Below are 44,560 nucleotides of genomic sequence, written 5' to 3'. Positions count from 1 at the left end.
TACCTGAAAAATGCGCTATGGAGTCCAAGCTACTTTGCGGGAAGTGTCGGAGGCGCCCCCCTGAGCATGGTCAAGCAGTATATTGAGCAACAATCGAGGCCGGACCAGGGGCGCTCTCGCGCCCCTCGCTATCCATCCTCGCACTAGAAGTACGAGGTTTTTCGCGATGTTCGATAATTCTGACACCATATTGACTCATTACGCCTGCTCTGGAGTCGGTCATGCCCATTCTTCTCTTTATTTCCCTGTTCACGCTACTGGACTTTGTGCTTCTTTTTACCGTGGGAAGCCGGATCGGGCTTCTGGCGACGCTGGCACTGGTGCTAGGCACGGGGTTTATCGGGCTGCACTTGATTCGCAAGGAAGGAGTTTCCAGCCTGGCGCGTGCTCGCCAGCGTATGCAGATGGGAGAAATCCCGTCCCAGGAAGTGCTTACAGGTGCGGCCCTGATTTTTGGTGGCGCCCTGTTGTTGGCGCCCGGCTTTCTCTCGGATGCACTGGGCATTGCGTGCCTGCTTCCCAGCGCGCGGCAGCTGCTGTTGAAGCTGATGGCCTGGCTAGGCGTAAAGGCCTCGCTGGTCACCCGTCAAGGCCCAGCCCCAGAGCGTGAGCCACCCCATCAGCACGAGCCTGGCTCGACCTCCTCGGAGAGTCCGCTGGAAGGAGACTTCATCAGCAAGGATGAGTCTTCTCGCAGGCATTGAGCAGCAACGGATCAGGCGCACAGATAATCCGCAATTTTTTTTATAGCGCCCCCTTGAAAGGTAGTGACCAGCCCCCACTTTTGAGTCAGCACACAACTTCGGTAATGCCTGATGGCTTACCATTGACATGAAGGCAACAGGCCTTCGCTTTCCGCGGGTGCTGCCCACGGAAATTCCTTCAAGCTAATGGCCCCAAGGGGCTTTGACACTACTCAGGAGAACGTGAGCATGAATATCCGTCCTTTGCACGATCGCGTTGTGATCCGTCGCGTGGAAGAAGAGCAGAAAACCGCTGGCGGCATCGTGCTTCCGGGCAATGCACAGGAAAAGCCCACGCGTGGCGAAATCCTGGCAGTTGGTAATGGTCGCATTCTTGAAAGCGGCGACGTTCGCCCGCTGGATGTCAAAGTGGGTGACACGGTGATTTTCAAGGACGGCTACGGCGTCGAGAAGCAGAAGATCGACGGCGAAGAAGTTCTGATCATGAGTGAAGCCGATATCCTGGCGGTCGTTGAAGGCTAAGACGCCTCGGCTACCCATTTACGTTCATCGTTCAATTTCAATTTAGGAAGTAACGAACATGGCTGCTAAGCAAGTTAAGTTCTCTGATGACGCTCGTAAACGCATGGCGCGTGGTGTAGATATCCTGGCAAACGCCGTCAAGGTCACGCTGGGCCCGAAAGGCCGCAACGTGGTACTGGACAAGTCCTTCGGCGCCCCGACCGTCACCAAAGACGGTGTTTCCGTCGCCAAAGAGATCGAACTGAAAGACAAGTTCGAGAACATGGGTGCTCAGATGGTCAAGGAAGTGGCTTCCAAGACGTCTGATGCCGCAGGTGACGGTACCACTACCGCTACCGTGCTGGCTCAAGCCATCGTTGCAGAAGGCTTGAAAGGCGTGACGGCTGGCATGAACCCGATGGACCTGAAGCGCGGCATCGACCAAGCGGTCACCGCTGCCGTCAAGGAAATTCAGGCCATGTCCGTGCCCTGCACCGACACCAAATCCATCGCTCAGGTAGGCACCATCTCTGCCAACGGCGACAAGCGCATTGGCGAGATCATTGCCGAAGCGATGGATAAAGTAGGTAAAGAAGGCGTCATTACCGTTGACGAAGGTCGCGGCTTCGAAGACGAGCTGGAAGTCGTCGAAGGTATGCAGTTCGACCGTGGCTATCTCTCTCCCTACTTCGTCACCAATCAGGACACCATGGCGGTCGAGCTGGAAGACCCCTACATCCTGCTGGTCGACAAGAAAATCTCCAACATCCGCGAGCTGCTGCCGGTGTTGGAAGGTGTTGCCAAGCAAGGTAAGCCGCTGGCCATCATCGCCGAAGACATCGAAGGCGAAGCGCTTGCCACGCTGGTGGTCAACAACATGCGCGGCATCGTCAAGGTAGCGGCTGCCAAGGCACCCGGCTTTGGTGATCGTCGCAAGGCCATGCTGCAGGATATCGCCATCCTGACCAACGGCACGGTCATCTCCGAGGAGGTCGGTCTGACCCTTGAGCAGGCAAACCTGGATCACCTGGGTACTGCCAAGCGCATTACCATGACCAAAGAGAACACCACCATCATCGACGGTGCTGGTGCAGAAGGTGACATCGAAGCACGCGTCAATCAGATCCGCGCGCAAATCGAAGACACCTCCTCTGACTACGACAAAGAGAAGCTGCAAGAGCGCGTTGCCAAGCTGGCAGGCGGCGTTGCCGTTATCCGCGTAGGCGCAGCTACCGAAGTCGAAATGAAAGAGAAGAAAGCACGTGTCGAAGACGCGCTGCACTCTACTCGCGCTGCCGTCGAAGAAGGCGTGGTACCTGGTGGCGGCACGGCGCTGGTACGCGTCATGGCCAAGGTACAAGGCCTGACCGGTGACAACGAAGACCAGAACCACGGCATCAACATGGCCCTGCGTGCCATGCAGGCGCCGCTGCGTCAGATCGTCACCAACGCCGGTGAAGAGTCTGCGGTGGTCATCAACCGTGTGAAAGATGGCGAAGGCAACTTCGGCTACAACGCACAGACCGGCGAATACGGCGACCTGTTCGAAATGGGTGTACTCGACCCTGCGAAAGTGACCCGTACTGCGCTGCAGTCTGCCGGTTCCGTTGCGGGCCTGATGATCACCACCGAGTGCATGATCGCCGACGACCCGGAAGAGAAAGAAGCTGCCCCGGACATGGGTGGCATGGGCGGAATGGGTGGCATGGGCGGCATGATGTGAGCCCCACCACCTCGCTCTGACGTAAAACGTCCTTCAGAACCCCGCTTCGGCGGGGTTCTTTGCGTGTTACCATCCCCTTTCTTCTTGGCAGCTTTCAGGTTCGACGTCCCGTGCTTTCCAATATTCGTATCGTGCTGGTACACACCTTTCATCCCGGCAATATTGGCGCCACCGCCCGCGCCATGAAAACCATGGGCCTGACCCAGCTGGTGCTGGTCAACCCACGTGCTTTTCCTGACGAAGAGGCCACTCGACTGGCGGCGGGCGCTACCGATGTGCTGGACAACGCACGCTGCGTCAGCACCCTGGAAGACGCCCTGCAGGACTGCGTTCAAGTGGTCGGGGCCAGTGCCCGATTACGCAGCATGCCGCTCCCCCACTTCGACGAACCGGACGACATGGCACACCAGGTCATCGTCAATGCCCATCAAGCCCCCGTGGCGCTGGTGTTTGGCCGCGAGCGTTCCGGCCTGACCAATGACGAGATCCGCTGCTGCACCCACCAGGTCAGCATACCGGCCAATCCGGATTACGGCATTTTGAATCTCTCGCAAGCCGTGCAGATTCTTGCCTATGAAGTGCATCGCGCCTGGCGACGGCGCGACGACAGTGATTTCGTCTATCAACGGCCCCTGGAAGCGGCGCCGCCCAGTCGCGAACAGTTTGGCTACTTCCAGGAGCACCTGGGTCGGCTCATGCACGAGAGCGGTTTTTTGACCCAGCCCCACGCACGCACCGAAGAGCAGTTGCAGGCACTGTTCTCACGTGCCCAGCCAAGCCGCAAGGAATTATCGCTACTCCGTGGACTACTGAGCGCCTTCGAGGCACACCTGCCCAAACAGTAAGCAGCGCACGCCAACCGCCAGACAAAAAAGGCCGCCCGCCATTTGGCGGCCTTTTTCGGATGATGCGCAGATCAAAGCGACATGGCCGCCAGCCAACCAAACGCAATCAGCGGAAGGTTATAGTGCAGGAAGGTCGGCACGACGCTATCCCACATATGGTCATGCTGGCCGTCCACGTTCAGGCCGGCAGTGGGCCCCAAAGTGGAGTCCGATGCCGGTGAGCCCGCATCGCCCAATGCCGCCGCGGTGCCCACCAAGGCCACGGTGGCCATGGGCGAAAACCCGAACTGAATCGCCAATGGGACGAAAATGGCGGCAATGATCGGAATAGTAGAAAACGATGAACCAATGCCCAGCGTGATGAACAGCCCCACCAGCAGCATGACCAGCGCAGCCAGGCCGCGATTGTCACCAAACAGCTCGAAGGCGCCCGCCACCAGAGCCTCGATATCCCCCGTGGCTTTCATCACTTCGGCAAAGCCTGCCGCTGAAATCATGATGAAACCGATGAGTGCCATCATGCGCATGCCGCTGGTGAACAGATCATCGGCCTCACGCCATTTGAAAATCCCCCCCAATGACAGCAGGCCAATGCCCACCAGGCCGCCCACGATCATGGAACCGGTATACAGCTGCAGGCCCAGCGCAGCCACGATGGCGACCCCCGACATGACCAACCCCAGCATATGAGGCTCGGCGGGCGTATGCGCCTGCTCACCCGCAGGTGCGGCCAGCGGCCTGGCGGCGTAGTGGCGCTGACCGCGATAGCTGAACAGCAGGGCGACGACCAGCCCGATGGCCATTCCGCCCACGGGGATGGCCATGGCCATGGGCACCATGCCCCGAGTGATGTCGAGCCCCGCCGCCGCCCCTGCGCTATTCAGGTTGGCCAGCAGTATGTCGTTCAGGAAGATGGCCCCAAAGCCCACTGGCAGAAGCATATAGGGTGCCGTCAGACCAAAAGTGAGCGCACAGGCAACCGCGCGGCGGTCCAGCTGCAAGCGGTTCATGACCACCAGCAGCGGCGGAATCAGGACGGGAATGAACGCAATATGCACCGGGATGGCGTTTTGAGAAGAAATCGCCACCAGCAACACGGCGCCCAGCAGCAGCATTTTCACCCGCGCCTGATGCGCTGCCGTGGCCTCCTTACCCAACAGCTTGATCAACCGCGTGGCCAGCAAATCCGGCAGGCCGGAGCGAGAAATAGCGACCGCAAAGGCCCCCAGCGTGGCGTAGGCCAACGCCACCTGGGCACCGCCTCCCACACCATCATTGAAAGCGCTGAGCGTGTCATCCAGCGACAGTCCACCCGCCAGCCCTCCTACCAGGGCCCCTACCACCAGGGCAAACACCACCGACACACGAAGAAGTGACAGCGTCACCATCACGAGCACTGCAAGAATGACTGCATTCATGGAGATATCCAGAGCTAATGGAACGTCTTTAATACGAAGTCTTCACCAGGTTCTTAAAACCAAGTTCTTGAAACCAGGCACTTAAAACCAGGTTTTTAAACCATGCCTTTAAAACCAGGCGGCGGATTTTAGCAGATAGCGCGCCCTTCATCAGGCTTATCTGATCCCCGAGTACGCTGGCACAGCGGCTAAGACTTTAGTCACAGCGCTCTTGCTGCTATGCAACAATCCTCCTAGTATCGGGACCTTCATTGATGACCGGCACTGCTAATTTAACAATGTCTTAGGAGCCTGCATGGACATTTTCGCCATTCTCATTTCCCTGATACTGCTGATGTTACTGGCTTACAGAGGCATCTCAGTGCTGCTGTTGGCACCGCTCATGGCGTCGCTGGCAGTCCTGCTTTCCGGTGATGGCGGCCTGCTGCTGCCCATTTACACCGACACCTTCATGCGGGCGCTGGGTAACTACGTCACTCAGTTCTTTCCGCTGTTCCTGCTGGGCGCCCTGTTCGGCCAACTGATGGCCGACTCCGGTGCCGCGCAGTCCATTTCCAACGGTATCGTCAAGCGGCTGGGCACGCATCACGTGGTGCTGACCGTGGTCATGGCCTGTGCCGTACTGACCTACGGTGGCGTGTCACTGTTCGTGGTGGCCTTTGCCATCTATCCCATCAGCCGTGAGCTCTTCCGTCAGGCCAATGTGCCTAAGCGGCTCATACCTGCGTCCATCGCGCTGGGCTCCTTTACCTTTACCATGACGGCCCTGCCAGGCACCCCAGCCATTCAGAATGCCATTCCCATTCCTTACTTTGGCACCAACAGCTTTGCGGCTCCCGGATTGGGCATCATTGCCGGGCTTATCATGCTGGGCCTGGGCACCTACTATCTGCAGTCCAGGGTTCGCAAGGCAGCCGCCAACGGCGAAGGCTACGGCACGCATACCGAGCGTGAAGTCGCCCCCCGGCAGGACGACACGCCCGCCTCCACGCTCCCCTTGGCAGTCGCTTTGATTCCTCTGATCATGGTCATCGGCCTGAACGCGCTGTTTACCTATGGCGTTTTCCCCGCCATGGATCTGAGCTATATCAGCGACGCCTTCGAGAACATCACCCCCAGCCGCCAGACTGGCCTGTGGGCGATCCTGATCTCGCTGCTGAGCGCCTCGGCATGGCTGATCATTACCCGCTGGAACCATTGGAAAGATTTGAAAGACACCATCAACCAGGGCTGCTTTGGCTCGCTGCTGCCGATTTTCAATACCGCCTCCGAAGTGGGCTATGGGGCAGTGATTGCCAGCCTGGCAGGCTTCATGATCATCCGTGATGCCGTGCTCAACGTTTCCGGCAACCCGCTGATTTCCGAAGCCTTGGCCATGAGCGTGCTGGCGGGGATTACCGGCTCCTCATCGGGCGGCCTGTCGATTGCCTTGCAAACCCTGGGTGATGAATACCTGGCCATGGCGCAGCAGGCGGGCATCAATCCTGAACTGATGCACCGTGTCGCGACCCTGGCCGCGGGTGGCATGGATACGCTTCCCCACTCAGGGGCAGTGATCACGCTGCTGGCCATTTGCGGGCTGACGCACCGCCAGTCCTATGCCAACGTGGCCATGGTCACTATCGTGCTGCCGATTTTTGCGTTGATCAGCGTGATTACGCTGGGCACGCTGTTTGGAAGCTTCTAAAGCCGCGTAAGCCATGCGATAGTTGGTTAACGTGTTAACCAGCGAACAACAACGAGACCCGTCATGGCCCTTACACGACACTCCTCCCTGCTGCTGATTCTTCTGGCCAGCCTCATCATCTCTACGGCGATGGGGCTGCGCCACGGTTTCGGGTTGTTCCTCGAACCCATGAGCAGTGAGCTTGGCTGGGGGCGCGGGGTCTTTGCCCTGGCGCTGGCCATTCAGAATTTGATGTGGGGCCTGGCACAGCCTTTCACCGGCGCGCTGGCAGACCGCTTCGGCGCGGCCAGAATCATCGTGGCCGGGGGCGTGCTCTACGTGCTGGGGCTGTGCTTCATGAGTCTTTCCACCAGCGCGTTGGGCATGACCCTGAGCGCTGGCCTGCTGATCGGGATCGGCCTCTCTGGCACGACCTTCTCGGTGATCCTGGGCGCTGTTGGGCGGGCGGTGCCTGCCGAAAAGCGCAGCATGGCCATGGGAATCGTCAGTGCGGCGGGCTCGTTTGGCCAGTTCGCCATGCTGCCGGGCACGCTGGGGCTGATCGAGTGGCTGGGCTGGTCGGCGGCCCTGCTGGCCATGGGCATGATTGCCGCCGTGATGATTCCGCTGGGCGCCATGCTCAAGGATCGCCCACGCCCCCATGCGCTAGGCGACCTGAGCCTGCGCGACGCGCTCAACGAAGCCGCCGGGCAAAAAGGCTTCTGGCTGCTCTGCCTGGGCTTTTTCGTGTGCGGGTTTCAGGTGGTGTTCATTGCCGTGCACTTGCCGGGCTACCTGTTCGATAACGGGCTTGCCGTGCAAGTGGGTACCACCGTTCTGGCCTTGGTGGGGCTGTTCAACATCGTGGGCACCTATACGGCAGGCTGGATGGGAGGAATCTGGTCCAAGCCGCGCTTGCTCAGCTGGCTATACCTGATCCGAGGCGTGGTCATCACCGCGTTTCTGGTCGCACCCCTCAGCGCCTACAGTGCCTACGCGTTTGGTATCGCCATGGGCTTGCTGTGGCTCTCGACCGTGCCACTGACCAACGGCATCGTGGCGTCGGTGTTTGGCGTCAAACACCTCTCCATGCTGGGCGGCATCGTGTTTCTGTTCCACCAGTTGGGGTCGTTCATGGGCGTCTGGCTAGGCGGCTACCTTTATGACATGACCGGTCATTACGATACCGTCTGGCAAATCGCCATCGTGCTCTCCGTGGTGGCCGCCGCCTTGCACTGGTTCATCAGCGAAAAACCGCTGGCACGCACCACTCCCAAGCAGGTGACACCATGACACCACAGACTCTTTCGCTAGCGCTGCTGGGGGCGCTGGCCATCGCCGGGGGAAGTGCCCTTGCCTGGTGGGGGTGGCACTCGCTGGATGCGGGCCTGCTGTTGATGGGCAGTCGTTTGTGTTGAACGGTATTTTCGACCCAAAGCTTGCGCCATATCAGGCCTGCTTCATGATCATTTGATTAATATCAAGTCATTGCCCTGACGTTTACGGACTTCCCCAGACTTCATGAATATCGTCACTTCACTGCTTCATCAATTTAAAGACAGCCTCCGGGATTTGCTGCCCGTCGTGGCTGTCATGGCCTTTTTTCAGCTGGTCGTGATCGGTCAGCCGCTACCCGCAAGCCTGGCTTTCCTGGACTTGATCATAGGCTTGTTGTTTGTAGTGGTAGGCCTGACACTATTCATCAAAGGGCTGGAGCTTGGCCTTTTTCCTTTAGGAGAAAACCTCGCTCGAGCCTTTGTCGCCAAGGGCTCGATCGCCTGGCTACTGCTGTTCGCATTTGCTCTGGGGTTTGGCTCCACCGTGGCTGAACCAGCATTGATTGCAGTGGCTGCTCGTGCAGGCGAGGTGGTTGCTGCAGGGGGCCTGATTGCCAACACCGGTGAGTCACAAGCCTCGTTTGCTTTCACGCTACGAATGGTTGTTGCCTGCTCGGTAGGCACCGCCGTCATGCTTGGCGTATTGCGCATCTTCAAGGGCTGGCCGCTGCATTTGATGATTATTGGCGGCTACGCGCTGGTCATGCTGCTGACCCTTTTTGCACCCAGCGAACTCGTCGGTATTGCATACGACTCTGGGGGCGTCACAACATCGACGATTACTGTGCCGCTGGTAACGGCCCTGGGAGTCGGTCTCGCCTCGAGTATCAAGGGCCGCAACCCCATGCTGGATGGTTTTGGCTTGATTGCCTTCGCCTCCGTCATGCCGATTATTTTTGTGTTGCTCTTTGGCATTTTTGGACTCGATTTGGTCAAGGGGATCAATCCATGAATTTGCTTATTACGCTCTGGAGTACGCTACTCGATATCTTTCCTATCGCCGCGATTATTTTTGGTTTTCAATATCTTGTCATCCGCAAACGTGTGAAACGCCTGCCGCAAGTCATCGTGGGCTTTGTCATGGTTTGGGTAGGATTATCACTTTTTCTAGTGGGTCTGGAACAAGCGCTGTTTCCGATGGGAGAGCTCATGGCCGGCCAGCTGACCAATGCTGACTTTCTCCCCGGGCTCGCCGATGGCGCCCAGCGCCACTGGAGCGACTATTACTGGGTATACATCTTTGCCTTTACCATTGGCGCCAGCACCACCATCGCTGAACCCTCGCTGATTGCAGTGTCTATCAAAGCTGGAGAAATATCCGGCGGCACCATTCGACCGTTTACATTGCGCCTCGCCGTCGCACTTGGCATGGCCTTCGGCATCACGCTAGGGGCCTGGCGTATTGTCATGGGCTGGCCACTACAGTGGTTTGTATTGGGTGCCTACACGTTGGTGATCTTGCAAACGTTGCGCTCGCCAAAAAGCATTATTCCGCTCGCGTTTGATTCCGGCGGCGTGACGACTTCTACGATAACAGTTCCTATTATCGCCGCTCTGGGGCTTGGCCTGGCTTCCTCTATTCCAGGGCGAAGCGCACTCATGGATGGCTTTGGGATGATTGCGCTGGCCTGCCTGTTTCCCATCATCACGGTGATGGGCTATGCCCAAATCGCTCAATGGAGAGACCGCAGACTCAGCGTAAGGTTAACCAACGAAGGAAAACGTAATGCGCTTTAAACTCATCGTAGCACTGGTTGAAGACGACTTGACCGATGATGTCCTCAAGGCGGCTCGTGATGCGGGCGCAACGGGAGCGACCGTCATCAATAATGCCAGGGGCGAAGGACTCAAAAAAGCACGCGGCATCTTTGGCATGGAAATCACCGCTCAGCGGGACGTGCTCCTGTTCCTGACCGAAGAGCATATTAGCCGACTCATTCTGGAGTCCATCGCGGAGGTAGGTCAGTTCGATGAGACACCAGGCACTGGCATCGCGTTTCAGATAGACGTTGAAGATGCCGTGGGCGTACAGCATCAAATCAAATCACTGACCGAGGTGCTTGGTCAGCCAGCAGACAGGGAGTGAGCATGTTAGAGCATCAAAGTGCCATACCAACGGCAGAAACGATCATGCACTCACAATACAGGCTGGTCGATGGCCTGTTGACGGTTGCAGAAGGCATCGACGTGATGCGCAAACACAACGTTAACGTCTTGATCATACAACCACGTGACGCAACCGATGAGCATGGAATAGTGCTCGCAACGGACATTGCCAAAAAGGTACTGGCGGCGAATCGCTCGACAGAACGCGTCAGCCTGTACGAAATCATGACCAAGCCGGTCATCAGCGTCCGCCCCGAAATGAGCATACGTAACTGTGCTCGGCTATTTGGTCAATTTGGCCTTTCGCTAGCCCCGGTCACTAATCAACAACACCAGGTCCTTGGCATAGTGGATTACTCCTGTATCGTGACCGGGTGGGCATCCTCTTAACGTCCTAGTTGGCGATGCCGCCAGCGCCGCATCAGCACGCCATGCCGAGGAGAAAACAGCAGCGCCAGGAAGAAGCAGCTGGTGGCGACCAGGACGATGGTGCCTCCCGAAGCCACATCGAAGGCATAAGAGAGCCATAGCCCCAGCACCGCCGACCCCACACCGACGCTGGTGGAAATCAACAGCATCGTTGTGAAACGGTCGGTCAGCAGGTGGGCGGTTGCGCCAGGGGTGATCAGCATGGCAACGACCAGAATGATGCCTACGGTTTCCAGGCTTGCCACGATGGTCAGGGTCAGCAGCAGAATCAGGCCGTAATGAATGACGCTGGTATTGAACCCCAGCGCCTGGGCCTGCGTGGGGTCGAAGGCGTAGAGCATCAGCGGCCTGAAGGCGAGCCATATCACCAGCAGCGCCACGACGCTGGCGGCCAGCGTGAGCATCAGCGCCGACTGCTGTACGCCCAGCACGTTACCAAACAGGATATGCATCAGGTGCGTACTGGAGGCCATTTTGCTGATCAACACGATACCCAGCGCAAAAGCGCCAGTGAACATGATACCCATGGCCGCGTCCGACTTGATGCGGGTATGGCGCTCGATGGCACCGATGCCCAACGACGTCAGTGCCCCCGTCACGAAAGCGCCAATGAAAAACGGCAGCCCCAACAGGTAGGCAATCGCCACGCCAGGCAAGACCGCGTGGGAAATCGCATCCCCCAGCAGCGACCAGCGCTTGAGCACCACGTAGCAGGAGAGCAGACCGCAGATGGCGCCCACCAGCATCGAGGTCAGCAGCGCACGCTGCATGAAGGCGTACTGAAACGCATCGGAGATGGCATCGGGTAACAGATTGATGGGCACCATCAGCGCCGCCAGCAGGCCAGCGATCAGCGCGCTGGCCATGCTATCCAGTGTATCTAACATGTTGAAATTGACCGTTATTGAGGCATCAAAGCAGGAGCACTGGTCTGTTGCAAGGTAAAGGAATCGGGGGCTGGCTGGGCGCTCACCGCCAGTTCGGCCAGCCTGCGGTCGCTGAGCATTTCATCCGGGGGCCCCGCCCCGCGGATGAAGCGGTTGATCAGCACCACATGGTCCACATAGCGGCGCGCTCCCGGCATGTCATGGGTCACCATGACAATGGTCCTGCCCGCTTCTCGCTCCCGCTTGAGCACATCGAGAATCAGCTGCTCGCTGGGCGGGTCGACGCCCGCCAGCGGTTCGTCCAACAACAGGATACTGGCCTGCTGGGCCAGCGCCCTGGCCAACAACACACGTTTTTTCTGGCCGCCCGACAGCGCCCCAATGGGACGCTCGGCCATGTCCAGCATATTCACGTCCTGCAGCGCCTTGCTCACGACGTCACGGTGGCTCGGAGCCTGCCAACGCCCAGGCAGCAGACGCCGCCATAAAGGGTCATGGCGCATGTGGCCGTAGCGCGCCGTCATTGCGGTGTCCCATACCGAGATGGGAAAGTCCCACTCGATCGCTTCACGTTGCGCCATATAGGCGATACCACCAGCTTTGCGGCGCCGCTGAATGGGCTCTCCGAACGCCATCACCTGGCCACGCAGCGGCTTCATGCTACCGGTCAGCACATGAAACAGCGTCGACTTGCCGGCCCCGTTCGGCCCGACGATAGCCGTCCAACGCCCCGCCGGCAATCTCAGCTGAATGTTTTCGAGCACCGGCTGGCGTTGATAGGCGGCATAGACCCCCGACACCTCAATGGCAGCCGGAGGTAGTGACGAAGCACTGTTCATGTTGGCCTACTCGACACCCAGATAACGGCGCAGCAGTTCGGCATTGTGGCGCTGCATGGCAAAGTAGTCACCCGCCACCCCGTCCGGCTCGCTGAGTGAGTCCACGTAAAGTGGGCCTGCCACCGGCAGCCCCGTATCACGGGCGATGCTGGTCACATGGCGGTCAGAAATGGTGCTTTCCCAGAACAGTGCGGCGGGCTGACGCTCATTGATCAAATCGATGATGCGCATCAGCTGGCGTGGAGAGCCTTCGGTTTCGGCATTGGTGCCCCAGATGCCATCGTGCTTGAAGTGAAAGGCATCGGCAAAGTAGAGAAACGCCGCCTCGCTGGACAGCAGCACACGCCGTTCCTCGGGAATTGCCTCAAGGGTCTCTTGCAGTTCGACATACAGTGCGTGCAGCTCGTCTTCCAGCGCGCTGGCACGCTGGTGAATCTCTTCCGCCTGCTGTGGCAAGCGCTCTTCCAGGGCGTTGGCAATGGCCTGCACGTAGGCGCTGGCGGCACGCGGGTCCATCCACAGATGCGGGTCGATATCGCCTTCCATGTCGCCTATCGCAATCGACTGCGTGGGATAGCCCGAGTCCTCGGCCACGGCCAGCACGGGCACGCCTTGCGATACCGTGGCTTCCACCTGGCGCATCCACTGCTCCAGCTGGTAACCGTTGTAGAAGACCATATCGGCCTTCTCGAGGGCCGCAAAATTATCCGGCGTCAGCTCCCACTCATGCACTTCAGCGTTGATGGGCGTCAGCACGGTCACTTCGGCATCGTCACCCGCTACCCGCTGCACCAGATCGCCCAGCACCGAAAAAGTGACGGCCACGTTGATGGGCGGATGCAACAGCTCATTGGCATACGCCGAGGACGTGCTCGCACCGAAGGCCAAAGAGGCCCCCATCAACATCCATCCGTAAGATTTCGCCATCGTCAACTGCCCCCGTGTAAACTCACATATGATATCACTGTAGCTCAAAGAAAAAGCCAAGTGCAAATAGTTTAGCCTTGGCTAACAATTATCCGTTCAAATGCGCTACCATCACCAATCAACGATGCCACTAACCTTGATAAATATTGCCAATGAGTGATCACGACCCGCGGCACGCTCCTGCCTCATGTGAGAAAAGCGGTGACGCCCTACCGCCAGTGGAGCAGCACGCTCAGCAGTATGAAACCGTGCGCAACGCTCATGAAACCGAGCTCATCGAAGATTACGTGGAGCTGATCGGTGATCTGTTGCGTCACCGCGGTGAGGCCCGAGCCGCAGACATCGCCAACCGCATGGCCGTCAGCCAGGCCACCGTGTCGAAGATGATTCGGCGACTCAACGAGCTGGGGCTCGTCACCAGCCAGCCTTACCGCTCGCTGTTTCTGACCGAAGAAGGCCAGAAAATGGCCGAAACCTCCCGCGCTCGGCACGACATCGTGCTGCATTTTCTGCGCGCTCTGGGCGTCGAAGACAGCACCGCGCGCATCGATGCCGAAGGCATGGAGCACCACGTGAGTGATACGACCCTGGCCATTATGAAGCGCTTCACCGAGCAGCAGCCGCAGTGACGGCTGGCGCAGCTATCTTGTCCTGACGCCTGATAACCCGCATCATTCAAGAAATCGTGGTTTCAGGATACTGTCATGCCGCCCGCTTCGAAAGAACGCTCCTTTCTTGCCCGTGTTCGCCATGCACTGCCCTCCCTGCATCCAGCAGAGCGGCGGCTGGGTGAATTCGTCTGCGACTTTCCCGGCGAGTTGGCCAGCTACAATGCCCAGGAGCTGGCACGCTTTGCAAAAGTTTCCAAGGCGACGGTATCGCGTTTCGTCAGGCGCTTGGGTTATGACAATTACGAAGCCGCACGCAGGCATGCCCGCGAAGAGCAGACGACGGGGTCGCGCCTGTTTCTCCCCGCTCAGCGTCTCGGCCAATCCGAATCCTGGCTTGCCCAGGGGCTGACCTTCAGCAAGGACAACCTGGACAGAACCTTTGCCGCCATCACCCAAGCCGATATCGACGCCGTCGCCAACGCATGGCTGGCGGCACGTAAAATCTGGGTCGTTGGCTATCGCGCTAGCCGCCCGCTGGCCGACTACCTGCGCTGGCAGCTGCTGCAAGTAACCGGAGACATCGCCGCCATTCCCGGCCCGGGCGAAACCCTGGGCGAGCACCTTGCCGACATTGGCCCGGAAGACAGCGTCATCGTGTTGGGGTTACGTCGCCGAGTCGCGACGACCGAACAGCTGCTGAGCAGCGCCAAGGAGTGCGGGGCCTCGTTGGTGTATATCACCGACGAAGGCACGGACACTCACCCTTCCGCTACCTGGCATTTTCGCTGCCATACGCACGCTTCCGGGCCGCTGTTCAATCACACTGCGGTCATGACCCTCTGTCATCTGCTGATCATGCGCACCATCGAGCTGGCCGGAGACGCCTCGCGGCAGCGTTTGAGCCGCATCGAAACCCTCAATGACCGCTTTGAAGAGCTTTAATCGAGCCATTTCGACGAGCGGCTGCCTTGTTTGAAGCACCCTTCTAGTTCACGCCCCTATCAGAATGCACTCTCAAGGTGCATTTTTGTCTCTCACGCCCCATGTCGTGTTACCCCATTATTTGGGCAACGCGTGGTTTCTGCCTGTTTTATATATGAAATTTAAATTTCATGACGCTTGTGGCATGAAATATGGATCTACTTAACAGACGCTGCGCAGGATGCGCGGTGAGCAACACGCCCGGCCTGGCGTACCACATCGCACCCACTACAGATAACAGGAAGCCTCCATGTTCAAGCGCACTCTTCTCATGACCGCCCTTTCCGCCGCTGTGATCGGCAGCGCCGCCCACGCCGATACGCTGTCTTTCAAAGTGCTCGGCCAACCTGCCGGTTCGGGGCTGATTGCCCAGAACAAGGAGCGGCCCTTCTTCGAAAATCTTGCCGAGCACAGCGGCCTGGAGGCCAGCGTGCAGTACATTCCGGTAGATGTGGCAGGCATTCCCGATACGGACGGGCTACGCATCCTCAACTCCGGTCTTTTCGACATCGTCTCGCTGCGCGGCCCCCAGGTCAGCCGTGACGAGCCCTCGGTGCTCGGGATGGACCTGATCGGCCTGAATACCAGTTTCGAGACTGGCCGGGACAATGTCATGGCCTTTTATGATTATGTGGATTCACGCCTGCAGTCCCGCTTCAACGCCAAGTTATTGGGCGTATGGCCTGCCGGTCCCCAGGTCATCTTCTGCAACAAGGATATTTCCGGCCTGGAAGACTTGAGAGGCCTGCGCGTACGGGTGGGTGACCAGAGCGCAGCCAACTTCATTGGCCAGTTGGGCGCCACCGGCATTTCGATGCCCTTCGGCGACGTGCAACAAGCGCTCTCTCGGGGCGTCGTGGATTGCGGCATCACCGGCCCTGCCTCGGCCAACGCCGGCGGCTGGCCAGAGGCAACGACCACCGTGCTGCCCATCGCTCTGCAGCTGGCCATCAATGGCTACGCCATCAACCTGGACACCTGGAACCGCCTGGATGAGACCCAGCAGTCCCAGCTGGAAACGGCCATTGCCGAGCTCAGCGACGACATCTGGAGCTACTCCGAAGCGCTTTACGAAGATGCCATGCGCTGTAACGCCGGTGAGTCGCCCTGCGAGTTCGGCAACCAGTATGCGCTGACCGAAGTCGCCGTTTCCGACGCCGATCTGGGTGCCGTCACCGCCGCCGTAGAGGAAGTGTCCCTGCCGCTGTGGGCCACCCAGTGCAATAACGTGGCCGCCGACTGCGAAGCCACCTGGCGCGAAACGGTCGGCGCTCAGCTTGGCCTGTAACGTTACCGGGAGACCCGTATGACTTTTTGTGCTCGCCTGATGGGGATTCTGTTCGGCACGTTCATGCTACTGCTGGCCGTGCTGATCACGATAGAGACCCTGATTCGCAAATTCTTTTCGCTGTCGTTTGGCGGCGTCGATGAGTTGGGAGGCTACGCCATTGCGGTGGCGGCGCCTCTGGCCTTCGGCGTCGCCATGATCGAGCAGTCGCATATTCGCATCAATCTGCTGCACATGCGCCTGCCCACCACCGTCAAAGCGATCCTCAATGCCCTGGCAGCCCTCTCGTTGGGGCTGCTGGCGGCCTTTCTGCTGTACTTTACCGTGCAGACCGTACTCGACACGCATAACTACCGCTCCATCGCCCAGACCCCCTGGGCCACGCCGCTGATCTACCCTCAAGCGGTCTGGCTGGTGGCCATGGGCATCTTTGCGGCGAGCGCGGCCCTGCTGGCCCTGCAAGCCCTGCGCCTGCTGATCCGGCGAGACTGGCCCGCACTGAACCAGCGCTTCGGCCCTGCTTCAGCCAGTGAAGAACTCGAAGCCGAACTGGCCGACCTCGAGCAGCGTGAAAAAGGAGCACTGCCATGAGTATTCCGGTCATTGCAGGGGCGTTCATGGTTATGCTGGCCCTGATGCTGCTCAGCCTGCCAGTGGCGGTGTCGATTTTGCTGGTGGGCGTGGCGGGCGGCTATCTGATGTACGGCGCCCCGCTGGTGAACATGATGGGCGGCGTCGTCTGGAGCAGCCTGAACAGCCCGTCGATGCTCGCCATTCCACTCTTCATGCTGCTGGGGGAGCTGCTGTTACGCGGCGGCATCGCGGACCGCATGTATGCCGCGCTGGCGGTGTGGTTCAATCGCCTGCCGGGTGGTTTGCTGCATACCAATATCGCTACCTGCACGCTGTTCTCCGCCACCTCCGGCTCCTCGGTGGCCACCGCGGCCACCGTAGGCACCATCGCCCTGCCGGCGCTCCAGCAGTATCGCTACCCCATTCGTCCTTCGCTGGGCTCGCTGGCAGCGGGCGGCACGCTGGGGATTCTCATTCCCCCCAGCATCAACCTGCTGGTGTATGGCCAACTGGCCAATACCTCCGTCAGCCAGCTCTTTGCTGCCGGGTTGATACCGGGCATTGCCCTGGCGCTGCTGTTCTCGCTCTACCTGTGGCTCGCCCACGGCAAGGCGGGCAAGGCATCGCTGGTCGAGGTCAATGTCTCGCTTCAGGACAAGCTGTCGCTGTCGAAGCACCTGATTCCTCCCGTGGTCATCTTTGGCGTGGTCATGGGCAGCATCTACGGCGGCCTGGCGACCCCCACCGAATCCGCCGCCATTGGCGTGGTCATCGCCCTTGGCTTCATCGCCGTTGGTGGCAAGCTGACGCTGGACCTGTTGATTCACTGCTCGCTGCAGGCGGCCAAAACATCGGGCATGGTGATCATCGTCTTGATGTGCGCCCTGCTGCTCAACGTCACCATCTCGATGCTGGGGGTTACCCAGGCACTTACCCAGTGGGTCGCCTCCTTCGGCCTGACGGCAGTGACGCTGCTGCTGGTGCTATTCGTGTTTTACGTGATTCTGGGCACCTTCATGGACGCCATGTCGATGCTGGTACTGACCGTACCCATTACCGTGCCCATGGTCATGGCGGTGGGGATCGACCCCACCTGGTTTGGGATCTTCATCGTGCTGATGTGCGAGATCGCCCTCATCACACCACCGGTGGGCATGAACCTGTTCGTGGTTCAGGGCGTGCGCAAGGATGGCGGCAGCTTCAACGACGTCATCATGGGGTCGATTCCCTTCGTGGGCATCATGGTGTTGTTCACCTTTGCCATCATGATTTGGCCAGACATCGTCATGTGGCTACCCGACCTTCTGGCGGGGCGTTGAGGCAATGACGAACAAGACTGGACCCAGCCATACAGCCCCCATCGGCAGCATGTGCCAAGCGTCGCGAACCGATACCCCGCGCATTCTGGTCATCAACCCCAATACCAATCCCCAGGTCACCCGGGAAATACGCCGCCTGGTACGGCAGTGCTCGCCTGAAGGGGTTCAAATGGAGGTCACCAATCCACTGGCGGGGCCTATCGCCATCGAAAATGCAGCGCACAAGGCCACCGCCACTCGGGAGGTCATGGCGCTGATCCAACAGCGCCAGTCCGCCGACGACGTTGGCTACATCATGGCCTGCTTCGATGATCTGGCGGTTCAAGAACTGCGCGATGCAACACAGCGCCCAGTGGTGAGCCTAGCCGAGGCAGGCATGCGTGCCGCTGGCCAGCATGACCGCCCCTTCACCGTCATCACCACGTTCGAGGGCGCCGTGGAAACCATCCGCGCGCTGAGCCGTGGCTATGGCCTGGACGTGCGCTGCCGGATCGTGGCCACTGGCATGGGGGTATCGGAAACTGCGGCCCGCACGCCGCAGGCCGAACAGCGCTTGCATGACGCCATCGTGAGTTCGCTCGAACAGGGTGCCAATGCCATCGTGCTGGGCTCCGGCGCCTTCGTGGGACGAGCGGCTCTGCTGAGTGAGCGGTATGGCGTCGATATTACGGACGGGCTAAGCGACGCCATCCGCTACGTGCACGCTCCTTTTCCAGCGTTGAGCGCCGAGGCTCCAGCAGGTTGATCACCCCTGCGGCTCTGCCTGCTCGGCAGCATTCCCCAGCACCCGAGCAGGCAGGCCCACCCGGCCCACGCCAGGCAGCTTCAAGGCCGGCCTGAGAATATCGACGCCCAGGCTCATGCCCAGCACGTTGAGCTCCACGCCCTCTTCCAGCGCCAGCATCAACCCCAACACCCCGCCCAGCGAAAACTGATACCCGGTGCCGCTGGGCACAGGGGCTACTACGCTATCGAACAGGAAATCCTTGCCCACGGCGGTGACCGGCAACGCCACCGCCAGGCCCTCCACTTCGCGGGTAAGCCATGCGATGAAACTGTTGCTGTTGGGGCCGGGCCACACCCGGTATAAATCGGCCTGAGGGTAACGGCCAATCGCCTCTTCTATCTGGGTAATCAACTGCCCCGCTTCACCGCCGCGATAATCGGCCAGCAGTTCGGGCGCATGGCCAAACCACGCCCGATCCGGCGTATCGGTGCTCGACACCACGGTGGGCCGACGCCAACTGAGCACCTGGTGCAGGCGGTAGTCGCTGGCATTGTCAGCTTTGGTAGCCACCCAGATATGCACCCCAAACGCGCCCCGCCAGTGATACGCCCGTGCAGCGTACACTTGCACCACCGCCTCGGGATGGGCGTCAGGGTCTGGGGCCAACCCCGCCGATGAGCGGTCCAGATTCGACCAGTGGCCATCGGTAACCACCTGGTTACTGGCCAACATCCAGGCGGGCCCGGCCAACAGCAGTGCCAACAGCACCACCACGCCCGCTATCCAACGCAGTAGAGTTTTCATGAGCTTTCCGAAGTGACAAAGAGACGTTTCTGGCACGCACGACCACTCAGAAAGCGCAAAAGGCCATCAGGGTGCCAAATGGAGCCGCGTACGGGCAACAGAATCTCGACCCACAGGGAATCAAGCGAAGCAAAACAAAGGGGAGGATATAGTGGAGGCGGCCCCAAAAGCCACATCCCGGCACACGCAGCCACCACTACCGTTGCTCCCTTCCGGGCCTGGCGGGGTTCGCAGTTTAGCGTTGCGGGAGGACCTAAGGGGCCACCATGACAGTACACAAGAGAAGCGTACCTGGCTGACCGGTGGCTACGCCCTGATTTGAACAGGGGACCCCATCATTATGAGTGATGTGCTCTAACCAGCTGAGCTACGTAGCCTTTCCGACATCAGCGGGTGCAGATTATGCCAATCTCGTTGGCAAAAGGCAAGTCACTCGCCTCAGGTATTTCATTTCACGATGAACAAGACAGCACGCAAGTACCGTCAATTGCCTTTTATTAATTGAACGTTCAATAAAAAAGTGCCATGATAATTTTCATCATCCTAGAAGAGTGTTCAGGAGATCGCCGTGCCTAAGGTGGGAATGGAACCAATACGTCGTCAGCAGTTGATCAAGGCCACCATGGCCGCCATCGACGAAGTGGGTCTGGCGGAAGCGACAGTCATGCGCATTGCCCGGCATGCCGGAGTCTCGGCAGGCATCATCAGCCACTATTTCGGCGGCAAGGATGGCCTGCTCGAAGCCACCATGCGCCAGATACTGACCGACCTGACCGATGCCGTTGCGGCGCGCCGCCAGACGCTGGACGACGACTCGGCACGCGCCCACATCGGCGCCATCATCGAAGGAAACTTCGACCGATCCCAAGTGACCGGCCCTGCCGCCAAGACCTGGCTCGCTTTTTGGGCCAGCAGCATGCACAAGCCCGTGCTGCAACGTCTACAGCACGTCAACGACCGTCGGCTATATGCCAACCTGTGCCACCAGTTCCGGCGCGTCATGCCGCATCGCGATGCGCGCAACGCCGCGCGCGGGCTGGCTGCCATGATCGATGGTCTTTGGCTACGCGGCGCCCTGGCGCCGGAAGGGCTCGATGCGCAGGAAGCACGGCAACTGGCTCACGCCTATCTGGATCAACTGCTGGCCCACCACGGCTGCCTGAAGCACACCACCGCTGACGCATCATATTAAGGAGAACCCCATGGCCCATCAGGACGCACTTCCTCTATATATCAATGGCCGCACGGTCGCGGCGACGTCAGGTGACACCTTCACCGTCACCAACCCCTACGATGGCTCGCTGCTCGCCACCGTTGGCCAGGCAAGCCAGGGCGATCTCGACGAGGCCGTACGCACCGCGCAGCAAGGCCAGCGGGTCTGGGCAGCCATGACCGGTATGGAACGCTCACGCATTCTGCTGCGCGCGGTGGCACTGCTACGCGAACGCAACGACGAGCTTGCCGAGCTGGAAACCCGCAACACCGGCAAGCCCATCAGCGAAACTGCCAACGTCGATATCGTCACCGGCGCCGATGCGCTGGAGTATTACGCGGGCCTGGCCCCCGCCATCGAGGGCAGCCAGATACCGCTGCGCGAAAGCTCGTTCGTTTATACCCGCCGGGAACCGCTGGGTGTGATCGGTGCCATCGGCGCCTGGAACTACCCCATTCAGATTGCCTGCTGGAAAGCCGCCCCTGCGCTGGCGGCGGGTAACGCCGTGGTCTTCAAGCCCAGCGAGGTCACGCCGCTGACGGTGATGAAACTCGCCGAAATCTTCACCGAGGCAGGCCTGCCAGATGGCGTCTTCAACGTCGTTCAAGGCGACGGAAAAGTCGGCGCCATGCTCACCGAGCACCCCGGCATTGCCAAGGTATCCTTCACTGGCGAAGTGGGCACCGGCAAGAAAGTCATGGCCGCTGCCGGTGGCTCCACGCTCAAGGACGTGACCATGGAGCTGGGCGGCAAATCGCCGCTGATCGTGTTTGCCGATGCCGACCTGGACCGCGCCGCCGATGCCGCCATGATGGCCAACTTCTATTCGAGTGGCCAAATCTGCACCAACGGTACCCGTGTCTTCGTCGAGCGCAGCGTCAAGGAAGCCTTCGAAGCCAAGCTGGTCGAGCGCGTGGCGCGCATCAAGGCCGGTGACCCCATGGACCCCAGCATCAATTTTGGCCCGCTGGTCAGCTTCGAGCATCAGGAGAAAGTGCTCTCCTACATCGCCCTGGGCAAAGAGCAAGGAGCCCGCGTACTGGCCGGTGGCGAACAGTGGAATAGCGGCCCATGGGCCAACGGCGCATGGGCGGCCCCCACGGTGTTCACCGACTGCACCGACGACATGCGGATCGTGAAAGAGGAGATTTTCGGTCCGGTCATGTCAGTGCTGGCCTTCGATGATGAAGACGAGGTGATTCGCCGCGCCAACGACACCCTGTACGGGCTGGCCGCCGGGGTGTTCACCGAGAGCCTCAACCGCGCCCACCGAGTGATTCACCAGCTGGAAGCCGGCATCTGCTGGATCAACACCTGGGGAGAGTCGCCGTCGGAGATGCCGGTAGGCGGTTACAAGGAGTCGGGCATTGGTCGCGAGAACGGCGTCGAGACGCTCAATCACTACACCCAGACCAAGTCCGTACAGATCGAGATGGGCCCGTTTGAATCGGTATTTTAAGGCGCCCACCGCCACCGTTTGATGCTCTTTATGTCGTCTTTGCCAAGGTAAACGAATGTCGCAAGTACGTGAATTTGATTATATCGTCATTGGCGCTGGCTCAGCAGGCAACGTGCTGGCCACGCGCCTGACCGAAGACAGCGATGTCAGCGTGCTGCTGCTGGAAGCAGGCGGCCCGGACTACCGCTTCGATTTTCGCACCCAGATGCCCGCCGCGCTGGCGTTTCCACTACAGGGTAAACGCTACAACTGGGCGTTCGAAACCGACCCCGAACCGCATATGGACAACCGCCGCATGGAGTGCGGCCGAGGCAAGGGGCTGGGCGGGTCTTCCTTGATCAACGGCATGTGCTACATTCGCGGCAATGCCCTCGATTACGACCACTGGGCCAAGCAGCCCGGGCTCGAAGAGTGGGATTACCTGAGCTGCCTGCCCTACTTCAAGAAGTGCGAAAACCGTGACATCGGTGCCAATGAGTATCATGGCAGCGATGGCCCGGTGAGCATCACCACGCCCAAGGCGGATAACAACCCGCTGTACCGGACTTTCATCGAAGCGGCCAAGCAGGCGGGCTACCCGGAAACCGAAGACGTCAACGGCTATCAGCAGGAAGGGTTTGGCCCCATGGACCGCTTCGTCACGCCCAAGGGGCGGCGCGCGTCCACGGCCCGTGGCTACCTGGACACCGCCAAACAGCGCAGCAACCTGACCATCGAAACCCATGCCGTTACGGACGTTATCGAGTTCGAGGGCAAGCGTGCCGTGGGCGTCCGCTACGAACGGAAGGGCCAACCCACGCAGGCCCGGGCACGTCGTGAAGTGCTGCTGTGTGGCGGTGCCATTGCTTCGCCGCAGATTCTGCAGCGTTCAGGGGTGGGCAACCCGGAGTGGCTGAAAGAGCTGGGCATCCCCGTGGTGCATGAACTGCCCGGCGTCGGCGAAAACCTCCAGGACCATCTGGAGATGTATATTCAGTACGAGTGCAAGGAGCCCATCTCCCTCTACCCGGCGCTGAAATGGTACAACCAGCTGAAGATTGGTGCCGAGTGGCTGTTCAAGGGAACCGGCATTGGGGCCAGCAACCAGTTCGAATCCTGCGGGTTCATCCGCACCAACGACGAGGAGGAGTGGCCCAACCTGCAATACCACTTCCTGCCCATCGCCATCAGCTACAACGGCAAAAGCGCGGTAGAGGCCCACGGCTTCCAGGCCCACGTCGGTTCCATGCGCTCCGAGAGCCGTGGCCGCATCCGGCTGACTTCCAAAGACCCCCACGCCGCGCCCAGCATCCTGTTCAACTACATGGCCAAGGAAAAGGACTGGCAGGAGTTCCGCGATGCCATACGCCTGACCCGCGAGATCATCGCCCAACCCGCCTTCGACGCCTACCGTGGGCGTGAAATTACCCCCGGCCCCGAGGTACAAAGCGATGCCGAGATGGACAGCTTCGTCAAGCAGCACGCCGAAACCGCCTACCACCCCTGCGGTAGCTGCCGGATGGGCGAAGACGCCATGGCCGTCACCGATGCCCAGGGCCGCGTGCACGGCCTGGAAGGGCTGCGAGTGGTGGATGCTTCGCTGTTCCCGGTGATTCCTACCGGTAACCTGAATGCGCCCACTATCATGCTGGCCGAAAAGATCGCCGATCGCATTCGCGGCCGCGAGCCCCTGCCCCGCGCCCAGGTCGATTACTACATTGCCAATGGGGCACCTGCCAAAGGAACGGCCGCCAAAGGAACGCCTGCCACACAGGCCTGACCCGACCTGCACGCGCTGATCCAGCAACCCGCGCCATGGCATTCGCCATGGCGTTTTTTTATGCCGCAACTGAGCTACAGTGAAGGGTATAAAGCGAACGTATAAGGCCGAAACGCTTGCACACTGCCAAGCGATTCTGCGAATATTCAAACATACGTTTAAATACCTTCAAGACCACCCACCTATGGAGAACCCCATGCTCACCCTACTACTCATCGTGCTGGCCGTGGCTGGCCTGCTGGTGGTGATGCGCCGCGAGGCAGGCGCACCTCCTGCCCTGGCCCTGCTGGGCGTACTGGGCCTGGTCGGCATCGTGCTGGGCGCCCCCGTAACGGGCACTCTGCTGCTGATCGGCGCATTGGCCGTGGCCGTGGCCGGTTTGCCCGCCCTGCGTCGCCTCTGGTTGACCCCACGCATCTTTGCCACCTTCAAGAAAGTGGCCCCCAAGGTGTCTGCCACCGAGCGCACCGCGCTGGAAGCGGGCAGCGTCTCCTGGGATGGAGAGCTGTTTTCCGGCAAGCCCAAGTGGCAGTCGCTGCTGGATTTCAAGGATGACGGCCTGAGCGAAGAAGAGCAGGCCTTTCTGGATGTGCAGTGCGCCAAGGCGGCAGGCATGTGCAACGCCTGGGACATCGCCAAGGAGCGTGCCGACCTGCCCCAGCAACTGTGGGATTACCTGAAGAAGGAAGGCTTCTTCGGCATGATCATCCCGAAGGAGTATGGTGGTCTGGGCTTCTCTGCCAAGGCGCAATCCATGGTACTGCAGAAGCTTTCCGCCAACGAAACGCTGATGGTGACCGTCGGTGTCCCCAACTCCCTGGGCCCCGGCGAGCTGCTGCTCAAGTACGGCACCCAGGCACAGAAGGATCACTACCTGCCGCGCCTGGCCGATGGCCGTGAAATCCCCTGTTTTGGCCTGACCGGCCCGCGCGCAGGCTCCGACGCCACCTCGCTGCCGGATACCGGCGTGGTCTGCAAGCAGGTCATCGATGGCCAGGAAGTGGTCGGGGTGCGCCTCAATTTCGAGAAACGCTGGATCACCCTGGCGCCGATTGCCACTGTAGTGGGCTTGGCATTCCGCCTGTTCGACCCGGAAAAGCTGCTGGGCGACGAAGAAGACCGTGGCATTACGCTGGCCTTGATCCCGCGTGACACGCAGGGCATGGAGATTGGCCGCCGCCACCACCCCATCGGCAGCCCCTTCATGAATGGCCCAATCAAGGGCAAGGACGTGTTCGTACCGCTGGACACCATCATCGGCGGCCCGGACATGATCGGTCAGGGCTGGCGGATGCTGGTGGAGTGCCTGTCGATTGGCCGCTGCATCACGCTGCCTTCGGGCGCTACTGGTACCGCCCGCTATGCGCTGGGCTGGAGCGGCGGCTTTACACGGGTACGTCGTCAGTTCAACGTGCCGGTTGCCGAAATGGAAGGTGTACAGGAGCCGCTGGCTCGCATGGCCTCGCTGGCCTACATCTCTGCCGCCACGGTATACCAGACCGCCAACCTGATCGACCACGGCGAAAAGCCCGCCGTCCCCTCGGCCATTCTGAAAAGCCAGCTGACCGAGTTCCAGCGCGTGCTGCTCAGCGATGCCATGGACGTTCACGGCGGCAAGGCCGTGACCCTCGGCCCACGCAACTACCTGGGCATCGGCTATAGCGCTAACCCCGTCGCGATCACCGTGGAAGGGGCCAACATCATGACCCGCAACCTGATGATCTTTGGTCAGGGCGCCATCCGCTGCCACCCCTACGTGCTTGAGGAGCTGGCCGCCAAGGATGCCAACGACGCAAAAGCATTCGACAAGGCGTTCTTTGGTCATGCGGGCCTGATTTTCGGCAACGCGGCCCGCGCCTTCACGCAGGGCCTCGGCCTCGGCAAGCCCAGCGTACCGTTCAGCGGCCCGGCCGTTGGCTACGCGCAGGACATCGCGCGCCTGTCAGCCGGCTTTGGCCTCTGCGCCGACGCCGCCATGGCCAGCCTGGGCTCCACGCTGAAGAAGCGCGAAATGCTCTCGGCACGACTGGGCGACATTCTCTCCAACCTCTATCTGGCGTCCATGGTGCTCAAGCAGTGGCACACCGGCAACAAGGTAGAAGGCGAAGAAGCGCTGCTGCACTACAGCCTGCAGTTCCTGCTCAACCGCGCTGAACAGGCGTTTGTCGAGATCTTCGACAACCTGCCCAACCGCGCCCTGGGCAAGGTGCTGAAAGTGGTCGTCATGCCGACGGGCCGCCGCTGGAACAAGCCCCATGACGACCTGGCCCGCGACATCGCTCATCGCGTCTCTACCCAGAGTGCCCTGCGCAGCAAGCTGCTGAGCAACACCTGGGACAAGGATGACGGCGCCGAGCGCAATCCGCTGGCCCGCTACAATGCCCTTCTGCAAGAGTACGATCGCGCCGAGGCCATCTACCGTACGGTGAACAAGGCCTATGCCAAGGGCGAGCTGCCGCAAACGGCGCTCCACCCGGAAGCACGTGTGGAAGCCGCGCTGGAGAAAGGGCTGATCAACGAGGAAGACGCCACGTTCATGCGCACCTTCGAGGCCGAAGTGCTCGAAATGCTCACCGTGGATGACTTCGCCTACGATGCCTTTGCCAACGACAAGACGACGCTGATCGACCACAACGCGGCGCCTGCCAAGGCCACGCCGCAAGCAGAAACCAGCATCAAGTAAACGACGCTTGAGCGTGAATGAAACCGGCCTGACACAGGCCGGTTTTTTCGTTTATTGCCTTCCAGAGTTCAAAAATGAAACGCACAGCGCCACTTTGCTTTCCTTCGGCACCGCCCCGTCTTCTGCTCCCCCTCCTCTCCCTTCCCACACCCACTGCGCATGTATTGTGATGGGCTCTCTACGCCTAAAAGCGAATATATGAGCCCCAAAAAAGCGTTGCACGTTCGAAAATGATCAACTAGCCTTTCGTTAATGAAAATATCGCCTTGGTCGGTGGCCTGGAACAGTAGAAAAACAGAGAACAAGCTGCTCGACCGATCTACCCGCGCGATAGACACACTCGTTTTCGCACTACCTGTTCATGACAACAGCTATAACAACACGCATAGCAATATCCATAGCAATATTCATAACAACGACGCTAACGAGATCGGCATGTCCTTACATCTGCAAAACATCGACCACGCCGTCGGCGGTGACCCTCATATCACGGGGGTCGATCTGGCGCTGGAACCGGGCTCTTTCAACGTGCTGCTGGGCAGGACCCTGGCAGGCAAGACCACGCTGATGCGCTTGATGGCCGGCCTGGAACAACCCACCCGCGGGCGCATTTACATGGATGGCAAGGATGTCACCGGCGTTTCGGTACGCAAACGCAACGTTTCCATGGTGTACCAACAGTTCATCAACTACCCCAGCCTGACGGTGCGCGACAACATCGCCTCACCGCTGAAGCTGGCCAGGACGCCCTCCCAGGAGATCAAACGGCGGGTCGAAAGCATTGCGGAAATGTTACATATCGAGCATTTGCTGGAGCGCTACCCCCAGGAGCTTTCCGGGGGTCAGCAACAGCGCACCGCCATGGGCCGTGCGCTGGTCAAGGATGCCGACCTGATCCTGTTCGACGAGCCACTCGTCAACCTCGACTACAAGCTGCGTGAAGAGCTGCGCGACGAACTGCGCGAGCTGTTCAAGGCGCGCAACTGCATTGCCGTGTACGCCACCACCGAGCCCAACGAAGCGCTAGCCCTGGGCGGCACCACCATCAACCTGACCGAGGCCATGGCCAACGAATGGGCGGACTACACCCTGCCTACGCTGGACCTGGACGACTTCATCGGCCTGCAGTACGGCACCGGGCCTGATGGCAGCGTCTACCAACTGCCGACCCAACAGTTCGCCAACCTTTACTGGTTCCGCTATGACTGGTTCCAGCGTGAAGACCTGCAGGAACAGTTCCGGGACATCTACGGTTACGATCTGGGCGTTCCCACCAACTGGACGGCCTACGAGGATATCGCCGAGTTCTTTACCGTCCACGTGGGCGAGATCGATGGCACCAAAGTGTATGGCCACATGGATTATGGTCGCCGCGACCCGTCGTTGGGCTGGCGCTTCCACGACTCCTGGCTGTCGATGGCCGGCATGGGCAGCCCAGGGGTGCCGTTTGGTAATCCCGTCGACGACTGGGGCATCCGCGTGAACGAGGAGAGCCAGCCGGTGGGCGCCAGCGTCAGCCGCGGTGGCGCCACCAACTCACCGGCGTCGGTATTTGCCATGCAAAAAGCCGTGGATTGGCTGCGTGACTTTGCGCCCGCCGAAGCCCAGGGCATGACGTTCGGTGAAGCCGGGCCGGTGCCTGCGCAGGGTCACATTGCCCAGCAAATCTTCTGGTATACCGCCTTCACTGCCGACATGACCGACCCCTCCGTGGCCGTGACCGATGACGAAGGCAACCCGCTGTGGCGCATGGCACCCTCGCCCACGGGCCCGTATTGGGAAGAAGGCATGAAAGTGGGGTATCAGGACGTAGGGGCCTGGACCTTCTTCGACTCCACGCCCGAAGACCGTCGTACGGCGGCCTGGCTGTTCGCCCAGTTCACCGTGGCCAAGACCACCTCGCTGGAAAAACTGATGCACGGTCTCACACCCATTCGTGAATCCGATATCTTCTCGGACCAGATGACCGAAATGGCCCCCAAACTCGGCGGCCTGGTGGAGTTCTACCGCAGCCCCAACGAGTCCAACTGGACGCCGACCGGCACCAACGTGCCTGACTATCCGCGTATGGCACCGCTGTGGTGGCAAAACCTGGCACCGGTCATGAGCGGTGAAGTCACGCCCCAGGAAGGTCTGGACAAGCTGGCGGCCGACATGGACAACACCATGAATCGCCTGGCTCGGGCCAATGTGTTCGACAGCTATGCCCCGGTACTCAACGAAGAGCGTGACCCCCAGTACTGGCTGGATCAGGACGGCGCGCCCAAACCAAAACTCGACGATGAAATGCCGCAGGGTACCACCGTGCCCTACGACGAAATGATGGAAGCCTGGATGGCTGCAGGCACTCGCTGAGCCCTTGGGCGGGCGCAAGCCCGCCCATCGTTTCAGGAGTCAGTGACGACCGCGTGCCAAGCTGGGGCTTTTTCTTGATAAGTGGATCCGCCATGAAACTGCGTAACCGTAATGTAGAGAAATTGCACACTGATGACTTTGACGCACTGATCATTGGTGGTGGCATCAATGGTGCAGCCAGCGCTGCGGCGCTGGCCGGCAAAGGCGCCAAAGTGGCCCTGATTGACCGTGGTGACTTCGCTGGCAGTACCAGCATGCACTCCTCCAACCTGGTTTGGGGGGGAATCAAGTATATGGAAAGCAAGGACTTTGCCCTGGTGCGCAAGCTCTGCAAGAGCCGTAACCACCTGATCAAGAGCTACCCTTCGACGGTGGAAGAAATTCGCTTTTTGACCACCATCACCCAAGGCTTTCGGCACTCGCCCCGCTATCTGTGGGCGGGTACCTGGCTGTACTGGCTGATGGGCAATGGCTTTACACGCCTGCCCCGCCTGCTGTCTCCCAGGAAACTCAAGCAGGAAGAGCCCATCATCGATATCAAGGATGCCGTGGGCGGGTTCGAATATTCCGATGCCTACCTGCACGACAACGATGCCCGCTTCGTCTTCAACTTCGTGCGCCATGCGTTGAACTACGGTGCCGTCGCCGCCAATTACGTCGAGTCGCTGGGCGCCGAACGCGATGGCGAACACTGGGTCACCCGCGCCCGCAACGTCATGGACGGCACGACCTTCAATATTCGTTCCAAAGTGTTGATCAACGCCGCCGGGCCGTGGGTCGACCAGCACAATGCTCTGACGGGCCAGAAGACCACCCATCAGCACTTGTACTCCAAGGGCATTCACCTCATCGTGCCCCAGCTCACGGCGACCAAGCGCGTGCTGGCCTTCTTTGCCGATGATGGCCGTCTGTTCTTCGTGATCCCCATGGGCAATCGTACCTGTATCGGTACCACCGATACGCACATGGAAAGCCCTGAAGTCGATGTCACGGCAGACGACATCGCCTTCGTGCTGGAAAACATCAACAAGCGACTGACACTGGACAAGCCGCTGACCCAGGATGACATCATCTCCACCCGCTGCGGCGTGCGGCCGCTGGCCATCAAGGCCGAACAAGGCAGCGACCGAGACTTTCTGCAGCTGTCACGCAAGCACGTCATCGATACCAACCCGGAAAGCGCGCATATCAGCATCTTTGGCGGCAAGCTGACCGACTGCCTGAACGTGGGCGATGAAATTTCCGGTGAAGTCATGAAACTGGGCGTTACCCTGCCCGACCCCAGTTTTCACTGGTACGGTGAGCCACCCGAGCCGGTCAAGCAGCAGTTCATGGACCAGGCCAAGCGCATGAATCTGGACGCCATGACGGCCGCCACCTCCTCCGAGCCGCTATCCTCTCGGCTGTGGCGACGCTACGCCGAACAGGCCATCCCGATGCTGGAAAAGATCCGCCAGGACCCTTCGGAGGCCGATATTCTCATCGAAGGCACCGAGTACATCCGCTGTGAAATCGAGCATGCCCGAGACCATGAAATGATTACCCAGCTGGAAGATTTTCTGCGTCGGCGTGCCAAGGTGTCGATGGTGGTTCATCATGAGCAGCTACGCCACTCCAGCGGGTTGCAAGAAGCCTGCCGCGTGCTGTTCGGTGAAGAGGCCGAGGCACGCCTGGCCACTTACTTTGCGGAAAACCGCGATACTTCTCGCCCCCCCAGCTAACCCGCCAGCCTGGCGTAAAACCCCCGCTTGCGGGTGCACGCCCAATAAAAACCCAATAAAAACCCAATAAAAACCCAATAAAAACCCAATAAAAAGCCCCCTGCCATCACTGGCAGGGGGCCAATCAGTTCAACAAGCGAGTGACGACCTACTCGTCGTGTACCACCGCCAGTTGAGAGTCGCCGGCCAACACTTCATCCCAGGCCTCTTCCAGGGTACACCCCAGTCGGCTGTCGATGGTGTCGATGACCTCGACCGCGTGTTGCAGCGACTCGCGATTGCCTTTTAGCGCCAGGACCAGTTTGGCCAGATCCTGTTTACTGAAAGTGCTAGCGATACGGTCAGCTTGTTGGCTCAATTCGATGCAGTTCATGGTAAGTCCCTCATGGTATGCTCAGCCGCTGCCTGTTACGGTTCACGGAGTGTGGTAATCAAGCAGCCATCTTATTAATGAAGAATGATGACATTGCTACTCATGCTGGGCCGGGTAAGTGCCCAGTTCGGTAACTGCGAAACGGTCACAAGCGTTACAAGACCTTCGCCTTTGGCGCTTTGGTAAAACATCAGCGCCTCGGTGTGTAGCAAGGAACCCTGCGGCGTATCGGGATAACAAGACACCGCCGTGATCCATGACTTCACTATGGTTCACGGGGGCAATACTCACAATGCACCCTTGGCAGCAGGCGCGGTTGTAGTTTGACTACAGAAACGTCAAAACCATGAAAGTGCTGATGGTTACTTTCACAAGCGCAGTTAAACGACTGTTTTAAATGAAACTTGAAAAACAAGTAAGAGTGCTAACAAAAAACTGAATACTGAAAAAACATAATAAAAAAAACGCCACCCTTGTTTGGGCAGCGTTTATTGCTTGAATCCAGGCAGCAAATAGGCGCGATATAGAGGCTACGTGGAGCGCACGCGGGAAACGGCATCCAACCAGCCCTGATAAAGCTGTTCGCGAGTCGCCTCCTCCATGCTGGGTGTGAAGCTCTTCTCGCAGCGCCACAGCTGTTCGATCTCTTCCAGGGTGTCGTACCACCCCAGCCGCAGCCCAGCCAGATACGCCGCCCCCAGCGCCGTGGTTTCCAGAATCGTCGGTCGATCCACCTGCACGTTGAGCATGTCGGCCAGAAACTGCATCACCCAGCTATTTTTCACCATGCCGCCATCGACACGCAGGTTGCCTGGCGCGGCATCCATGTCATCGTTCATGCAGAGCTGAAGGTCTCGAGTCTGGTAACACACCGCCTGCAGCCCGGCCGCGACGATTTCGGCGATCCCGGTATCCCGAGTCAGGCCAAAAATGGCGCCGCGGGCCTTGGGGTCCCAATGGGGGGCACCCAGCCCGGTAAAGGCAGGCACCAGGTACACGCTGTGCCCGCTACGGGTTTTCTGGGCCAAGGCTTCGGTTTCCGAGGCGTCGGCAAACAGGTTCAGTCCGTCACGCAGCCACTGCACGGTCGCCCCGGCCACGAAGATACTGCCCTCCATGGCGTAGGTGGGCTTGCCGTTGATCCGGTAACCCACGGTGGTCAGCAGGCGGTTGCGGGAAACCGACGGCGTATCGCCGGTATTCACGATCATGAAACAGCCCGTACCGTACGTGCTTTTGCCCATGCCGGGTTTGAAGCAGGCTTGCCCGACCAGGGCTGCCTGCTGGTCACCCGCAACCCCGGCGATGGGCAAGGCAGCCCCCAGCCAGTGGGCTGCCATCGTGCCAAAGTCGTCGCTGGAGTCTTTCACGTCAGGCAGCATGTTGGCGGGCACGTCGAACAGCGCCAGCAGCTCATCGTCCCAACGCTGCTCATGAATGTTGAACAGCGCCGTGCGCGAGGCGTTGGTGGCATCGGTGACGTGCTGTTGGCCTTCGGTCAAGCGCCAGATCAGGAAGCTGTCGATGGTACCGAAGGCCAGCTCCCCCTTGGCCGCCCGTTCGCGAGCGCCCTCGACCCGATCGAGTATCCAGGCCAGCTTGGTGGCAGAGAAGTAGGGGTCGATCAGCAGGCCGGTTTTGGCCTGCACCGCCTCGGTATGGCCCTCGTCCCGCAGCGCCTGACAGCGTTCGGAGGTGCGCCGATCCTGCCAGACGATGGCGTTATAGAGTGGCTTGCCCGTGGCGCGATCCCACACCACCGTGGTTTCTCGCTGGTTGGTGATGCCGACACCGTCTATCTGTTCGGCACTGACCCGGGCCTTGGCCAGCACCTCTCGGCAAGTCGCCACTACGGAGTCCCAGATATCCTCCGGGTCGTGCTCGATCCAACCGTCCTGGGGAAAGTGCTGGGGAAACTCCTGCTGGGCAACGGCCGCTACCTGGCCCTGGCGGTCGAAGAGAATGGTACGAGAGCTGGTGGTACCTTGATCGATGGCAAGAATGAAGGAGGACATATCGTGTTCACTTTGTTGTAGGGTTCTTTCGATTTTGTCGGTTTTGTTTCGTTTTATTATGCTCCAAGGCTACGCCAGCGGCTCGCAATGCTCAAGTATGAAACTTGCCAAGGTGGCATGCCCTTCACGCTGGGTCAGGCGATGTGCAGCGCCACATCGTGCTGGGTAAGCAGACGGGTAATCGACTCCGGCGGCCGACGGTCGGTGAACAGCGCATCCAGTTGCGACAGATTGCCCTGACGCACCACCGGGTTACGGTGAAACTTCGAGTAGTCGGCAGCGAGATACACCCGACGAGAGTTGGCGATAATGGCCTGGGCCACTCGCACTTCCTGGTAGTCGAACTCCAGCAGCGAGCCATCTTCATCGATACCACTGATACCGATGATGCCGTAATCCACCTTGAACTGATTGATGAAGTCGATGGTGGCTTCACCGATGATGCCGCCATCCCGCGAACGCACCTGCCCCCCGGCGATAATCACCGTGAAGTCTTCCTTGTGCTGCAGGATGGCAGCCACGTTCAGGTTGTTGGTGATGATTTCCAGCCCCTGGTGCTCCAGCAGCGCCTGGGCAATCATCTCGTTGCTGGTACCGATATTGATGAACAGTGAAGCATGGTGAGGAATATGCTGGGCCATGCAGCGGGCAATCCGCTCTTTCTCTTCCAGGTGCAGCGTCTTGCGCGTGCTGTAGGCGGTGTTCACCGTGCTCGACTCGACCCCTACACCGCCATGCACGCGCCGGACGCGCCCATCATTGGCCAGGGTATTCAGATCACGCCGGATGGTCTGGGGCGTTACCGCAAAATGTTCGGTCAGTTGCTCAATGCTCATGTAACCATGCTGGCGCACCAGCTCGACAATGGCATCCTGGCGATACTGCTGGTTCATAAGCCCGGCCTGTTCGTTATTGGTTGATCCATGTGCGTAATAGATTAGCAAAATTTTCGATATCCAATCACGCGAACATGACCCAAAGCCGATGAAACGTCACTTATAGCGGCCAGACCCACAGAATCATCGGTATCGCCACGCACATCACCACCAGCGAAAGCGGCAATCCCAGCTTCCAGTAATCACCAAAGCGGTAGCCCCCTGGCCCCAGCACCAGGGTGTTGGACTGATGACCGATAGGCGTGAGGAAGGCACAAGAGGCGCTGACGGCCACCACCATCAGGAAGGGGTCCAGGGAAACGTCGAATCCATTGGCCAGGCTGGCGGCAATGGGCGCCATCAGCAGCGCGGCAGCGGCATTATTGACCACGTTCGACAGCAGCATGGAGAGCAGAAAGAGCCCCGCCAGGGAGACGATCACCGGCCACTCCAGGCCAAAGGTCAGCAGCGCGTTGGCAATGATCGCCGCCCCGCCGCTGGTTTCCAGCGCTTCGCCCACCGGCAGCATGGCCGCCAGCAGCACAATCACCGGCCCGTCGATGGCCTGATACCCCTCTCGCAGCGGCAGCACGCCGATCAACAGCGACACCAGCGCCGCCGTGCTCATGGCCACCGCAGCGGGCAGCAGATCCAGCAGCATGGCGATAATAGCCAGCACGAAAATACCGATCGAGAGCAACAGTTTGCGCGGCTGGCCCAGGTTCAGCTCGCGGTTGGCCAGCGGCAGGCAGCCCAGCGTGGCCAGGCTGTCGGCGATCTCGTTTTCGCTGCCCTGCAGCAGCAGGACGTCGCCGGTTTGAAAGCGAATGTCACGCAGCCGCTGCTTGAGTCGGGCACCGTCACGGGCCACCGCCACCAGATGCAGGCCAAACTGATGATGCAGGCGCAGTTGGCGCACGCTGCGATTGACCATCATCGAGTCGTTGCGCACCACCGCTTCGATCAACTGCAGCCCTTCGGTATCGACGGGCTGGCGCTCCTTCGCCGCTTGCTCGTCGCTTTCGTTCTCTTCGGCATCGTCAGGCTCGGCAATGACGCTCAGGCCCACCTTGTCTTCCAGCAGCCTCAACTCATCGGGGCCTGCCTCCAGCAGCAGGATATCGCCCTCGCGCAGTACGCCGTGGAAACGGTAGCCTGCCCGCCGATCATCGTCGCGCACCACCGCCAGCACGGGAATGGTCTCTTCCAGTTCGTCGCGCAGCTGTTGCAGCGTCAGCCCATTGGCTTTGGAGGCCTCGCTGACCTTGAGTTCGACCAGGTAATTGGCGGTATCGAACATGTCATCACCCGCCGACTGGGCATTGCGTTTGGGGGTGAATCGCCAGCCCACCAGCACAATGAAGGCCAGACCCACCAACGCCACCGCAGCACCCACGGGCGTAAAGCTGAACATGCCGAAATTTTCGCCCGTGATATTGCCACGATACGCCGAGATGATGATGTTCGGCGGAGTACCGATCAGGGTGGTCAGGCCGCCCAGCAGCGAGCCGAACGCCAGCGGCATCAACAGCAGTGAAGGCGACGTATCGTGTTCTCGCGCCAGGCGCATGGCCACCGGCAGCAGCAGTGCCAATGCCCCAACATTGTTCATGACCCCCGACAACAGCACCACCGTGCCCACCAGCACCAGCAGCTGCAGCATCAGGCGCTCCCCGACCTTGAGCACCTGATGGGCAATGACGTCCACCACCCCTGAGCGTTCGAAACCACGGCTCAGCACCAGCACGGCGGCAACGGTGATCACCGCCGGGTGGCCAAAGCCCATGAACGCATCGTCTGCGGGTACCAGCCCCAGCATGACCGAGCCCAACAAGGCCGCCAGGGCCACCAGATCATAGCGAAAACGCCCCCAGACAAACGCCGCTAGGGTGAGTCCAAGAACTACAAACACCAACGTGCTGGGCGCAAGCCCCAAACTTTCCATGGACATAGAGTGCCATCTCCCTGAGCGTTACAGCGGCGCGACTCCCTCCGCCATCTTCTCATTACATTAGACGATCACAAGCAGGCCGTACAGCCTCTGAACAACCGTCATTCACTGCGCAGGGAGCCGCAAAACGCTCGGCAAAACCGAGCGTTAGAGGCGTACCAGGGGAGGTGCAAGTTCAGCGTCAAGCGGGGCGATGCAGGCGCGCCAGCAAGCGTTCGACGGCCTCCAGGTGCTCGGGCTCGTTATGGCACAGCCCTTGGAACACGGCGCAAACGTCCAGGAAAGCTTTCAGCTCCATGTCCGGTGCCATTTTCATCAGCCGCTTGGTCAGGCGTGTGGCCTTGGGGGGCTGGCTGGCCAGACGCGCTGCATGGGCCATGGTAGCCTCCATGAGCTGTTCAGGCTCGACCACTTCCAGCACGACGCCGTAGGCAAGCGCCTCGTCGGCATCGATCACGCGGCCCGACAGGGTCAGTTCGAAGGCACGCTGATAGCCGATCTGGCGCTGCAGGAACCAGGCACCGCCATCGCCGGGAATGATGCCCAGATTGAGAAACGTCTCGCCGAAGCTCGCCTTGCGGGAAGCAATACGTAAATCCGCCATATTGGCCAGGTCGAACCCGGCACCGATGGCCGCACCATTCACGGCGGCAATGATCGGCACTTCCACCTGGGCAAGTGCCAGCGGCATGCGCTGAATGCCCTGGCGATAACGCTCGGCGACTTCTGCCACGTCGCCAGCGAAGTCACCGCTGCGGTTGGCCATGTCCTTGACATTGCCGCCTGCACAGAAGGCGCTGCCTGCCCCTGTGATGACCAGCACCGATACCTCTGGACAAGCATTGACCCACCGAGCCGTGGCCACGATGTCATCCACCAGTGCCGTGCCGGTCAAGGCATTGCGCACGTCATGGCGGTTCAAGGTCAGCGTAGCGACCCGCTCGTGCAGCGTCAGGGTGGCATCGGTCAAGCTGGGCAACGTCATCGTCATTGGTCGCGCTCCACGATAATGCGGGCATCCACGATGGCATACCCGGTAGGGTGCCCCTGCGGATAGGCCAGCACGGGGTTCAAGTCGAGTTCCTGAATCTCGGGGTAGGTCTCCACCAGCCGCGAGACCTGCATCAGCAGAGCCACCAGGGCCGGTTTGTCCACACCGGCAGCGCCGCGCACGCCGTCGAGGACTTTCTGCGCCTTGATCTGTTCCACCATGGCGTAGGCGTCCCGCTCGCTCAGCGGCAGAGCCCGGAAGGCAACATCTTCCAGCACCTCCACGAAAATGCCGCCCAGGCCAAACATCACCACCGGCCCGAATACCGGGTCACGGAACATGCCGATGATCACTTCGACCCCTGGCTGGGCCATGGGGCTCACCAGCACGCCTTCGAAGCGGGCCCGGGGGTCGTAGGCATGGGCATTGTGCTGGATGGCCTGGAACGCCTCGCGCAGCGCCTCTTCCCCGCTCAGGTGGAGCTTGACGCCGCCCGCATCGGATTTGTGCAGAATGTCCCGCGACACCACCTTCATGGCCAAGGGCTGCTGGCCTGCCTGCTCGATGACCGATGTCAGCTCATCGGCTTGGCTGACCCACCACTGGGGGGGCACGGCAATGCCGTGTTCGGCCAACAGTGCCTTGGCTTCGAACTCGAACAGGTCGCGCCCTTCCGCGCGGGCCCCGGCGAGCAGCTCGGCTCCCTTGGCCGTGGGCTGCCAGGGCGTCTCCAGGCGTCGAACCTGCGTCAGGTACTCGCCTCGCTCGCCCAGCGCCGCCAACACCCTGACCGCGTGTTCGATGGAGGCATACACCGGCAGCCCTGATTCATGCAGGTGGCGCAGCGCAGGCGGCTTGATGGGCGCGTACAGGCTGTACACCACCAACGGCTTTTCGCTGCCCTGGGCCAACGCCAGCAGTTGCTTTGCCCCCTGCAGCTCATCGTCGGCCAGCGACTCGGAAAACCGCAGGCTGTAGCCACCCAACATGCCTACCAGGAAGACGCTGTCGACGCCGGGGTCGGCCATCACGATCTCGACACAGCGAGCCAGCAGCGACGGACGGGCATCCGAGGAGCCCGCCACATCCACAGGGTTGTCCAGCGCCGCCTGAGGAAGCAGCACCTCCTCCAGAGCATGACGCGTGGACGGTGCCAGCATCGCCAGGCTCAGCCCGGCTTCGGCGAGCCGGTCGGCGGCGATGGTGGCCTGGCCGCCGCCGTCGGAAATCACCGCGACCCGCTTGCCGGGCGCCTGCTGCAACTGCCCCAGGCCTTCGGCAACCGGCAGGATCTCGTCGGAGTACTGCACCACGCTGACACCCACCTGACGCAGCAGGTCTACCGTCATCTGGTAGCTGCCTGCCAGGGCGCCGGTGTGCGAGCTGGCCGCTTTTTGCCCCTGCTCGGTGGCGCCGGATTTGTACACCACCACCGGCTTGTGCGCCGTGACCTGGCGGGCCACGTCCAGAAAGCGCCGTCCATCCCGAAACCCTTCCACGTACAGGGTCGCCACTCGGGTATGCGGGTCCTCACCGAGATAGCGCAGGTAGTCGTTGAAACCAATGTCGCTTTGGTTACCGGGGCCAATATAGCTACTGAACCCCACCTGGCCGTTATGCTGTGCTTCCAGGGCCAGCGCCAGCAGCATATTGCCCGATTGCGAGACGATACCGATGTCGCCTGCCCTGACATTGGTCAGGTCCAGCAGGTTGATGCGCTGATGCAGGTTGAACAGACCGGAGGTGTTGGGGCCGATGATGCGCACCCCATGCGCCTCGGCCGCCGCCATCATCGCTTCCTCCAGGGCAGCACCCGCCGCCCCGGTTTCGCCGAACCCGCTGGCCAGCACTACCGTGCCCTTGATCCCCTGACGGCCACATTCGGCAATCAGCGCCGGTACACTGGCAGCCGGGGTACACAGCAGAGCCAGCTCCGGCGTACCCGGCATGTCCGCCAGTGAGGGCCAGGCCGGAATGTCGAGAATCTGCTCCGCCTTGGGGTTGATGGGGTAGATCGCCCCCTCATAGCCGCCCTTGATCAACCCCAGCAGGGCTTTGTAGCCGCGCTTGGTCGGGTCGGCAGAGGCACCGACGATAGCGATACCCGTTGGGGAAAGCAGTGTATGCAGCGGGCTGCGGGAGCCGTGTGATTCGTTGAAGCGGTTCATGACGTGACCTGTAGGGCAAAACGGACGATAAAAGGATTGCAAGGTGGCAGCCGGCTCATTTGCCCTGAAAACGCGGGGCACGTCGTGCGGCAAAGGCATCGACCCCTTCTTGCCAATCGTCGGTGATCGAGCAGGTAAACACGGCGTCCAGCTCCTGCTGAAGCTGGCTTTCCATGCTGGTTTCGCTGGCGCGATTGAGCAGCGGCTTGAGCATCGCCATGGAGACCGGCGCCTGCCCGGCCAGCCGAGTAGCCAGCGCCTGGGCCTGGGCCATCAGTTCGGCTCCCGGATGGTTGGCCAGTGCCAGACCGATCCGAGTGGCCTCCACGCCATCGATGCGGTCGCCCAGATACAGCAGGCGGCGCGCCTGGCCCAGGCCCACCCACTGGGGCAGGCGCTTCGAAACACCGCCCCCGACACAGGTGCCAATACTAGTTTCCGGAAAGCCGATCTGGGCATCCTCGGCCATGACGATGAAATCACAGGCCACGGCCATTTCTGCCCCCGCCCCCAAGGCATAGCCATTCACGGCCGCCACCACCGGCTTGCCCAGCTGGTCGATGGCTTCACAGGCATCATTGCCCAACTGCAGATAAGCCCGCCGCTGAAACAGCGAGCGCTGGGCACTGCCATGGGCTTTCATGTCCGCGCCGACACAAAAGGCGCGCCCCTCTCCGGTCAGGATCACCGCTCTTACCTGCGCTGCGTGCTGGGCAAAGCGCAGGGCGTCGAGCAACTCTTCATAAAGGGTTTCAATCACCGCGTTCAGCCGGTGGGGTCGGTTGAACCGCAGGGTCAGCACGTGTTCATCCAGAGAGATCAGGAGCGTTTCATAGGTGGGCAGCGCGGGCGCGTCGGCAGACATGATGCTGTTGGTAACCTCGTTCGGAAAAAACAAATAAGGAAACGATTGTTCCTTTAAATAGAAAAAGAGAAACAAACGTACTGCCGAACGATAGGACACTGCTGGGGGATAATCAATACATTCGTGACAAAAACATTTATCATTGGCACAAACGTTTCACACTTCACCAAAGAGAGCCCCATGCCTGACCACGCCACCCGCCCTGCGCCCGACCTGGAAAGCGTCCACCGGCAGCTGGCCGAGCACTACGCCAAGCTCAGCCCACAGCTCAAACGGGCGGCCAGCTATGTGTTGGAACACCCGACGGAAATGGCGTTTCAGTCAGTGCGTAAAACGGCCCAGGCCGCGTCGGTGACGCCTTCCACTCTGGTTCGGCTGGCCAAGCGGCTGGGCTTCGAGAGTTACGAGTCGTTTCGGGAGGTTTTTCAATCGGCGGTGCAGGCCGCACCGGTCGAGCTGAGCGGCCGTGCCAGTCGGCTCAAGCAGCAGGTGCGCAACCCGCAAGAGGCGCTGTTCGTGGAGGTGGGTGATGCCGCTTTCGACAACATTGGCAGGCTCTTCACGGCGGATAACCAAGCGCGGGTAAAAGACGCCGCCGAGCGCATACTGGCGGCTCGCCGGGTGGCCGTGATCGGCTTTCGCGATACCTTTGCCTGCGCCTACCACTTTGCCTACGTGGGGCGTATCGCCATGCCCGACGTGACGCTGATTCGCGGACAGGAAGGTGGGCTACTGACGGAGCTGGCGCCCTTCGACGAACAGGACGTGGTGGTGGCTTTCGGCTTCGAGCCTTACTGCGCCGAAACGGTCAAGGCGCTGGAGATTGCCCGCGCCAACGGCGTGCAGGCCATCGTGGTCACCGACACCCTACGCTCACCGCTGGTGCCTGGCGCCAGCGTGACGTTCACCGTCGCCAACGCCACGCCTCACTTCTTTCCGTCGCTGCTCTCGGCCATCACGCTCAGCGAAGCGATTCTGGCCGAGTGCGTGGCCGTCGGCCCCGACCAGCTGGTGGATAACGTGGCCAGCTTCGAGCGGCGCATGCGCCAGCTGGGGGCCTATGTCGACGTGGACTAGCCCCCGGCTCAGGCGAGCGACTCAGGGCAGCAGAATGGTCGAGCCGGTCGTCTTGCGGCTCTGCAGCGCATCCTGGGCCTTGCCTGCTTCCTGCAAGGGGTAGCGGTTGGCGACATCGATGCGAATCTTGCCGCTTTCGATCATGGCGAAGAACTCTTCGCACATCATTTCCAGCCGCTCGCGGGTATCCGCATAGCCGTTCAGGCTGGGGCGCGTGACGAACAGCGCTCCCTTTTGATTCAGGATACCGATATTGACGCCGTCCACCGGGCCAGACGCGTTACCAAAGCTGACCATCAGCGAGCGCGGCTTGAGACAATCCAGCGACATCTCCCAGGTGTCCTTGCCCACGGAGTCGTACACCACATCGCACATTTCACCGTTGGTCAGCTCGCGCACCCGCTCGACGACGTTCTCTTCGGTGTAGTTGATGGTGGCCCAGGCGCCATTGGCCATGGCCAGGTCAGCCTTCTCCTGAGAGCTGACGGTGCCGATCAGCTTCACGCCCAGCGCCTTGGCCCACTGGCAGGCAATCGAGCCCACGCCCCCAGCCGCCGCGTGGAACAGAATGGTCTCGCCGCCCTTGAGCGGCTGGGTTTGACGCAGCAGGTACTGCACCGTCAAGCCTTTCAGCATACTGGCCGCCGCCGTTTCGAAGTCGATGAAATCCGGTAGCTTGACCACCTTGGCCGCGGGCAGCGTGTGCAGCTCGGCGTAGGCGCCCAGCGGGCCCTGGGCATACGCCACGCGGTCACCTACCTTGAGATGCGTGACGCCCTCGCCCACCGCCTCGACGATGCCTGCGCCCTCGGTGCCCAGGCCAGAAGGCATGCTGGGGGCCGGGTACAAGCCCGTGCGGAAATAGATATCGATGAAGTTCAGGCCAACGGCCTTGTTGGCGATACGAACTTCACCGGCAGCCGGTGCGACAGGCTCGACCTCGGCCCACTCGAGTACGTCGGAGCCACCGGTAGTGGAAAATTGAATACGCTTGAACATCAAAAAACTCCTGTGATTGGCGATGGGGTATCGCTTGTTATGAATTATCGTTTGCCGTGAATGATCGCGTTGAGTACCGCTGACCGAAAACGGATGACGGGGACGGCACGGGTCCGCTATCCAACCGCGTCGGGGCGCTGAAATCAAGTCGTCCAACCCTCTGGCCGACACACGCCTGTCACGGGTACATGCTAGACTAAGGGCCATTTTATAACACGCCTGGTCACCACAAGACGGATCGTCCATGACCCACCCTGCCATTGAAGTACCCACCCTGATCGCCCACCGCGGCTACTCTGCGGCCGCCCCCGAAAACACCCTCACCGCCGTGCGCGCCGCTCATCAGGCGGGGGCTCGCTGGGTTGAGCTGGATGTTCAACTGCTGGGGGATGGCACGCCCGTGATCTGGCACGACAGCGATGTGAGCCGCTGTTCGGACGGGCGCGGCGAGCTGGCCAACATGACCTGGCGCCAGGCCCAGGCGCTGGATGTGGGCAGCTGGTTCGGCGACCGCTTTGCGGGGGAACGCATGGCCAGCCTGGAGGCCATGCTGGCGCTGCTGAATGAGCTGGAAATGGGCGTCAATCTGGAAATCAAGGTCAACAAGGGGCGCGACCCCATTGCCCTGGTCGATGCGGTGCTGCCCATGCTGCTGGCAGCGCTACCTGCCGAGCGCTGCATCGTCTCCTCTTTTGACGGGGCCGCACTGGCCCACAGCCGTCGGCATGCGCCCCGAGAAGCTCTCGCCCTGGGCGCGCTTTACGGCAGCTTGCCCAAGGAGTGGCGCACTCAATGTGCCGCCATCGAGGCGTTCAGCATTCACCCCCACTGGCCTAGACTGAAACGCACTCAGGCCGCTGCCATGCGTCGGGATGGCTATCAGGTCCTGTGTTATACCGCCAACGACCCAAGTGCGTTTCAAAGCCGCTGGGCCTGGGGCATCAACAGTGCCATTACCGATGAACCAGCCGCTTTCCAGCGCTATCTCGACAACCGAAAAGAAGGATGACAATGAAGTATCTTGGTGCCCATGTCAGCGCGGCCGGTGGCGCTGATCAGGCCGTGCAGCGCGCGGTGGAGATCGGGGCGACGGCGTTTGCCCTGTTTACCAAAAACCAGCGTCAGTGGCAGGGCAAACCGCTCACTGACGAGGCCATCGCAGCCTTCAAGCAGGCGTGCCGCGTCCATGGCTTCGCGCCAGAGCAGATCCTGCCCCACGACAGCTACCTGATCAATCTGGGGCACCCTGAGGCGGCGGGCCTCGACAAGTCGCGGGCCGCCTTCATCGATGAGATGCAGCGCTGCGAGCAGTTGGGCCTGACGCTGCTGAACTTCCACCCCGGCAGCCATTTGAACAAGATCAGCGAAGCCGACTGCCTGTCGCGCATTGCCGAATCCATCAACCTGGCTCTGGATGCCACTCAGGGCGTGACCGCGGTCATCGAAAACACCGCAGGCCAGGGCACCAACCTGGGCTGGCGCTTCGAACATCTGGCCAGCATCATCGAGCAGGTGGACGACAAGCGCCGGGTCGGCGTTTGCATCGACACCTGCCACGCCTTTGCCGCAGGCTACGACCTGCGCAGCGCCGAGGCAACCCGCGCCACGCTGGACGAACTGGGCAGCGTGGTGGGGTTCGAATATCTGCGCGGCATGCACCTCAACGATGCCAAAAGCGACTTCGCCAGCCGTGTGGATCGGCACCACAGCCTGGGGCAAGGCAACATTGGCCTGGCGGCCTTCACCACGATCATGCAGGATGCGCGCATCGATGGTATTCCCATGATTCTCGAAACCATCGAGCCCGATATCTGGGCCGAAGAGCTGAATTGGCTGCGCGCTCAAGCCCCCGAGGCCGCCCCCGGCAGGTAGTGAATCACATCGTGAAAGCGTAACCGCGACGTACCGTTGTTGCGCATGGCGTGGGGCCGGTCCGCGAAAAAGCGCAGCCCCTCGCCAACGCCCAGGGTTTGCCAGCGCTCGTCGATGCGCAGCTCCATCTCGCCTTCCACCACCACGATGTGCTCCACCACGCCGCTGGCATGGGCGGTGGACTCGCTCATGGCACCCGGGGCCAACTCGATCAGGAACATCTCGAACCCCAGCAGGGGGTCGTAGGGAAACAGCAGGCGTGCCTGCATGCCCGTGCTGTCATCCCCCCACACCGACTCCCACCCATCCCGATGCAGCTCGCCCAGCGCAGGCTTGTCACTGTCGAACAGGGTAGAAAACGACACCCGAAAACCGCTGGCGATCTTCCATAAGGTGGCCACCGTGGGGCTCGACTCCCCACGTTCGATCTGCCCCAGCATCGCCTTGCTGACCCCGGTTTCACTGGCCGCGCGATCGAGGCTCCAGCCCCGCTCCTTGC

The 44,560-nt window shown here is 60.6% G+C and carries 41 protein-coding genes, 1 tRNA gene and 1 other RNA gene (1 of these 43 only partly in view); 27 read left to right on the top strand and 16 right to left on the bottom strand.

The genetic code is table 11. From position 1 onward, the window contains the following. From IE061_RS10995 to IE061_RS10975, 5 genes are all read left to right on the top strand, one after another. A partial coding sequence (locus IE061_RS10995) for a transposase (protein WP_193461615.1) occupies positions 1-147 on the top strand: 147 nt, incomplete at its 5' end. A 74-nt stretch (positions 148-221) separates the two neighbouring features. Further along, the gene (locus IE061_RS10990; protein ID WP_096923073.1) at positions 222-704 is read left to right on the top strand and encodes an FxsA family protein; all 483 of its coding nucleotides are present in this window, start codon (positions 222-224) and stop codon (positions 702-704) included. Between the two features lie 228 nt (positions 705-932). After that, positions 933-1,226: a co-chaperone GroES gene (locus IE061_RS10985; RefSeq protein ID WP_016913703.1), complete on the top strand. Its 294-nt coding sequence runs from the start codon at positions 933-935 to the stop codon at positions 1,224-1,226. Positions 1,227-1,284: 58 nt separating this feature from the next. Next, positions 1,285-2,928, top strand: coding sequence for a chaperonin GroEL (gene groL, locus IE061_RS10980; protein WP_081137258.1), 1,644 nt, complete (start codon positions 1,285-1,287; stop codon positions 2,926-2,928). 110 nt (positions 2,929-3,038) lie between these two features. Continuing rightward, positions 3,039-3,773: an RNA methyltransferase gene (locus tag IE061_RS10975; RefSeq protein ID WP_062360679.1), complete on the top strand. Its 735-nt coding sequence runs from the start codon at positions 3,039-3,041 to the stop codon at positions 3,771-3,773. Positions 3,774-3,844: 71 nt separating this feature from the next. Here the strand turns inward: IE061_RS10975 and IE061_RS10970 are convergent, their stop codons facing one another. Next, complete coding sequence (locus IE061_RS10970; protein WP_193461614.1) at positions 3,845-5,191, bottom strand: Na+/H+ antiporter family protein; 1,347 nt, start codon at positions 5,189-5,191, stop codon at positions 3,845-3,847. 295 nt (positions 5,192-5,486) lie between these two features. Here IE061_RS10970 and IE061_RS10965 point away from each other — a divergent pair, with 295 nt between their 5' ends. The 7 genes from IE061_RS10965 (at position 5,487) to IE061_RS10940 (ending at position 10,690) form a co-directional block, all read left to right on the top strand. Continuing rightward, complete coding sequence (locus tag IE061_RS10965) at positions 5,487-6,878, top strand: GntP family permease (protein ID WP_189463985.1); 1,392 nt, start codon at positions 5,487-5,489, stop codon at positions 6,876-6,878. A gap of 63 nt (positions 6,879-6,941) precedes the next feature. Then, a complete protein-coding gene (locus tag IE061_RS10960; protein WP_081193335.1) occupies positions 6,942-8,150 on the top strand; it encodes an MFS transporter in 1,209 nt (402 codons plus the stop codon). Further along, a complete protein-coding gene (locus IE061_RS18195) occupies positions 8,147-8,275 on the top strand; it encodes a hypothetical protein (protein WP_254893766.1) in 129 nt (42 codons plus the stop codon). The genes IE061_RS10960 and IE061_RS18195 overlap by 4 nt, the downstream gene beginning before the upstream one ends. A gap of 103 nt (positions 8,276-8,378) precedes the next feature. Then, positions 8,379-9,146: a DUF1538 domain-containing protein gene (locus IE061_RS10955; protein WP_016913696.1), complete on the top strand. Its 768-nt coding sequence runs from the start codon at positions 8,379-8,381 to the stop codon at positions 9,144-9,146. Beyond that, positions 9,143-9,931 carry a Na,Li,K/H(+) antiporter subunit UmpB gene (umpB, locus tag IE061_RS10950; RefSeq protein ID WP_081193337.1) on the top strand — a complete coding sequence of 263 codons (789 nt, stop codon included), beginning with the start codon at positions 9,143-9,145 and terminating at the stop codon, positions 9,929-9,931. The genes IE061_RS10955 and umpB overlap by 4 nt, the downstream gene beginning before the upstream one ends. Next, entirely contained in the window at positions 9,921-10,280 is a 360-nt protein-coding gene (locus IE061_RS10945; RefSeq protein ID WP_016913694.1) for a P-II family nitrogen regulator, read from the top strand. The genes umpB and IE061_RS10945 overlap by 11 nt, the downstream gene beginning before the upstream one ends. A 2-nt stretch (positions 10,281-10,282) precedes the next feature. After that, positions 10,283-10,690, top strand: coding sequence for a CBS domain-containing protein (locus IE061_RS10940; RefSeq protein ID WP_016913693.1), 408 nt, complete (start codon positions 10,283-10,285; stop codon positions 10,688-10,690). Here the strand turns inward: IE061_RS10940 and IE061_RS10935 are convergent. From IE061_RS10935 to IE061_RS10925, 3 genes are read right to left on the bottom strand one after another with little or no spacing between them, the layout of a single operon-like run. After that, complete coding sequence (locus tag IE061_RS10935; RefSeq protein WP_308428140.1) at positions 10,687-11,616, bottom strand: metal ABC transporter permease; 930 nt, start codon at positions 11,614-11,616, stop codon at positions 10,687-10,689. The genes IE061_RS10940 and IE061_RS10935 overlap by 4 nt on opposite strands. A gap of 14 nt (positions 11,617-11,630) precedes the next feature. Beyond that, entirely contained in the window at positions 11,631-12,455 is an 825-nt protein-coding gene (locus IE061_RS10930) for a metal ABC transporter ATP-binding protein (RefSeq protein ID WP_193461613.1), read from the bottom strand. 6 nt (positions 12,456-12,461) lie between these two features. Beyond that, positions 12,462-13,382: a metal ABC transporter substrate-binding protein gene (locus IE061_RS10925; protein ID WP_193461612.1), complete on the bottom strand. Its 921-nt coding sequence runs from the start codon at positions 13,380-13,382 to the stop codon at positions 12,462-12,464. A 152-nt stretch (positions 13,383-13,534) separates the two neighbouring features. On the opposite strand from IE061_RS10925, the gene mntR reads away from it, so the two are divergent. From mntR to IE061_RS10895, 6 genes are all read left to right on the top strand, one after another. Continuing rightward, positions 13,535-14,011, top strand: coding sequence for a manganese-binding transcriptional regulator MntR (gene mntR / locus IE061_RS10920; protein ID WP_193461611.1), 477 nt, complete (start codon positions 13,535-13,537; stop codon positions 14,009-14,011). 75 nt (positions 14,012-14,086) lie between these two features. Continuing rightward, positions 14,087-14,935, top strand: coding sequence for a MurR/RpiR family transcriptional regulator (locus IE061_RS10915; protein ID WP_193461610.1), 849 nt, complete (start codon positions 14,087-14,089; stop codon positions 14,933-14,935). A 289-nt stretch (positions 14,936-15,224) separates the two neighbouring features. After that, positions 15,225-16,262 (top strand): TRAP transporter substrate-binding protein, encoded by a 1,038-nt coding sequence (locus IE061_RS10910; RefSeq protein WP_193461609.1) that lies wholly within the window; start codon positions 15,225-15,227, stop codon positions 16,260-16,262. Positions 16,263-16,280: 18 nt separating this feature from the next. Continuing rightward, the gene (locus tag IE061_RS10905; protein WP_100730578.1) at positions 16,281-16,853 is read left to right on the top strand and encodes a TRAP transporter small permease subunit; all 573 of its coding nucleotides are present in this window, start codon (positions 16,281-16,283) and stop codon (positions 16,851-16,853) included. Next, a complete protein-coding gene (locus IE061_RS10900; RefSeq protein ID WP_016913684.1) occupies positions 16,850-18,154 on the top strand; it encodes a TRAP transporter large permease in 1,305 nt (434 codons plus the stop codon). Before IE061_RS10905 ends, IE061_RS10900 begins: the two co-directional genes overlap by 4 nt. 4 nt (positions 18,155-18,158) lie before the next feature. Continuing rightward, entirely contained in the window at positions 18,159-18,899 is a 741-nt protein-coding gene (locus IE061_RS10895; RefSeq protein WP_230478440.1) for an aspartate/glutamate racemase family protein, read from the top strand. Here the strand turns inward: IE061_RS10895 and IE061_RS10890 are convergent, their stop codons facing one another. The 3 genes from IE061_RS10890 to IE061_RS10880 all read right to left on the bottom strand — a co-directional run bounded on the left by IE061_RS10890 (position 18,900) and on the right by IE061_RS10880 (position 20,062). Then, entirely contained in the window at positions 18,900-19,685 is a 786-nt protein-coding gene (locus IE061_RS10890) for a DUF3750 domain-containing protein (RefSeq protein ID WP_193461608.1), read from the bottom strand. A 161-nt stretch (positions 19,686-19,846) separates the two neighbouring features. Then, positions 19,847-19,943, bottom strand: an RNA gene (ffs, locus tag IE061_RS10885) — signal recognition particle sRNA small type. 45 nt (positions 19,944-19,988) lie between these two features. Beyond that, positions 19,989-20,062: transfer RNA gene (locus IE061_RS10880), tRNA-Met, on the bottom strand. Positions 20,063-20,268: 206 nt separating this feature from the next. On the opposite strand from IE061_RS10880, the gene betI reads away from it, so the two are divergent. The 6 genes from betI (at position 20,269) to IE061_RS10850 (ending at position 30,875) form a co-directional block, all read left to right on the top strand. After that, on the top strand, positions 20,269-20,877 hold the full coding sequence (gene betI / locus IE061_RS10875) for a transcriptional regulator BetI (protein WP_444542708.1): 609 nt from the start codon (positions 20,269-20,271) through the stop codon (positions 20,875-20,877). Positions 20,878-20,887: 10 nt separating this feature from the next. After that, on the top strand, positions 20,888-22,357 hold the full coding sequence (betB, locus tag IE061_RS10870; protein WP_039178278.1) for a betaine-aldehyde dehydrogenase: 1,470 nt from the start codon (positions 20,888-20,890) through the stop codon (positions 22,355-22,357). A 55-nt stretch (positions 22,358-22,412) separates the two neighbouring features. Then, positions 22,413-24,116 (top strand): choline dehydrogenase, encoded by a 1,704-nt coding sequence (gene betA, locus IE061_RS10865; protein ID WP_193461606.1) that lies wholly within the window; start codon positions 22,413-22,415, stop codon positions 24,114-24,116. 196 nt (positions 24,117-24,312) lie between these two features. Beyond that, positions 24,313-26,799 (top strand): acyl-CoA dehydrogenase, encoded by a 2,487-nt coding sequence (locus tag IE061_RS10860; RefSeq protein ID WP_193461605.1) that lies wholly within the window; start codon positions 24,313-24,315, stop codon positions 26,797-26,799. A gap of 435 nt (positions 26,800-27,234) precedes the next feature. After that, the gene (locus IE061_RS10855; protein WP_193461604.1) at positions 27,235-29,154 is read left to right on the top strand and encodes an ATP-binding cassette domain-containing protein; all 1,920 of its coding nucleotides are present in this window, start codon (positions 27,235-27,237) and stop codon (positions 29,152-29,154) included. Positions 29,155-29,246: 92 nt separating this feature from the next. After that, the gene (locus tag IE061_RS10850; RefSeq protein ID WP_081137230.1) at positions 29,247-30,875 is read left to right on the top strand and encodes a glycerol-3-phosphate dehydrogenase/oxidase; all 1,629 of its coding nucleotides are present in this window, start codon (positions 29,247-29,249) and stop codon (positions 30,873-30,875) included. A 148-nt stretch (positions 30,876-31,023) separates the two neighbouring features. Here IE061_RS10850 and IE061_RS10845 read toward each other — a convergent pair whose 3' ends face one another. From IE061_RS10845 to IE061_RS10815, 7 genes are all read right to left on the bottom strand, one after another. Continuing rightward, the gene (locus IE061_RS10845) at positions 31,024-31,248 is read right to left on the bottom strand and encodes a hypothetical protein (RefSeq protein ID WP_193461603.1); all 225 of its coding nucleotides are present in this window, start codon (positions 31,246-31,248) and stop codon (positions 31,024-31,026) included. Between the two features lie 530 nt (positions 31,249-31,778). Continuing rightward, positions 31,779-33,263, bottom strand: coding sequence for a glycerol kinase GlpK (glpK, locus tag IE061_RS10840; RefSeq protein ID WP_193461602.1), 1,485 nt, complete (start codon positions 33,261-33,263; stop codon positions 31,779-31,781). 134 nt (positions 33,264-33,397) lie between these two features. Continuing rightward, positions 33,398-34,156: a DeoR/GlpR family transcriptional regulator gene (locus tag IE061_RS10835; protein WP_016913669.1), complete on the bottom strand. Its 759-nt coding sequence runs from the start codon at positions 34,154-34,156 to the stop codon at positions 33,398-33,400. Between the two features lie 103 nt (positions 34,157-34,259). Continuing rightward, the gene (locus IE061_RS10830; protein WP_193461601.1) at positions 34,260-36,089 is read right to left on the bottom strand and encodes an SLC13 family permease; all 1,830 of its coding nucleotides are present in this window, start codon (positions 36,087-36,089) and stop codon (positions 34,260-34,262) included. A gap of 181 nt (positions 36,090-36,270) precedes the next feature. After that, entirely contained in the window at positions 36,271-37,080 is an 810-nt protein-coding gene (locus IE061_RS10825) for an enoyl-CoA hydratase-related protein (RefSeq protein ID WP_193461600.1), read from the bottom strand. Next, positions 37,077-39,248 carry an acetate--CoA ligase family protein gene (locus IE061_RS10820; protein ID WP_193461599.1) on the bottom strand — a complete coding sequence of 724 codons (2,172 nt, stop codon included), beginning with the start codon at positions 39,246-39,248 and terminating at the stop codon, positions 37,077-37,079. Before IE061_RS10820 ends, IE061_RS10825 begins: the two co-directional genes overlap by 4 nt. 55 nt (positions 39,249-39,303) lie before the next feature. Further along, positions 39,304-40,113, bottom strand: coding sequence for an enoyl-CoA hydratase/isomerase family protein (locus IE061_RS10815; protein ID WP_039178479.1), 810 nt, complete (start codon positions 40,111-40,113; stop codon positions 39,304-39,306). Between the two features lie 180 nt (positions 40,114-40,293). Here IE061_RS10815 and IE061_RS10810 point away from each other — a divergent pair, with 180 nt between their 5' ends. Then, on the top strand, positions 40,294-41,190 hold the full coding sequence (locus IE061_RS10810; protein ID WP_144982587.1) for a MurR/RpiR family transcriptional regulator: 897 nt from the start codon (positions 40,294-40,296) through the stop codon (positions 41,188-41,190). A gap of 21 nt (positions 41,191-41,211) precedes the next feature. Here IE061_RS10810 and IE061_RS10805 read toward each other — a convergent pair whose 3' ends face one another. Beyond that, positions 41,212-42,189, bottom strand: a complete 978-nt coding sequence (locus IE061_RS10805) for an NADPH:quinone reductase (protein ID WP_193461598.1) — start codon at positions 42,187-42,189, stop codon at positions 41,212-41,214. A gap of 244 nt (positions 42,190-42,433) precedes the next feature. Here IE061_RS10805 and IE061_RS10800 point away from each other — a divergent pair, with 244 nt between their 5' ends. Both IE061_RS10800 and nfo read left to right on the top strand, forming a co-directional pair. Continuing rightward, a complete protein-coding gene (locus tag IE061_RS10800) occupies positions 42,434-43,198 on the top strand; it encodes a glycerophosphodiester phosphodiesterase family protein (RefSeq protein WP_096923095.1) in 765 nt (254 codons plus the stop codon). A 2-nt stretch (positions 43,199-43,200) separates the two neighbouring features. After that, the gene (gene nfo, locus IE061_RS10795; protein ID WP_193461597.1) at positions 43,201-44,061 is read left to right on the top strand and encodes a deoxyribonuclease IV; all 861 of its coding nucleotides are present in this window, start codon (positions 43,201-43,203) and stop codon (positions 44,059-44,061) included. Here nfo and IE061_RS10790 read toward each other — a convergent pair. Continuing rightward, positions 44,031-44,560: the 3' portion of a helix-turn-helix domain-containing protein gene (locus IE061_RS10790; protein WP_039178328.1), read on the bottom strand. 58 nt of this gene lie beyond the right edge of the window; 530 of the gene's 588 nt are visible here — the last part of the coding sequence; its start codon lies off the right edge, out of view — the gene reads right to left on this strand; its stop codon occupies positions 44,031-44,033. The genes nfo and IE061_RS10790 overlap by 31 nt on opposite strands.

Origin of the sequence: Vreelandella hamiltonii, from assembly GCF_014651795.1 — a bacterium.
GTDB classification, from domain to species: domain Bacteria; phylum Pseudomonadota; class Gammaproteobacteria; order Pseudomonadales; family Halomonadaceae; genus Vreelandella; species Vreelandella hamiltonii.
This window is presented reverse-complemented; position numbering and strand designations above follow the sequence as displayed.

Excerpts from the sequence above, each read along its gene's own strand:
- IE061_RS10990 (WP_096923073.1), top strand. The coding sequence starts at position 222 with ATGCCCATTCTTCTCTTTATTTCCCTGTTCACGCTACTGGACTTTGTG.
- IE061_RS10985 (WP_016913703.1), top strand. The coding sequence starts at position 933 with ATGAATATCCGTCCTTTGCACGATCGCGTTGTGATCCGTCGCGTGGAA.
- groL (WP_081137258.1), top strand. The coding sequence starts at position 1,285 with ATGGCTGCTAAGCAAGTTAAGTTCTCTGATGACGCTCGTAAACGCATG.
- IE061_RS10970 (WP_193461614.1), bottom strand. The coding sequence starts at position 5,191 with ATGAATGCAGTCATTCTTGCAGTGCTCGTGATGGTGACGCTGTCACTT.
- IE061_RS10965 (WP_189463985.1), top strand. The coding sequence starts at position 5,487 with ATGGACATTTTCGCCATTCTCATTTCCCTGATACTGCTGATGTTACTG.
- IE061_RS10960 (WP_081193335.1), top strand. The coding sequence starts at position 6,942 with ATGGCCCTTACACGACACTCCTCCCTGCTGCTGATTCTTCTGGCCAGC.
- IE061_RS18195 (WP_254893766.1), top strand. The coding sequence starts at position 8,147 with ATGACACCACAGACTCTTTCGCTAGCGCTGCTGGGGGCGCTGGCCATC.
- IE061_RS10955 (WP_016913696.1), top strand. The coding sequence starts at position 8,379 with ATGAATATCGTCACTTCACTGCTTCATCAATTTAAAGACAGCCTCCGG.
- umpB (WP_081193337.1), top strand. The coding sequence starts at position 9,143 with ATGAATTTGCTTATTACGCTCTGGAGTACGCTACTCGATATCTTTCCT.
- IE061_RS10945 (WP_016913694.1), top strand. The coding sequence starts at position 9,921 with ATGCGCTTTAAACTCATCGTAGCACTGGTTGAAGACGACTTGACCGAT.
- IE061_RS10940 (WP_016913693.1), top strand. The coding sequence starts at position 10,283 with ATGTTAGAGCATCAAAGTGCCATACCAACGGCAGAAACGATCATGCAC.
- IE061_RS10935 (WP_308428140.1), bottom strand. The coding sequence starts at position 11,616 with ATGTTAGATACACTGGATAGCATGGCCAGCGCGCTGATCGCTGGCCTG.
- IE061_RS10930 (WP_193461613.1), bottom strand. The coding sequence starts at position 12,455 with ATGAACAGTGCTTCGTCACTACCTCCGGCTGCCATTGAGGTGTCGGGG.
- IE061_RS10925 (WP_193461612.1), bottom strand. The coding sequence starts at position 13,382 with ATGGCGAAATCTTACGGATGGATGTTGATGGGGGCCTCTTTGGCCTTC.
- mntR (WP_193461611.1), top strand. The coding sequence starts at position 13,535 with ATGAGTGATCACGACCCGCGGCACGCTCCTGCCTCATGTGAGAAAAGC.
- IE061_RS10915 (WP_193461610.1), top strand. The coding sequence starts at position 14,087 with ATGCCGCCCGCTTCGAAAGAACGCTCCTTTCTTGCCCGTGTTCGCCAT.
- IE061_RS10910 (WP_193461609.1), top strand. The coding sequence starts at position 15,225 with ATGTTCAAGCGCACTCTTCTCATGACCGCCCTTTCCGCCGCTGTGATC.
- IE061_RS10905 (WP_100730578.1), top strand. The coding sequence starts at position 16,281 with ATGACTTTTTGTGCTCGCCTGATGGGGATTCTGTTCGGCACGTTCATG.
- IE061_RS10900 (WP_016913684.1), top strand. The coding sequence starts at position 16,850 with ATGAGTATTCCGGTCATTGCAGGGGCGTTCATGGTTATGCTGGCCCTG.
- IE061_RS10895 (WP_230478440.1), top strand. The coding sequence starts at position 18,159 with ATGACGAACAAGACTGGACCCAGCCATACAGCCCCCATCGGCAGCATG.
- IE061_RS10890 (WP_193461608.1), bottom strand. The coding sequence starts at position 19,685 with ATGAAAACTCTACTGCGTTGGATAGCGGGCGTGGTGGTGCTGTTGGCA.
- betI (WP_444542708.1), top strand. The coding sequence starts at position 20,269 with ATGGAACCAATACGTCGTCAGCAGTTGATCAAGGCCACCATGGCCGCC.
- betB (WP_039178278.1), top strand. The coding sequence starts at position 20,888 with ATGGCCCATCAGGACGCACTTCCTCTATATATCAATGGCCGCACGGTC.
- betA (WP_193461606.1), top strand. The coding sequence starts at position 22,413 with ATGTCGCAAGTACGTGAATTTGATTATATCGTCATTGGCGCTGGCTCA.
- IE061_RS10860 (WP_193461605.1), top strand. The coding sequence starts at position 24,313 with ATGCTCACCCTACTACTCATCGTGCTGGCCGTGGCTGGCCTGCTGGTG.
- IE061_RS10855 (WP_193461604.1), top strand. The coding sequence starts at position 27,235 with ATGTCCTTACATCTGCAAAACATCGACCACGCCGTCGGCGGTGACCCT.
- IE061_RS10850 (WP_081137230.1), top strand. The coding sequence starts at position 29,247 with ATGAAACTGCGTAACCGTAATGTAGAGAAATTGCACACTGATGACTTT.
- IE061_RS10845 (WP_193461603.1), bottom strand. The coding sequence starts at position 31,248 with ATGAACTGCATCGAATTGAGCCAACAAGCTGACCGTATCGCTAGCACT.
- glpK (WP_193461602.1), bottom strand. The coding sequence starts at position 33,263 with ATGTCCTCCTTCATTCTTGCCATCGATCAAGGTACCACCAGCTCTCGT.
- IE061_RS10835 (WP_016913669.1), bottom strand. The coding sequence starts at position 34,156 with ATGAACCAGCAGTATCGCCAGGATGCCATTGTCGAGCTGGTGCGCCAG.
- IE061_RS10830 (WP_193461601.1), bottom strand. The coding sequence starts at position 36,089 with ATGTCCATGGAAAGTTTGGGGCTTGCGCCCAGCACGTTGGTGTTTGTA.
- IE061_RS10825 (WP_193461600.1), bottom strand. The coding sequence starts at position 37,080 with ATGACGATGACGTTGCCCAGCTTGACCGATGCCACCCTGACGCTGCAC.
- IE061_RS10820 (WP_193461599.1), bottom strand. The coding sequence starts at position 39,248 with ATGAACCGCTTCAACGAATCACACGGCTCCCGCAGCCCGCTGCATACA.
- IE061_RS10815 (WP_039178479.1), bottom strand. The coding sequence starts at position 40,113 with ATGTCTGCCGACGCGCCCGCGCTGCCCACCTATGAAACGCTCCTGATC.
- IE061_RS10810 (WP_144982587.1), top strand. The coding sequence starts at position 40,294 with ATGCCTGACCACGCCACCCGCCCTGCGCCCGACCTGGAAAGCGTCCAC.
- IE061_RS10805 (WP_193461598.1), bottom strand. The coding sequence starts at position 42,189 with ATGTTCAAGCGTATTCAATTTTCCACTACCGGTGGCTCCGACGTACTC.
- IE061_RS10800 (WP_096923095.1), top strand. The coding sequence starts at position 42,434 with ATGACCCACCCTGCCATTGAAGTACCCACCCTGATCGCCCACCGCGGC.
- nfo (WP_193461597.1), top strand. The coding sequence starts at position 43,201 with ATGAAGTATCTTGGTGCCCATGTCAGCGCGGCCGGTGGCGCTGATCAG.